Raw genomic sequence first — 57,302 nt, 5'->3', positions numbered from 1 at the left:
AAGTTAGTAGGATCTGAAATGGCAACATATAAAATGTTATTACGTACTTGCAATGCCAACACGCGGTTTGCTTGCATTAATTTAGTATCAATTTTTTTTGCTGGAAGGTAATCTGGGTTGAATGCATCTAAATTAAAGTAGGGAAAGCCAAATGCTTTTGCCGAGGCTTCTGCAATGGCTTGTGCAGTTAATTTTCTGCTTGTAATGAGCTGACTAATGAATGGATTTTTTAAGGAGCTTGCTTGTGCTTGTATAGCATTTGCTTCATCCTCAAAAAGTAACTTTTCTTGAATTAAAGTTCGGGCAAGACCGCTTAATTTTTGTGGTGTAGGTGCATTAGCCATAAATGTTGTATTTAAGCAGCGTTAAAGCTTTCCCTATTTATTTTTGTCAAACTAATAATGCCCGTTAGACTTTTTTTTGTAAAGACCTTACGTAAAAATGACCTTAAAAATGGCACGTAATTACATTAAATCACCTGTCTATGCATCAATGTACTTGAAATTATTCAACTAAACTAAAAAAACTTGACAAGTTTAAACTTCCAAATTATAAATATAGTCAGGTGCTTGGGTTCAAGTTTGAAGCTAACTTTTATTTTAAAGAGGTTCTCTATTCTTGAAACTGGCTTTTTGGGGCGCCCCCCGTCGTATTATGTAAGGATGTAGAAATGGCAACAGGTACCGTAAAATGGTTTAATGACTCAAAAGGTTTTGGCTTTATTACGCCAGATGATGGTGGCGATGATTTATTCGCACACTTCTCTGCGATTGTAGAAGCAGGCTATAAAAGTCTTAAAGAAGGTCAACGTGTAAGTTTTGAAGTGACCGATGGTCCAAAAGGCAAACAAGCTTCAAATATTCAAAAGGCTTAAGTCTTTTTTACTCAGTACTTTAAATTAGTACTTTTAATATTACAATTTATGTAAGCGGCTCGTAAGAAAATTACGAGCCGTTTTTTACAGCAAGTCAGGCGATTACATATTGGCGATGATTTCTTCACCAAATTGAGCTGTGCCTACTTGTGTTGCACCTTCCATCTCACTTGAGAAGTCGCCAGTCACGCGTTTAGAAATAATGGCTTTTGCAACGCCTTGCAACACTAAATCAGCAGCTTCAACCCAACCCATATGTCGTAGCATCATCTCAGCAGAAAGAATGATTGAGCTAGGGTTAGCCAAATCTTTACCAGCAATTTTTGGTGCAGTACCGTGCGTTGCTTCAAACATGGCAATGGTATCGCTTAAATTGGCGCCAGGCGCAATGCCAATGCCACCTACTTGTGCTGCAAGCGCATCACTCATATAGTCGCCGTTTAAGTTAAGTGCGGCAACAACATCATGGTCGGCAGGGTGTAAAAGAATTTCTTGTAAGAATGCATCTGCGATACAGTCTTTAATTACGATGCCGTTCGGTAGTTTGCACCAAGGGCCGCCATCAATTTCTACAGCGCCAAATTCTTGTTTAGCAAGTTCATAGCCCCAGTCTCTAAAGCCACCTTCTGTGTACTTCATGATGTTACCTTTGTGGGTAATCGTCAGAGACTTTCTATTATTATCAATTGCATACTGAATTGCTTTGCGGATTAAGCGTTGGCTACCATCTTTTGAAACTGGTTTAATGCCAATGGCTGAGGATTCTGGGAAACGGATTTTTTTACGCATGCCCATATCGCTTAAAAATTGAATGACCTTTTCAACTTCATCAGAACCCGCCGCCCATTCAATACCTGCATAAATATCTTCAGTATTTTCACGGAAAATCACCATGTCGGTTTTTTCAGGATGTTTCACAGGGCTTGGTACACCTGTGAAATATTGAATTGGGCGCAAGCATACATATAAATCTAGCTCTTGTCGCAACGTCACATTGAGTGAGCGAATGCCACCGCCAACAGGTGTTGTCAGAGGGCCTTTAATAGAAATTACGTACTCTTTAAGGGCTTTCATGGTTTCATCAGAAAGCCATGTGTTGCTGTCGTAAATTTTTGTGGATTTTTCACCCGCGTAAACTTCCATCCAAGAAATTTTGCGAGTGCTGCCATAAGCTTTGCTTACAGCTGCATCTACAACCTTAATCATGGGTGGCGTAATATCTATACCTATGCCATCACCCTCAATAAATGGGATAATAGGCTGATCAGGCACGTTGAGTGTATTGTCAGCGTTGACGGTGATTTTTTCACCAGTAGTTGGGACAATAATTTTCCCTGAGATGCTGCTTTTTGTAGCCATGTGTATGCCGCCCCTTGAGTATTTGTTACGTTTCTAAATAATTAAGTGAATTCAATGATTGTTTTATTCAATAAACCCTTTAACGTAGTATGCCAATTCAGTCCGCATGAGAAGCACGCTACGTTAAAAGACTTTATCCATACTCCAGACATTTATGCCGCTGGAAGGTTAGACACTGATAGTGAAGGTTTACTCATTTTAACCGATGATGGCATGTTGCAACACCGTTTAAGTGACCCAAAACATAAAGAATTTAAAACTTATTGGGTTCAGGTCGAAGGTGCGCCTAACAATGATGATTTGGAGCCGCTGAGGTTAGGTGTAGATTTAACGGATTTCATCACAAAACCAGCGCAGGTGCGGCTTATTTCAGAGCCTGATTCATTATGGCCAAGAAACCCGCCCATCAGAGAAAGAAAAGCAATTCCTACCAGTTGGTTAGAAATTAAAATTAGTGAGGGTAAAAATCGCCAAGTGCGTCGTATGACGGCTAAAATAGGCTTTCCAACATTAAGATTAATTCGCTACGCCATTGGGCAATATACGATTGATGGCATTCAGAATGGTCAACACAAAGTCATTGGATTAGGTAATTAAATAATGAGCACAAGCAATATGAAGCCAGTCATTGTTTTTAGAAACGTAGAACATGAAGGGCCTGGCTATTTAGGCGACTTTTTAACTCAGCATAATATACCTTGGCAAATCATTAACACCAGTGAGTTGAGCTCTATACCTGCATCGATACTAGGCTATAGCGGCGTTGTGATTATGGGTGGCCCAATGAGTGTGAATGACGACCTACCTTGGATTGCGCCTTTGCTAAACTTGATTCGTGAAGCAAAAGCCGCGGATATTCCACTATTGGGGCATTGTTTAGGCGGCCAGTTAATCAGTAAAGCTTTGGGTGGGGTTATCAGCGCTAATCCCATTAAAGAAATTGGCTGGGGCGAAGTGAGTGTAACTCCAAACGAAGTGGCAAAACATTGGTTTGGCGATATTGAAAGCTTCAATAGTTTTCATTGGCATGGCGAAACTTTTAGCTTACCAGAAGGTGCGACGCATTTGTTAGCAAGCACTCACTGCCAAAATCAAGCTTATTCTATAGGTAAACATTTGGCGTTTCAAAGTCACATTGAAGTGACTACGGAAATGGTCAAAAGCTGGTGCGAGATTGGTGCTGATGAACTGACGGAAGCTGCTGCAAGCCCAGCTGTACAGCAGGCTGAAGCAATGCAGCAAAACTTACCTGTGCATTGTTTCTTTCTGAACAAAGTCGCTAAGCAGGTCTATGGTCAGTGGATTAAAGGTCTCATGCACTGATAGCGATACCCGTATGTTAAAATTGAACAAGCTTATAAAAAACCTATCAAGAGAAAAGCATTATGTCTGGTAACACAATCGGAACTTTATTTACACTCACCTCTTTTGGTGAATCACATGGCGCGGCCATCGGCGGCGTGGTTGATGGCTGTCCTCCTGGATTGGAGTTGTGTGCAGAGGATTTGCAAATTGATTTGGATAGACGCAAACCTGGTACCTCACGCCATGTCACACAACGCCAAGAAGCCGATTCTGTGGAAATCTTATCAGGTGTGTTTGAAGGTATAACTACTGGCGCACCGATTGGGTTGTTGATTCGTAATACTGACCAACGCAGCCAAGATTACAGCAAAATTATGGACACTTTCCGTCCCGGTCACGCCGACTATACTTATACGCAAAAATACGGCGTACGTGACTATCGTGGCGGTGGGCGCTCAAGTGCGCGTGAAACAGCCGTGCGCGTTGCGGCAGGTGCAATTGCAAAAAAATGGTTAAAAGAACGTTTTGGTGTAACTGTTCGTGGTTACATGAGTCAGATGGGTGAAATTGATATTCCATTTGTGAGCTGGGATGCGCTTAATCATAAAGATAATGATTTTTTCGCTCCTGATACAGAGGTGTTACCAAAACTAGCCGATTATTTAGATAAAGTTAGAGCGGAGCGTGATTCAATTGGTGCGCGTATTACGGTGGTTGCAGAGGGCGTACCTGTGGGTTGGGGTGAGCCTGTGTTTGACCGACTAGATGCTGAAATTGCCTATGCCATGATGAGTATTAACGCCGTGAAGGGCATTGAAATCGGCGCAGGATTTGATTCAGTCGCGCAGCGTGGCAGTGTTCATTCTGATGAAATGACACCTCAAGGCTTCGCTAGTAATCATGCAGGCGGAATTTTGGGCGGCATTTCTACAGGGCAAGAGATTCGTGTCAATATCGCATTAAAGCCAACGTCTAGTATTCCACAAGAGCGCCGTTCTATTGATAAAAATGGTGAGGCGGTGACCATGCAAACAACAGGTCGCCACGACCCATGTGTTGGTGTGCGCGCCACGCCGATTGCAGAAGCGATGTTGGCGCTAGTGTTAATGGATCATGCGTTAAGACATAGAGCGCAAAATGCAGATGTGAGTTGTGCAACACCTAAAATTATCTAATTTAAATCTGTCTGATTGACTTATGTCATATAAATTAAGGCTGAGCTGTTTGATAATATAAGCATAACTCGATGGACTGTAGGTTTTGGTACTAGAGCGTTTACTTTTGATTACCTAATGAGGTCTTACTATGAATATCGAACATCATGATTTAGCGCACGAGTTTCCAGAGCATCGCGAAAAAATCCATCATTTGAAATTGGACAATGCGCATTTTGCTAAGTTATTTGATGCCTATCACCACTTGACAAAAGTTGTTGAACGTTTAGAAGGTGAAGATGTGCCAGTTTCAGATGTGGCACTAGAAAATCAAAAGAAAGAGCGCATTCAACTTAAAGATCAGCTTTATGCGATGTTGGTTGCGTAGCGCTTCATCAGCTAGTCATTAATTAGTAAAAAGTCGGCTTCTGCCGACTTTTTTTATGGCGCCGTTCTATATAATTGGGCATGCATTCAAATCTTCACTTTAAGTTATCTCGTTTTTATTTCATCTATTATTTCTTTGTAGGGGCGTTTGTTCCTTATTGGGGTTTATATTTAAAGTCTGAGCAGTTTAGTCCTGCTGATATTGGTATTTTGATGTCGCTATTCCAAATCAGCCGTATATTCGCGCCGAATTTTTGGGGTTGGTTAGCAGACCACACAGGTAAGCGTGCCCAGTGGATTAGGCTCACTGCTTTATTAGGCTTGTGTGGTTTTACGGCAGTATTTTGGGCGCATGGGTTTTATTGGTTATTTTTTGTGATGGCGGCATTAAGTTTATTTACTAGCTCTACCTTGCCATTAGCTGAATCACTCACATTGGCGCATTTAGCGACTACTAACGGACATTACAGCCGTATTCGAATGTGGGGTTCGCTTGGTTTTATTGTGGCGGCGGTGATTTTAGGTTATTTGATTGATTTTACTGGCATAAGAAGTTTGTTATGGTTTTTGCTAGCGGTGCAAATTATTCTGTTTGCATTAACGCATACCTTGCCCGATGCCAAGGTTGAGCCACACGCGCATGACCACTTTTCAATTTGGCAAGTCATTAAGCAGCCCAATGTATTGGCTTTACTAATAGGCTGCGCGTTAATGGTGACCGCTCATGGCGTGCTTTATAATTTTTATTCGATTTATTTGAGTGACCACGGCTACAGCAAAGGTATGATAGGCCTGCTTTGGGCTGTAGGAGTTATCTGCGAAATTGGCATTTTTATGCTGATGCCCAAGATAATGGCGCGTTATAGCTTAAAAATGATTTTATTGATTAGCTTGGTGCTAGCGGTCGCGCGATTTACGATGATAGGTCTTGCGGTAGACAACATTGTGCTTTTGGTATTGGCTCAAACCTTGCATGCTGCCACTTTCGGCAGTTTTCATGCGGCCTCGGTAGAAGTTATCACTCAGTTTTTCAATGGCAGGCATCAAGCTAAAGGCCAAGCGATATATAACAGTGTGGCTTATGGGATAGGCGGCACCATAGGCGGTGTGGCGGGAGGCTACGCGCTACAATATCTTGGTGGAGAGAAAACATTCATGTTGGCTGCTATATTTCCTTTATTAGGCTTGCTAGTGATAGGTTTAGGTTTGAAGTTGACAGGCAATAAGCAAGGATCTCAAGCGATGTTCCGATGACATTAATGAAAATCCTTACAAACCAGCAGGCGCGCAGATAACGCTAAATCAAAAAGGGCAGAAAGTCTGCCCTTTTTGATTGTTGTTAACTAGACATGAATCTCAATGCTTATATTTGAAACCTTAATAATCAAAAAAGTTTTGTTAAATTAGATTTAATTTCCTAACAAAAATCCATTAAAAAAAGCCACGATCAAAGTGGCTTTAATGAGTGAACAAATTAGTTAAATCACAGCTTAATGTTGGCGTTTGTCGTGTTCAATTAAGGCATATGCGGAATGGTTGTGTATCGACTCAAAGTTTTCACTTTCAACTGTGTAAGCCACAATGCGGTTTTCTTTGCTAAGTTGTGCTGCCACATCACGCACCATATCTTCGACAAATTTAGGGTTATCATAAGCGCGCTCAGTCACGTACTTTTCATCTGGGCGTTTTAACAAACCATAAAGTTCACATGAGGCTTGTTTTTCTACCAAATCAATAATATCTTCAATCCAGATAAAGTCATTAATGAGTGCGGTAACAGTCACATGTGAGCGCTGATTATGCGCACCATAAGCTGAAATCTTTTTACTGCAAGGGCATAAGCTTGTCACAGGTACGAGTACTTTTACGGTGATATCAAACTTACCTTGGTTGATTTCGCCAATAAACGTCACTTCGTAATCTAGCAAACTTTTTACGCCAGAAATTGGCGCAGCCTTATTCACAAAGTATGGAAAGGTCATTTCCACGTGGCCAGATACTGCCTCAAGGCGTTTGACCATTTCACGCAAAATTGTTTCAAAAGACTCAACTGAAATAGCGTGTTCGTTCATGTTGAGAATCTCAACAAAACGTGACATATGGGTACCTTTGAATTGCTGAGGCAAATGTACATACATATTGAACATGGCGACAGTATGTTGCTCACCGCCAGATTTATCTTTAACGACTACAGGGTGGCGAATAGCTTTGATGCCCACCTTGTCGATGGCGATATGACGAGTATCAACAGTGTTCTGTACGTCTTCAATTGGGTTTGGTGCAGTGTTAGGTAGTGTGGCTTGATTCATTATATTTCCAGTTTAGCAATGCACATTATGGGTGATTAGGTTATCCATAATGCAATAGTTGAGTATATCACTAGGTTATTAGCTTCGCAATTGTCGATGCAATGCCTTCTGCATCTAGACCACATTCTGCCAGCATAGTTTCATGCACGCCGTGCTCAATAAATTTATCTGGCAGGCCTAAACATAAAGTTCTAATTGGCGCTTTATTTGGGTTTTGTATTGCTTGCAAAGCTTCTAGCACGGCAGAGCCTGCACCACCCATCACACTGTTTTCTTCAACCGTGACGATTAATGTGTGGTCATTTGCTATTTTTTCAAGCATGATTTTATCGATTGGCTTAACAAAACGCATGTTAACAACGGTTGCATCGAGTTTTTCACCAGCTTTTAAACATGCATTGAGCATGCTGCCAAAGCTTAAAATGGCGACTTTTTGCTTCGTGTTACTTACGGCATTGCGTTTGATTTCAGCGGTACCAATTTCAATTGCCTGCATTTTTTTCTCTATAGCAACGCCAGCACCGCCGCCGCGAGGATAGCGTACAGCAGAAACGCCATTATATTGAAAGCCTGTAAAGAGCATTTGTCTGCATTCGTTTTCGTCACTCGGCGCCATAATCACGATGTTTGGGATGCATCTGAGGTAACTCAAATCAAAACTACCTGCATGTGTAGGGCCATCTGCACCAACCAGCCCCGCGCGGTCTATCGCGAATAATACAGGTAAGTTTTGTATGGCTATATCATGAATTAACTGATCGTAAGCGCGTTGTAAAAACGTGCTGTAAATCGCTACGACTGGTTTTAAACCATCACAAGCCATACCTGCCGCAAACGTGAGTGAATGTTGTTCTGCAATGCCTACATCGTAATAGCGCTCAGGATATTTTTCAGCAAAAGCGTTTAAGCCCGAGCCATCGCACATCGCAGGAGTAATGCCAATTAAGCGATTATCAAGTGCTGCCATATCCACTAACCACTCACTAAATACTTGTGTGTAGGTTTTTTTAGAGCTAGAGCTAAGCGCATCACCATTAAATGGGTCAAATTTACCTACACCATGATACTTATTCGGATTATCCTCAGCTGGTTCAAACCCGCGGCCTTTTTGCGTAACTATATGCAAAAATTGCGGACCTTTTAACTGCTTGATATTGCTTAACGTATCAATAAGCGCATCCATATCGTGCCCGTCAATTGGGCCAATATAGTTAAAACCAAACTCTTCAAACAATGTGCCAGGCGTTACCATACCTTTCACATGTTCTTCAGCGCGCTTAGCAAACTCCATGACGTGAGGTACTGCAGAAAGTACTTTTTTACCTGATTTACGAACAGTGCCATAGAAGCGGCTAGATAAAAGCTTGGCTAGGTAATTGTTTAGTGCGCCGACATTATTTGATATGCTCATATCATTGTCGTTAAGAATCACCAGCAGGTTAGCATCCATGTCGCCAGCGTTATTGAGCGCCTCAAAAGCCATTCCTGCGGTCATCGCGCCATCGCCGATAATCGCTACGGCGCGTCTTTCTAAGCCAGCTTTTTGCGCAGCAACGGCCATGCCTAACGCGGCAGAAATTGAGGTGCTGGAGTGACCTGTGCCAAAAGTATCGTATTCACTTTCGCTACGGCGCGGAAACCCTGCAATGCCTTGCGGATTGCGTAAAGATTGCATTTGCTCACGACGTCCCGTGAGTATTTTATGTGGATACGTTTGGTGGCCGACATCCCAAACCAATCGGTCATCAGGCGTGTTGAACACATAATGCAGCGCTATTGTCAGCTCCACAACACCTAAGTTTGACGCTAAATGACCACCAGTTTTTGCAACGCTATTGATAATAAAAGTGCGTAACTCTTGTGCGAGCGGAACAAGCTGCTTACGCTCAAGTTGGCGTAGTTGCAGCGGTGAGTCTATCGTGTTCAGTATTTCGCTGTTAAGTATTGAAGTCACAAGTTATAGAGTCGCTATTTTAAAATTGATGATTAAGAAGAGATAAAAAATTTAGAATCTACGCTGCGTAATAAACCCAGCTAACTCATGCAAACGTAAAGCACTTTCACCAAAAGGCGTTAATGCGTCTAACGCATTGTTATACAGTTGTTGCGCATGTTGTTTGGCATCAGTCAAACCTAATATAGACACATAAGTAGGTTTGTTGTTGTTCGCATCTTTGCCCGCTGTTTTGCCAAGAGTAGAGCTGTCTGCTTCCACATCTAAAATATCGTCAATGACTTGAAATGCTAGGCCGATGTTTTTTGCGTAAGTGCTTAGTGCGGTAATTTTTACTATATTGCCGTTAATTCCACCGAGCAAAACCGCTGCTTGAATCAGAGCGCCAGTTTTCAATTGATGCATTTGTTCAAGGTCCGCTCGGCTAATCGTTTTGCCTACAGAAGCTGAGTCTATGGCTTGGCCACCCGCCATACCTGTAGAGCCTGAGGCTTTGGCCAGAATATTGAGCATGCTTATTTGATGATTAGTTTGGGCACATAAGCCTGTTTGTGAAAGCACTTCAAAAGCCAAACTTTGCAGCGCATCGCCGACCAATAATGCTGTGGCATCATCAAATTGTTTATGGCAGCTTGGCTTACCACGGCGTAAATCATCGTCGTCCATGCATGGCATATCGTCATGAACTAGAGAGTATGCATGAATGAGTTCAACGGCGCACGCTGCGGCATCAGCCACTTTTGTATCGGTACCGCACAACTCTGACGCGGCATAGCACAGCAGAGCGCGTACACGCTTGCCGCCTTCTAAAGCGCTGTAACGCATAGCATTGTGTAGCGTTTGTGGCATAGCGTTAGCGGCGGGTAGTGTGCTATTTAACACATTTTCAATACGCGCTTGCTTTTCCGTCGCCCAAGCCGAAAAATCCAACATCGCTGTTTCAGATGAGTTGATATTATTCATCATCAGACTTAAATGGCGTTAACTGATTACGCTCATTTAGAATTTGAACTTGTTGCTCAACGTCAGCAAGTGATTTTTGGCAAAACTGTAAAAGGCCATTGCCGCGCTGAAACGCAGCCAATGAAGACTCTAAAGTCATTTGCCCAGATTCCATACGCGCAACAATGCTTTCTAACTCAGCATACGCCAGCTCGAAGTTCTCTGGCGGTGCAATATTATTTTCTAGTGAAGCTGCTGTTTTGGATTTAGGTGCGGTCATAGCAAAATTTAAATGGTGTTAAGGCGATATTCTACCAAATCCTATGCCAAACACTGCTTTAAAAAATCACGAATATCGCTAATCTCTTCCATGCACACAGAATGCGCCATATTGTATTCATGCCAACTGACAGAATAGTGATTACTCTGTAGTGTTTGTAGCGATATTTTGCACATATCCAACGTGATAACATCATCAAACACGCCATGCGCCATAAAGATTGGCGTTGCTGCATTGGCCGGGTTAGCTTCAGTGGCTAGCTTGGTTTTAACTGGTAAATAGGTAGATAAAGCCATTACGCCACCTAATTTCTTTGGGTAGCGAAGTGCAGTATGCAATGCAATTGCTCCACCCTGAGAGAAGCCGGCAATCACAATACGCTCTGCAGCAATACCTCTATCCAGCTCTTTTTGAATAAGCGAGTTAACGTAATGCTGGCTGTTTTTTATACCGTCTTCATCCTCTTTACTACTGCCCGTCACACCATATAAGTCATACCAAGCAGGCATGATGTAACCACTATTGCGCGTGACCGCCATTTCTGGCGCATGGGGTAGTATGAATCGCACATTGGGAATGCTAAGTTTTTGTACGATAGGCTCAAAGTCATGGCCATCAGATCCTAAGCCATGCAACCAAATCACGCTGGCATTTACTTTAAGGTGACTTTCATGTTGGTTGCTGACTAATTCTAGAGGCGCTTTATAGTTCATTGTGGGGGCTTTATCGTTAAGGCGTGCGTACAATCGATTTAGGTGAAACTTGAAGTGTTGTTTGGCTAAAATAAGATTGCTATTAAAAAAATAATATCTGATATATGCTGTTAATAAGTAGTGAAATCATAGCATTGTATTTAACCCAGATTGTCCATTAGAAATAATAAAATTAACGAAAATCCAATGTAGGAGGGGCTTGTAGCCCCGAATGGCGATGGCGATTCGAAGTGATATTTTGTTCGGGGCTACAAGCCCCTCCTACAGCCATCCGTAACAGTTTGAGTGGAAAATGCTACAAAATTAAATGTTCTAATGGATTATCTGGGTTAAATATAAAAAATCATATGCAAATTAAAATATTGGGTTGCAGTGGCGGCATAGGAGCGGAATTACGCACTACGTCGATGCTTGTTGATCAAGATATATTGATCGACGCGGGTACTGGTGTGGGCAACTTGTCTATGGATGAGCTGCTGAAAATCGACCATATTTTTCTCACACATTCACATTTAGATCATATTGCATTCCTGCCATTTTTACTCGATACCGTCATGGGCATACGCGCGGAACCTATCAACGTATATGCAAATAAAGAAACCTTAGAAACGTTACGCCTGCATATTTTCAACTGGAAAGTTTGGCCAGATTTTAATGCGATTCCCAGTACGGACAATCCATTTTTACGCTACTGCGAAGTCAAGCTTAGCGAAACGCTTGAGTTAAATGGTCGAAAATTTACTCCATTACCCGCTAACCATGTCGTTCCTGCTATTGGCTATCATGTAGATAGTGGTGCCGCGAGCCTTGTGTTTACTGGCGATACCACTGTTTGTGATGAGTTATGGCATGAAGTTAATAAAATCAAAAACCTTAAATATTTGATTATTGAAACCGCGTTCAGCAATAGCGAGCTGGCCTTGGCGCAGCTTTCCAAACACTTATGCCCATCTTTATTAAGAAGCCAGCTTGTTAAGCTGATAACGCATGACGCAACGCCTTCTCTTGAAATTTATATCACGCACCTAAAACCAGGTGAGGGTGAAAGTATTATGCAGGAAATTGCAGAGAGCCATTCAGCATTCGTTATTCAGGCGCTTAAGCAACAGCAAGAGTTTTATTTGTAGCTACTTAATAATATATCTTTACAGCATACCAATTCCACAACATTAATTATAAAAGTACCCATTAAGGTTTGAGTTATGGCAATCGCTGACTCATCAAGATTTGAGTATTTTAAGCCGGGGCGGTATAAAACTTGCAGCTTTAAGCTTGATCAAAAGTCAATCAAGAACTCGAGCCAATTGTTATAGGTTTGTCTACAGCCGCGCAAGCAAAGACAGATTTACATCTGCACTATGGTGACTGTAGAAAAGCCAGTTGACGTGGAGGCTCTAGCATTACCAAGTATCCAGTCAACCGAGTTGCTAAAATCACAGAGACCATTGCGCTTATAGATATTGAGATTCTTCGAATAGACATGGATCTGCTCGATGATATGATGATTTGGAATCAATTTTCCAACATTGATAATCTACCAGAGACGAATCAACCTAGTGTGAGTGATAAAGCCGCACGCAGCGTAAGCGATTGGATGAATGAAACTGATGTGTTCAGCGCGTTCAACCTACAAAGTCAAGTATTTAGTCACCTACCAGCGACTAACGTAAAAGAGATGTCAAACGCATGACCCACGTCATTGTCACTGCAGGGCAGAGAACTATTCTGCGAGGTGCCAAAGGTGATTACTATTACCTTACTCAAAGCGGTTGTGCGCAAGTGACCAAGGTTGCAGATGCGAGTCAACGCCTCTTATACTGGCTGAACTCAATGAAGGTGGCGCATTCGGTGAGGAAGCGTGCGACTTAACAAAAAAGACTTCGTAGAATTGTTAAAAGTGCCAATCATTAACCAAATCAGCATTACCGAAGCTCAAGCTTAAGTTAATAATGATGGGATTTGGGTAGATGTTCGACTGCCTTCAGAATTCAAATATGAACATATTGATGGCGCACTCAACCTACCACTTAAAGAGATTCGTCAGCTTGCTAAAGGATTAGATGAAAATAAAGAATATGTTCTTTACTGTCAAACAGGGAAACGCAGTTCTGCAGCAGCATTTGTGTTAACGCAGAGTGGGCTGAAAGCATTTATGCTAGCTGGAGGTATGCGAGATACTCTTTAGCGGAAATCAAGTTAATGAATAAATAATGCGGTTACTTCACCTCCACCCAAATACGAGGACCTGTAGCAGTGTAGCTTATTGAAAAGTGTTTTTCGTTACCAACAGCGCTTTGGAGAATCTCTGGTAATGTAGACCAAATTAATGCCACTAATACAATACTCGCGAAAATAGATTTAAATAAAGTGGAATGTTTTACTTTAACCGACATGCTTTCGCTATAAAAACCAATCGCTAGTCCAATAAATGTAAACATCATTACTTGACTAATTGGCATCACAATTACACCATCAACTAATGAATATACAGAACAGGTGCAAAGCGTGAAAAATAATATAATGGCCAAATTGCTATCAAATTTTAAATTATCTTTTAAGCTAATGGCGTTAAATTTTCTTAACCAAGAGATTAAGCCATAGATGACTAAGTAAAAGATAATAAACGCTGCAGGCAGGCCCCATTCTGACATGAGTTGCAACACGCTATTATGCGGGTGGCTGGATATTTTGCTAACCCATGCATAACTCATTGGCCCGATGCCAAAATATGGGTGCTCTTGAATTAAATTCAATGACAATTTCCATAAGTCTAAACGGTCACTTGTAGTATCTCTAATAATGCTTCCTGGAATGATAACTGCAGCCTCCATTAGGCTTGGAATAATAAAAAATAATATTTTATAGACTAAATAACCAGTTGATAAATGGATAATCTGTAAGCGTATAAATGACCAAGCTGATTTTTTATAAACGATAGCCGTTATTGAGATGCCAAAAATCCAAGCCAAAAGTGCACCACGTGAAGCTGAAAAAAATAATAGTACAAACCAAAAGCTTAGCGCTAGATGTAGCCAGCGACGGGAATTAGAGCTAACAAAATTTGTCTTTAAAAGTGGCAGGGTGATTAGACCTAGAGTCCAAAGTTGGTATTGATTAAAAAATCTGATGTTGCTAAATCCCGTCAATGGATTTGGCCATTTAACAGGTGTGCTGAAAATGATAGCCGTTATGTAGCCAACATAAAATGAGACCATGCACAGCAAAATGCTTGCCCAGAACATATAAGTGAGTCTCTTAATTAGCAGTGTTTTATTTTCATGGTATAAATTTGCAATAAAGATAGCTAAGTAGCTCAAACCTGCAAACAAACTTATTTCTAATGCTGCGTGACGTTGTGAAATAGCTAAACAAGAAGATGCAATCGCTAAAGTCATTAGCATATAAAGCATAAAGGACATCGACTGATTAGCTGTTGAGTATTCTTCGCGGTTGCTAGAAAATGCGCTATACAGCAATACCAAAGTTACTAGTAGTAATTCAACCAAACGTTGGTTGTCGTGAAAGCTAGTAACAATTATATCCCGCGGGATGACTTTTAAGCTGGGAGATAAAGTCACCAAACTGGCAATTACAAGAAATATAAAAAAACGAGTGGCGGTGGATATGTTATTGCTTTGCATAAAAGGTAGTTTAAGTTAATTAATTAAAATCCATGCTAGAAAACAGTTTATCTGCTAATACGAGCCTGTGTAGAAAATATAATAAAAAAAGAGGCTAAGCCTCTTTTTTTATTAAACCACAGCTTGCTGATTTAAATTATGTTGGTACAGAGCAGTTACCAGTATCGTACACACAAGTAACAACTAATGGAGTAGTTGTGCCTGGTACAAAACCACCTGGAGATGCCGGTGTAAACTCTTCAGTAGCCCCCACTAGAGCTTCTAGTCCAGCTACGTCAGCTGGTGCTGTTGGCATAACCGTACTACAGGCCTTGTTTGTAAGTATTGGCCACAGAGCAACGTCAGAGTTTGCAATAGCAGAAGTTGCTCCGCGAGCAAAGCCAGTAGCCTCTGAAAGACAAGCAGTATTTGCAGATTTCTGTGTGTAGTTTTTGTATTGTGGTAAAGCAACTGCAGCCAAAATACCAATAATTGCTACAACAATCATTAACTCGATTAAGGTAAAACCTTTTTGTACTTGTTTCATTTTTATTTCCTTTGAAAAAATTAAAATTTTTGCACTACACCTTAAGCACTAGGTGTTGCTGTGCTTGGAATAAATTTAGCAAAAGCTATGCCAACTTTATTGATGTGCGTGATTTTATCTATTGAGTTGTCTTCACGAACTATAATCTAGTTGTAACTTCGCAAATTTTCCCAAATTCCGTCATACCAGTGACAGCTGGTATACAGACAGGTTTAAATGTAAGTGATTGTAATTTATTGCTTTAATTTTTCACCTTTGACTGGATTCCGTCCTGCGACGGAATGACGAATTTTTAATTTATGACGAACTTGAGTTTATGAAAAGACCTCATCATTTAATTAAAGCCATAAAAAAAGCGGGGATTCCCCCGCTTCTCTTAAATTTGACTGACAAAAAATGTCACTTTCGCCAGAAATTGTCACTTTACCAAAACTTCCACCATGGTTTTTTAGCTACTGCGCCAGATACCTGGCCAGTTACTTTGAGTTTTCGGCTACCTTTTGTAAATTTGCTAAACCTGAATCAAAAATACCAGTGATGGCTTTAACAGCTGTTTCGTCATCTTGACCTGCTGGAATTGGTGGATTAAGTTTGTATAGACGATAGAAACGACCTACCCATACCACTTTTGATTCGCCTGGTTTGTCACCTTTTTCTACAGTCATTGTCGCGTTGTAGTCTGTAAGTGGCAATGTGCCAGTCACGATTTCATATTTGACCCTCATTGATGCATCATCAATACTGCGCAATTTTTCGTAAACGTTGCCGCCATCTTTAAATGCAAGTGTTCTGAAAGTAGCCATTTCGCCATTTTCATCTTTTTTCTGTTCTACTTTAGTGCTGGCTACGCCCGGGTGCCATTTATGAATGCCACCAAAATCTTTAACGATTGCCCAAACTTTAGCTGGGTCAGCTTTAATGGTGATAGTTTTTTCAACTTTTTGTGGTGATGGACCGTGTGCCGCAGCAGTGAACGGAACTAGACTGACGCTTAAACCAAGCGCAAGCAATGCTAAAATCTTTTTCATTTACTAATCTCCATGACTCTCTGTGAGGAGAGGCTTTAAAACTCTCAATAAAGAGAGGCTCTATTAAACTACTTAAAAAACAACCATACATTATAAATGAGAACGTACCATTATTAAATGCATTGCAGTCTGTATTTTAATTAACGACATAGCAAAGGCTTGGTTGACACAAGGTTATCCATTAGCGCATGTAGGAGCGACGCCCTCGTCGCGAAATGGCTTTTCGGCACGAGGGCGTTCGCGTGTGAATAATGTGCTTCAGCACATATATTTCACGGAGACAACCTTCAAGGTTGTCTCCTCTCTGTTTTTTATTGTAGGAGCGGCTGGCAGCCGCGAAGGTTTTCGGAATATTTTACCGTTGCTTTCGGGGCTGCAAGCCCCTCCTACATAACGCGTTCTGAAATATTATGTCTAGTGGATAAATCGGGTGTATGGCAATAACAAGGGTTTAGTTGTGAAAACTTTTGTATTAACGTACTAAAACAAACTGTCCAAATGCCCGACTTTTGTCACCCGTTTTTATGGTCGTCAATATTTGGTTTGTTACAGTGTTAATCACACTAACGCTATTGCTGCCCCAATTAGCAACATAGGCGCGGTTGTTGGCATCATCTAAGCTAACGCCTTCGGGTGTATTGCCAACATTAATAGTGGCGATGGCTTTGCGTGTAGCCATATTAATAACGGTGATGCTGTCATCTTGCGTGTTGCTCACATAAAGTTGCTTTTCATCTAAGCTGATTGCCACGCAATAAGGGTGGTAGCCTACTTTAACTATATATTGCGCATTAGTTTTGGTGTTAATAATACTGACCGTATCTTCTTTCACGTTAACACTGACTAACCATAAGCCTGTTCTGCTGAGAGCAAGCCCAAAAGGGTGCTTACCTACTGGAATACGTTTTTTGATAGTAAGTGTTGTTGTATCAATTACAGCAATATCATTGCTATCGCGATTGGCGATATATAGCCATTTGCTGTTTGGGCTGACGACCATGCCAGCAGGCGCATCGCCAACACTCACTTCATTGGTCGTATGGTCTTTACTCGTACTTATAGCTAATACGCGATTATCAAACCAATCCGCCACATAGAGCGTTTTACTATCAGGCGATAGCGCTAGTCCTACAGGGGATCCTTTGATTTTTATGGTTTCTACTACGGTATTATTTTGTGTGTCTATAATCGAAATTTCCTGGCTTTCGACGTTTGAGATATAAGCCCGATTTAACTTAGCTGAAACGGCTACCCCAACAGGTGCTTTGCCAACCTTGATGGTGTGAATGACTTGGTTTGTTGAGGTGTTAATCACGGATACGGAATCTTCGCCCTGATTAGTAATATAGGCCAAGTTAGCAGGTGATTGCTTGGTAGCCGCTTGGCATGCCGTAATTAAGGTGCACGTTAATGCGCCTATTATCAAAAGCGCAATAATTTGAATAATTCGCAAAAATTTAATTGATAATATTTTCATAGGCTTAGCTATTATACGCAAATGGTTGCTTTCAAAAATACTCAAAATATGAAAAAATCGTATTAAATAATTAAGGCAGTAAACGTTATGTTAGATCGAGACGGGTTTCGCCCGAATGTTGGCATTATTATATGTAATGCTAACAATCAGGTTTTTTGGGGCAAGCGTATTCGTGAGCATGCTTGGCAGTTTCCGCAAGGTGGTATTAACCATGGCGAAAGCCCAGAGCAGGCCATGTATCGCGAGTTAATGGAAGAGGTTGGCTTGAAGCCTGAGCACGTACAAATTTTGGGTCGCACCAAAGACTGGCTCAGGTATGAAGTGCCTTCTACATGGATTAAGCGTGAGTATCGCGGCAGCTACAAAGGCCAAAAGCAAATTTGGTATTTATTGCGCATGCTAGGTCGCGATAGTGATGTGTCGCTACGTGCAAGTGAACATCCCGAGTTTGATGCATGGCGTTGGAGTGAATATTGGGTGCCGTTAGAAGATGTGATTGAGTTTAAGCGCGGTGTGTATGAGTCTGCGTTAAATGAGTTAGCACCGCATTTGCATCATAAAGCGTCAAAATAGATTTTTGTAGGAGCGGCTTGTAGCCGCGAAGTTTTGAGTTAAGTTCACCATTGCTTTCGCGGCTACAAGCCGCTCCTACAAGTTAATTGCCCATTAATTCACCTAGTTTAATGGCTTTAGCTGGTTGCCAATCTGTATTAAACTGCAACGTGTTCTTTTCAAACAACATCACTACGGTGGAGCCGAGTAAGAATCTACCCATTTCTTCACCTTGTTTTAAGGTGATATTTTTCTTATCGTAATTCCACGTTTTAGTTTTACCTGTGCGTGGTGGATTGATGATGCCATTTTCCGCATCATGCCAAACAGTCGCCATACTACCAACAATTGTCGCGCCGACTAATACCATGATAAAGCTGCCATGTTTTTCTGATACGAATTCGCAAACAACGCGTTCATTGCGTGCAAATAGCCCTGGAACACCTTGCGCTGTAATTGGATTTACAGAGAATAAAGCGCCTGGCACATAAGTCATGCTTTTTAAAGTGCCATCACAAGGCATATGAATGCGGTGATAATCTTTCGGGCTTAAATACAAACAAGCAAAATGCCCATCTTCAAATTTTTCAGCTAATGCTTTATCGCCGCCAATCAAGGCCGTGATTGAATAAGAGTGACCTTTCGCCTGAAATATTTGGTCATGTTCAATGACGCCAAATTGGCTAATCGCCCCATCTACAGGACAAATAAAATCCGCCTGAGCCATTGGGCGCGCGTCAATTTTTAGTGGGCGCGTAAAGAATTCATTGAAAGTTGTATAGGATGTAATATCAGGATTAGCCGCTTCTGCCATATTTACTTGATAGCGTTTTACGAACCACTTAATGACTGACGTGGTTAACTCCCCACCTTGATAGTGAGCTAATTTTCCAGCAATTGCAGTAATTGCTTGTTTGGGGAGAATGTATTGCAAAAGTACAGAAAGACGATTTTTCACTTTATTTTGCTTTTGTAGGGAGGGTTGGCTTAGTAACCCACAATAAAAAAAGGTGGGTTACGCTACGCTAACCCACCCTACGAACTAACAACCAGTAATCAATCTAGTTTTTTGATTGATCCACTAATTTGTTTTTAGCAATCCAAGGCATCATAGAACGTAATTGACCACCAACTTGCTCAATTGGGTGAGCAGCGTTCAGGCGACGACGTGCTGTCATTTCTGGGTAATTTGTACGACCTTCTAAAATGAACTGTTTAGCGTAGTTGCCGTTTTGAATGTTAGTTAGGCATGTTTTCATCGCCGCACGTGATTGATCGTTAATCACTTGTGGACCTGTTACGTATTCGCCATATTCTGCATTGTTTGAGATTGAGTAGTTCATGTTGGCAATGCCGCCTTCGTACATCAAATCTACAATTAATTTCAATTCGTGTAAGCACTCAAAGTAAGCCATTTCAGGTGCGTAACCAGCTTCAACTAATGTTTCGAAACCAGCTTTAACTAACTCAACTGCGCCGCCGCATAATACAGCTTGCTCACCGAATAAGTCTGTTTCTGTTTCTTCACGGAAATCAGTTTCAATCACGCCGCCTTTTGTGCCGCCATTCGCAGCTGCGTATGAAAGTGCAACATCTTTAGCTTTGCCAGATTTATCTTGGTAAACTGCGATTAAAGAAGGAACGCCGCCGCCTTTTAAGTATTCTGAACGCACTGTGTGGCCTGGGCCTTTTGGTGCAACCATGATTACGTCTAAATCAGCACGTGGAGTGATTTGGTTGTAGTGAATGTTAAAGCCGTGTGCAAAAGCCAAAGTTGCACCTTGTTTTAAATGCGCAGCAATATCTTCACTGAAAATTTGCGCCATTGTTTCATCTGGCAACAATAACATCACAACATCTGCATCTTTAACCGCATCAGCAATTTCTAATGTGTTATGGCCAGCACCAATTGCTTTAGCCCATGAACTGCCACCTTTACGAAGTCCGATAGTCACGTTTACGCCGCTATCTTTAAGGTTTGCCGCATGCGCGTGACCTTGTGAGCCGTAACCAACGATGGTTACTTTTTTGCCTTTGATTAAATTAAGGTCTGCGTCTTTATCGTAATAAACTTTCATTTCTTTTACTGCCTTTCAATGCAAATGCTGAATAAATTATAGGGAGTTTTTTTACTTGTTTGCTTAAACTTTTAAAATGCGGTCGCCCCGGCCTATGCCAGAAGCGCCTGTTCGTACTGTTTCTAAAATTGCGGCTTTATCTAGGCTTTCAATAAAGGCGTCTAACTTAGTGCCTGAGCCGGTAAGCTCAATAGTAAAGCTGCCGTCGGCCACATCGATAATACGACCACGGAAAATATCACACATGCGTTTCATTTCTTCACGAAACGCACCCGTTGCTTTGACTTTTACGAGCATTAATTCGCGCTCGATAAATTTACCATCATTTAAATCAAGCACTTTTACAACGTCAATGAGCTTGTTTAACTGTTTTATAATTTGCTCGATTACCGCTTCAGAACCTGAAGTGACAATGGTCATACGAGACAATGTTGGGTCTTCTGTTACCGCTACTGTGAGGGACTCAATATTGTAGCCGCGCGCTGAAAATAAACCGGCTACGCGCGATAGTGCGCCAGCTTCGTTTTCCATAAGTAGCGAAATAATATGGCGTGGAGCGTTAATAGTCATTATAGATCCTCCGCACCAATATCGCTGGCTAAAATCATTTCAGATAAACCTTTGCCATTTTGTATCATTGGGAATACATTTTCTTTTTGGTCAGTGATGAAATCTAAGAATACAAAGCGCGATTTCATATCGAAAGCTTCTTTCAATGCGCCCTCAACATCGCTAGGCTTAGTGATTTGCATGCCCACATGACCATAAGCTTCGGCCAATTTAACGAAGTCTGGCAAGCTATCCATATAAGATTCTGAATAACGATTCTCATAGAAAAACTCTTGCCATTGACGCACCATACCTAAGTAGCGATTGTTCAACATAATGACTTTGATCGGCAAATGATATTGCGCGCAAGTTGAAAGCTCTTGAATATTCATTTGAATACTGCCTTCGCCTGTGACGCATGCTACCTGTGCATTTGGGTGCGCAAACTGCACGCCCATTGCATATGGCAAGCCAACACCCATAGTGCCTAATCCACCAGAGTTAATCCAACGACGTGGGTCATTAAACTTGTAATATTGCGCCGCCCACATTTGGTGTTGGCCAACGTCTGACGTTACAAATGCTTCGCCTTTAGTCACTTCATGTAATTTTTGAATGACGTATTGAGGTTTAATAAATTCGTCGCTTTGCGCAAAGTCTAAGCACTTCTTGCTACGCCAAGCGTTAATTTGTTTAAACCACGATGCTAATGCGTTGGTGTTCTGTGCTGGCTTCTCAGTCGCAATCAGCTCGTTCATATCTGCAAGTACAGATTTAACGTCACCAACGATAGGTACATCAATTTTTACGCGTTTTGATATTGACGACGGGTCAATATCAATATGAATAATTGTGCGTGGCGTAGACAAGAAGTGCTTGGTGTTGCCAATCACTCGGTCATCAAAACGTGCACCAACAGCTAACAGCACGTCACATTCTTGCATCGCCATATTAGCTTCGTAAGTGCCATGCATGCCAAGCATGCCTAAGAATTTTTCATCAGACGCAGGGAATCCACCAAGACCCATTAAGGTGCTTGTGATAGGAAGGCCCATAGACTGAATAAGCTTGATTAAATGGGCAGATGCATCGCCCAATACCACACCGCCGCCTGAATACACCATTGGGCGTTTCGCTTCGGCAAGTAGTTTAAGCGCTTTTTTAATTTGTCCTAAATGACCTTTAGTCACAGGGTTATACGAACGTAAGCTGACGCTCTCTGGGTACTCAAATTTGCATAGTTCAGCAGTAATATCTTTTGGAATATCCACTAAAACTGGGCCTGGGCGACCACTTGCAGCCACGTAGAACGCCTTTTTCATAGTAGCAGCAATGTCTTTTACATCTTTAACCAAGAAGTTATGCTTAACGCAAGGGCGAGTAATACCAACTGTGTCACACTCTTGGAATGCATCCTCACCAATGGCGTAAGTAGGCACTTGCCCACTAATAATCACCATTGGAATGGAGTCCATGTAGGCAGTAGCAATGCCGGTTATGGCGTTGGTGGCACCAGGGCCAGACGTGACTAATGCCACGCCAACTTTTCCTGTCGAGCGTGAATAGGCATCAGCCGCGTGCAAAGCAGCTTGCTCATGGCGCACTAAGATATGCTTGAATTTATCTTGATGATAAATAGCATCGTAAATGTGCAACACAGCGCCACCTGGGTAGCCGAATACAAACTCAACGTTTTCTTCATGCAAACAGCGAATTAAGATTTCCGCGCCTGTGATTGGTTTAGAGCCAAGTTGTTTGGAACTGCTGTTTTTTGGGGTATCTGCCATAAATCTTTTAATTAAAATATTTTTATATTTTATACATTATTCGGTAACCCTATAGATTAACGGTTTGAGGCTATTTGGTCAAGAATGAAAGTGTTAATGAAGGATTGTTTTTTAGATAAGACTATGTTTATTTTGATATTGTTAGGGAATGAGTTTTTTATGACTAAAGGACATAGGCCATTTAATTTTTATCAAAAAATTTTAAACTATATGGCTTGTCTTGCAATTTTTATTGATGTTGCTTGCAAAGCCCGTCAATTTATCTTGATTTTATTGCATCTAAGCAATGATACGATTGCCAGTCACAATTTAAGATAGAGTTTATTCAAGTTCTAATGGCGGCGCCACTTTCATTAACTCTTCAATGGTCGTCATGCCCTCAGCAATTTTTTCTGCGCCGTTGATGACCAAGGGGCGCATACCGTCTTTATATGCTTGCTTGGTGAGGTCGGCTAAGTTGGTTTCTGATGTGATTAACTTGCGCAAGGCTGGGGTGATGGTGAGCATTTCATATATGCCACTGCGGCCTCTAAAGCCTGTGTTGCGGCATTCCATGCAGCCTACAGGCTTATAAATATAGGCTGGTTTTGGTATCTTAAAGTCACCCACAAGCGCATCCCATGTACTTTGTTCAATGGGCTCGGCTACTTTACAGCTGGTGCAAAGAGTGCGAACTAAGCGTTGCGCCATGATGCCAAGTACTGTTGAGTGAATGAGGTAGGAAGGTACCCCTAAATCTAATAGTCGAGTCACGGCGGATGGTGCGTCGTTGGTATGCAGAGTGGACAGCACCAAGTGACCAGTGAGTGCAGCTTGAATAGCCATATCTGCGGTTTCTAAATCACGAATTTCACCTACCATAATAATGTCAGGATCTTGCCGCATTAGCGTGCGTATGCCTGATGCGAAGTCTAGGCCGATATTTTGCTGCACCTGCATTTGGTTGAAAAGAGGCTCTACCATTTCAATCGGCTCTTCTACCGTACACACGTTCACTTCTGGTGTAGCGAGTGTGCGCAAGGTGGCATAAAGTGTAGTAGTTTTACCTGAGCCAGTTGGTCCTGTCACTAAGATGATGCCGTTAGGTGATTTAGTCCAGCTGTGCCAAATGTCGGCTTGCGCTTCTGCAAAACCAAGGGCTAAGAAACCTTTTTCTGATACTTCTGGCGCAAAAATCCGCATGACTAACTTTTCACCAAACGCCGTGGGCATGGTGGATAAGCGCAATTCAATTTCTTGTCCATCGCTACTCAAAGTTTTAATGCGGCCATCCTGCGGGCGACGTTTTTCTACCATGTCCATACGACCAAGTAGTTTAATGCGGCTGGTGATGGCGTTCATTATATTTGGCGGCAATTGATATACCTGATGCAGTACGCCGTCGATTCTAAAACGCATCATGCCCATATTGCGGCGTGGTTCTAAGTGAATATCACTGGCACGTTGCTCAAAGGCGTATTTGAATAACCAGTCCACAATATTCACCACATGCTGCTCATTGGCATCTAGATTTTTATCTTGGCCCAGCTCAATCAATTGCTCAAAGTTTTGTACGCCTACTATTTGCCCAGCTTTGGCTAAATCAGCCGCATTCATGGAGTTTGCTAAATTGTAAATCTCTGGCAAGTAACGGCTAATTTCTAACGGGTTAGCCAAGACTAGCGTGATTTTCATTTTAAGCACGCGTTCAAGATCGGCAATCCAATCTGTGCTGAATGGCTCAGTTGTGGCAATCACTGCCTCACCGTTTTTGACAGAAATCGGCATGATTTTTAAGCGTTCGGCGTAACCTTGCGACACGATTTTAGCGGCCGAACCAAAATCCAATTTCAACGGGTCTATATGATAAAATTCGAGACCGGAACGCTCGGCAAGCCATGCTGAGAGAAGTTCAACAGTTATCGCTTTATGCGGAATCTTAAGACTTTTCCATTTTTGCTCACCAATAACTACTAGCGGGTGTAAATTAGATGAATCAAGTTTACGGTCTTTGTATAATTTTTCCGCGTGCGCTTTATCTACTAAGCCATCACTCACTAACATACGCAGTGTATCGCCTAAGGTAAGGCGGCCATTCGGATTGCTGAGAGTAGTTGGTTTGCTCATTGGGTGGTGATCTCTTTTAAGCGTTTGTTCGGTTTATTTCGTTAATCAGTACGAATGATTCTCATGGATAAATCGATGGCTTGTATGTTTTTGGTAATTGCACCAATTGAGATTCTATCTACTCCAGACAATGCAATTTCGTGTACGTTCATTAAGCTTATACCGCCAGAAGCTTCTAATATTGCCTGTTTGCCGGATTGATGGTTAAAGTTAACGGCTTCAATTAATTGTTCGGTACTAAAATTATCTAGCAATATGCTGGTAGCGCCTGCTGTTAATGCCTCTTTTAGTTGAGGCAGATTTTCAACTTCAATTTGTATGCTTTTGCCTGAATTAAGCGCAAATGCTTGTGCCATCACGGCGCCTATACTGCCAGCGGCGGCAATATGATTTTCTTTAATTAGAATACCATCATACAAAGCCAAGCGCTGATTGTATCCGCCGCCGATAGTTACTGCGTATTTTTGCGCTAATCTTAAGTTGGGGATAGTTTTGCGGGTGTCCAAAATTTGGCTTGTGGTGCCCGCAATGGCATCTACATATTTGCGTGTTTCAGTGGCTGTGGCTGAAAGTGTTTGCAAAAAGTTCAGCGCGCAACGCTCTGCAGTTAATAGTGCACGAGCTGGACCAGTGATTTCGCATAACATTTGGTTGGCTTGAACGCGTTCACCTTCAACTACATGCCAGTTAATTTTGACATTCGCATCTACTTGGACAAAGCAAGCTTGCACCCATGGAATTCCGCAAATAATAGCGGTTTCGCGCGCTATAATCGTTGCCACAACCTGTTGTTCAGCTGGCACTAGTAGTGCGGTAAGGTCGCCTGCACCAATATCTTCTTCCAGCGCGGCTTGAACTTGTTTGAGCACCAATTGATTAAAAGTCTCGGAATTTGGTGGATAATGTTGATTAAATAAGGTCATGATTTAAATAATGATTGTAGTTTGGAAAGTGCCGCATTTTTTAATAATTAATATGCTTTGATACACTACGCAATGTTTGAATTATAATCCTATCAAACATTAAAATTAGTATTAAACCTTTTAAAGTAACCGCAAACAAATAATATGAAACTTTTATACACCATTAACAGCCCTTATGCTAGAAAAGTACGCATTGTTGCGGCTGAAAAGCATATTGAAGTCACGCTCGAAGAAGTTGTTTTGAGTGCACCAGATTGCCCGGTAAAGCAATACAACCCATTAGGCAAAGTGCCTGTGTTGGTGCTTTCTGATGGAGAAAGTTTGTATGATTCACGTGTGATCGTAGCATATCTCGATAACCGTACGCCTCTTGCACATTTGATTCCACAAGAACAAAACGCAAAAATGAAAGTACGTCGTTGTGAGGCGTTGGCGGATGGTATTTGCGATGCTGCAGTTGCAACGATGTTAGAACAACGCAAATCAGCAGAAAAGCAAGATGATGCTTTTATTGAGCGTCAATGGAATAAGGTCTTAAGCGGTTTGCGAGCGCTAGATGATGATCTAGGAAAAAACGAGGGCATTGGTAAAAGTCACTGGTGCGTTAATGGCACATTTAGCTTGGCTGACATCGCTGTGGGCTGTATGTTAGGTTATCTCAACTTGCGCTTTTCTAACGTGATTAATTTAGCCGCAGAATATCCAAATTTAGAGCGTTTGCAATTAGCCTTGCTAAAGCGCCCCTCATTTAAAGACAGCATGCCTGTTGCTTAAATAAATTAACTTTTCATTAAGCTAGTTAAGTAGGTCTAGCTAGTAAATAAAATCTCGGTTTTCATCCACAATGCCTGAAAGCCGATTTTTTTTACGCATAGATTGTCGGTAGTTCAAGCGTTTTTGCGCAGCTGGTGGGAAGTCGGTGAATCTAATCGTGCCTCGGTCGATTAGTATTGAAATCAGATCTTCTAATACTCGCGCTAACTGAATGTCACTTTCACGAAATGGCGAACTTTCAGCTAGGGAGTGCTCTAAAAATTCAATATATTCTTTAGAATCATTTTCAATGAACTCCCAGCCTGCGCCAAGATTTTCTAAAGCGCTCGCAGTGATTGTTCCTTGTGCATTTTTCAAGACGTAAGCCATTTGAGTCTCAGCAATCTAATTACATGAATAAATGAGCTAAATTTTATAGCTTTTGACTTGCTAGTCAATCAGTGAATAAAAGGCTGAATCGTGGTCTGACTTTGGCTTTAACGCAGTTCCAACTAAGTAGGTGAGTTAAGTGTAGAGCGTTAAAGCTGTTATTAAATCAGAGAGTTAAGCCGCATTTTTTGCTAATACCGCATCTATTTCACTAAATAAAGCGCGATACAAACTGCGGGTATGTTTGTTCCAATATTGCCAATCTTTTTCTAATGTCGCCCTAAGGTTTTTTGCGGTTTCTAGGTCGCCAGTATTTGCCGCCCACAGCGCGTAATGCGCACGGGTGTCGGGGGAGCCAAATTTATCTACAGCATGCGTAAATTCAATATGAGCGTTGGCATTATCTTCACTTGCTGCATAGCTTTGTGCAAGTAATAGACTGAGCTCTTCAGGTCTAAAGCTAGTAAATTTGTTTCTAATCTCTAATAGCAATTCAATTGCTAAATGCGGCTGTTCATTGTGGAATTTTGCCTTTGCTGCACCAAAGCAAACTTCTGGGTCGTTCGCAAATGGACCATTTAAGCATGCATCAAATTGCTGAACAGCTTCGTTGTATTCGCCAGCGCCATCTAATGCGGCGGCAAGGCGCATTCTATTTTGCACGGTGGGCGTTAAGTCGAAAGCTTGTCTTGCGTCGCGTAATTCACGTGTTGGGTCTAATAAACTGAGCGCAATGTTTGAAACTTGTTTAACACCGCGATTTAATTTTGAGGCGGGCAGGTATTCTGCAAAAAAATAGACCAAGCTACCCAGTAAGGGGAATGAGAATAGGATAATCAGCCAGTACATTTGGCGGCCAGTTCTAAGCGCGTGAATAGCGAAAAACAGCGCGATTAAAAAGTGTAAACCTAAGCCTACAAATGGCATGAAAATCCTTTCTTTTTTCTGGAACTAGCTCGCAATTTGCTTGCGGTGGCGATGATTCCACCAGACCATATTTTAGATAGCAGTGGTGATAATGCCCCCACCTAGGCAAACATTACTTTCGTATACCACGGCAGATTGGCCTGGCGTAATCGCCCATTGTTTTTGGCCAAATTTAATTTCGACCTCATCTTTGGTTAAGCGATCAATTTCACATGGCGCATCTGGTTGGCGATAACGTGTTTTAGCGGCGTAAACCCAGTTAGTGATTGGTTCTTCGTTATCTATCCAAGTGAGTTGACTGGCTTTTAAACCGTCGTTAAGCAACAGTGGATGTTGGTGGCCTTGCACGACTATTAACTCGTTTTTATCCATGTCTTTAGCGGCAACAAACCAAGGCTCACCGTTACTTTCACGGCTACCGCCAATTTTTAAACCTTGACGTTGGCCTAATGTGTAGTACATCAAACCTTCATGCTTGCCTACGGTTTTGCCTTCAGGCGTTTTAATCTCGCCTGGTTCACGGGGTAAATATTTGCTTAAAAACTCTTGAAAAGGGCGCTCGCCAATAAAACAAATGCCAGTAGAATCTTTTTTCTCAGCGTTAATTAAGCCTGCGCTACGTGCGATTTCACGTACTTCACGCTTAAGCATTTGCCCAAGTGGAAATAATGTTTTGCTCAATTGCGCTTGATTTAAACGGTGTAAAAAGTAGCTTTGATCTTTGCTACCATCATCAGCTTTCAGCAGTTGAAATAAACCTGGTTTGAGTAGATTTTCACGTACTTGTGCATAATGACCTGTGGCAATCACATCTGCGCCCAAACCCATCGCATGGTCTAAAAATGCTTTGAATTTAATTTCGGCATTACACAAAATGTCTGGGTTAGGTGTGCGCCCAGCTTTGTATTCACTTAAGAAGTTATCAAATACACGGTCTTTATATTCTTTGCTGAAGTTAACGGCTTCAATGTCGATGCCAATTTTATCGGCAACGGATACGGCATCGATTAAATCTTGCTTGCTAGAGCAGTATTCATCGGTATCGTCATCTTCCCAGTTTTTCATGAAAAGACCAGTGACTTCATAGCCTTGTTGTTTTAACAATAAGGCAGTCACAGACGAATCAACGCCACCAGAAAGGCCCACTACTACGTGTTTCTTGTTTGATTTGTTTAGGTTCATAGAATTTATATTTTATAAATGCGTGACAACTGAAAGCGGAAATTTTTGGCCGCTTAAATAATCTTCAATACAAGTAATGACTTGCGCACTACGCATTAACTTGGCATTGCTGCGAATCTCGTCTGCAGTCATCCATACCGTGCGGATAATGCCTTCATCTAATCCCAATTCAGGCTGATGATTGCTGACCGAGCCGATGTACGCAAAGCGTAAATAAGTAGTGTCGTTATGTTCATGTTTCCAGTGATAAATGCCTAACAATGCTTCAGGTTTGAATGCATAAGCGGTTTCTTCCAGCGTTTCGCGAATGACCGCTTCTGTTAAGCTTTCGTTATCTTCTAAATGACCCGCGGGCTGATTAAAGCGGTTGCCGCGGTCAGTTTCTTCTTCTACAAGTAAGAATCTACCGTTATCTTCTACAATCGCTGCGACTGTGGCGTGTGGCTTCCATTGCATGTTTAGCTTTTCAATAAAATTTTTACTATTTTAACCTGAACTCGCTAACAATGAATAAATAAAGCATTTTCAGCCAAAGCTTTGTTAATATCTATGTCGTCAATTTAAAGTGCTTATGCTAAAAATATAAAGGCACTATAAATGTATTAATAAGAAAAGTTGAGTATGCAGAATACAGAATCATTACCATTTGTTTATCTTGCCTCGCGCAGCCCGCGTCGCGTGGAGTTGCTTGGTCAGCTAGGTGTGAAGTGCGAATCGTTACCTGCTGATATCGATGAAACGCAACTTGCTGGTGAATCACCTGAGAAATATGTCACGAGATTGGCGCGAGAAAAGGCTCAGGCATGTTTGCATCGTTTAACGGAAGAGCAAAAAGTTCATCCTATTTTGGCGGCAGATACCACGGTGGTGTTGGATGGCATCGTGCTGGGTAAACCGGAAGATGATATTGATGCGCGTAATATGTTAATTGCTTTGTCAGGCAGTTTGCATGAAGTGCATACAGCCGTTGCTTTAGCATTTAATAACCAAATTGAAGTTGTATTGTCGACTACAGTGGTCGAAATGATGGCGCTCAGCGAGATGCAAATCGAGCGCTATATTACATCTGGCGAGCCTAGAGATAAAGCGGGTAGTTACGGCATACAAGGTAAAGCAGGTGCGTGGATTAAGCATATTGAAGGTAGTTATTCGGGTGTGATGGGCTTGCCTATTTTTGAAACTGCAGAGTTGCTGAGAAAAGCTAACTTAGCTATTTTGTGAGTCTAAAAATTTAACACAAGAAAATAGTTTAGATAAAAGTTAAAAGAGAATACAAATTGAGTGAAGAGATACTAATTAACGTTACACCCCAAGAAACGCGTATTGCCATGATGGAAAATGGTGTGGTGCAAGAACTGCAAATTGAGCGCAGCACTTCGCTGGGCTTGGTTGGTAATGTTTATCGTGGTGTGGTTTGCCGTGTTTTACCGGGCATGCAATCGGCCTTTGTGGAAATAGGTTTGCAACGAGCGGCTTTTTTACATGCGGGCGATATCTTTGAATGCGGGCAATCTGATTCGCAATTGCCAATTCAGGCTGTGCTGCATGAAGGTCAATCTATCATGGTGCAGGTGATAAAAGAGCCCATTGGCACAAAGGGCGCGCGGCTAACTACGCAAATTAGTATTGCAGGACGTTTTTTGGTGTACTTGCCACAGCAAGATCATATTGGCGTGTCGCAACGTATTGAGAATGAAGCTGAGCGTGAGCAGCTAAGAGCGCGATTGGTTGGCTTGTTACCTGAGGACAGAGTGGGTGGTTACATCATCAGAACCATGTCTGAAACAGCGACGGATGCCGAGTTACTAGCGGATGTGGACTATCTGACAAAAACTTGGACGCATGTTTCTGCGAAACATAAAACTGTGCCAGACCGCTCGCTGGTTTTTCAAGATTTGAATTTACCTATGCGCGTGCTGCGCGATGTAATCTGCGCCGATACTCAAGCAGTGCGCATTGATTCAAGTGAAACGTATCAAAAGTTGGTGGAATTCGCCAATTTATACGCGATTACTGCACTTGATAAGCTAGTACATTACTCAGGCGAACGGCCATTATTTGACTTGTACAGTATCGAAAAAGAAATCGAACATGCTATGTCGCGCAAGGTGGAGTTAAAGTCAGGCGGCTATTTGATTTTCGACCAAACTGAGGCTTTAACCACGGTAGATGTGAATACTGGCAGTTTTGTGAGTGGTAAAAATCTATCTGATACGATATTCAAAACTAACTTGGAAGCGGCGCAATGCATCGCTCGTCAATTACGTCTGAGAAACTTAGGTGGCATTATTATTATCGACTTCATCGACATGGATGAAGATACGCAACGTGCCGCGGTGTTAGAAGAACTACAAAAGGCAGTTGCTCGGGATCGTTCTCGTACAGGTGTAAATGGTTTTACACCGCTGGGTTTAGTGGAAATGACGCGTAAACGTACGCGCGAAAGCTTAGCGCACATATTATGCGAGCCTTGCTCAGCGTGTCAGGGGCGAGGTGAGCTAAAAACCGCTCAAACGGTATGCTACGAAATATTGCGCGAGTTGTTACGCGAAGCACGTCAGTTTAATGCGCGTGAATTACGTGTATTAGCTGCGCCAAAAGTGATTGATATGTTGCTAGATGAAGAGTCGCAAAGCTTAGCCAACTTATCTGATTTTATCGGCAAGCCAATCTCATTATTGGTAGAGCCTAGCTACAGCCAAGAGTCATTCGATATTATTCTAATGTAGTCTTTAATAGGTAACTCACTCATTAGCGAGTTACCTATTAATTGTTCAATTGAAGCTAATGGCAACTTGCGGGGTGTCTGAGAGTACAGGCGGTTTAATAAAGTTATTAATCTCTAAGCTTGCAGAATCGAGCGCGTCGGGACTAGGTTTAGTTATATCAAGTGTGGCGCATCTCATTAGCTTTAATAATATTGCTTCTAGCTGACTAGATTGCTGTTGCAGCGTAACAAATTCTTTTTCAGTCGATTCTAGATTCTTAATTAGCATGTCTGCACTATTATGAGACTCCATTAATGATTCCGCACGTTCGTCCAGTGATCTCTTATGTGAGCTAATTTGTGTTTTAAGCTCGCCTATCACTGCATTTAACCAACGAGTACACTCTAAATGTGCTTGTTCAAAATTTGCTTGAATTTGTGCTCCTAGCCCTAAATAAAATTTACGAATCAAGAAGCGTTTTTCAGTGAATACATTCACGGGGTCATTACAAAAATCATTTGTAATTTTTTCTAAAGATTGCATATTGCTAATAAAGCTACTCATATCCAGCTCTATTGCCTCAGTTTTTTCGAAGCCATGTTTGCTCCAAAATAAGTGATACAAGTCATCTGCATGTTTCTTAATGGTATTGCCTTCAAATTTAATTTCTTCAGCTAACTTAATGGCTAATTTGGTTAGGCTTCGTATTTCCTTATTTAAACCAACAGTCGTCCAGCTATCACCCATATCTTGTTTGGTTTGTTCTAAGGTGGTATCTAAATAGCCAAGACTAAGATGGCGTAGTAGTTTGTCGCTTAAGCGTTTAATCTTTTCGCTACCTTGATTGAAGGTTAGCACTGAGGCTTCATAGCGTTTGCGTTCAGCTACGACATTCGCCAGAATTTCTTTAGATGAATCCCGATTTTGACTTTGCATTTCTTTCAAGTCTGCAAGTTGGCTTTTCATGGAGGTAATACGCATTTGTGCAACTTTACGCGATGATCGTATCAAATTTGAACATTCAGTGACCACGGCGCGGCCTAGAATTTCATGTTTAGATTCAATAAGCTGATTAGCGAGAGCATCTTCTAAACTGCTAATGCCGCTACGTTTTAACAATGCGGCATCTTTCCTAATTTTGGCGACTAATGCTTTTTGCGCAGACATTGCAAAAATATTACTTGAGTTCATTCCTAATTCACGCGCAGTACTTTGTATTTGCTTTTGAATTAGTGCCTCAACTTCTGCTTCAGACTCAAGGCCATCCCATAGAATGTCGATCTTATTCAAAACTACCAATTTGTGTGCAGCGCGTTTTTGAACATACTCTGTCCAAATTTGCATGTCAGACTTGGTAATACCCGTATCTGTTGCCGTTAAGAATAATACTGCGTGTGCATTTGGGATGATGCTTAGTGTTAACTCAGGTTCTGCACCCATAGTATTAAGGCCAGGAGTATCAATCACTACTAAGCCGTTTTTAAGCAATGGGTGAGGGTAGTTAATTAAAGCGTGACGCCACATTGGAATTTCTACGGACCCTTTTTCGGCAAGCAATCGACGCATGCTAGGGTCATTTTCGTTCCAAAAACCAAGTGATTTGGCAGTTTCTAAATCCACTTCTCTATTTTGAATTAAAGCTTTTAATGTCTCTTTCATTGCGTCGGGCGAGGTAATATCAAGACGAATCTTATGCCAAGCGTTTAATGTTGTCTTTAGATACTTCAGTGAATCGTCGGTTTGTCTGGTTTCAATTGGTAGCAATCTAATGCACGGTTCTTCACCGTCATCCCAAAATATCTCAGTCGGACACATGGTGGTTCTTCCAGGCGCACTTGGAAGTAAGCGTTGGTTAAAGTCTGAAAAGAACAACGCATTAATTGTTTCAGTTTTACCTCGCGAAAATTCTGCTAAAAAGGCCATTACTAATTGGTCTTTTTTTAAGGTTTCTTTGATATCGTAAAGCCTGAGTTCTAATACGGCATCAATTGAATTTGCTTGTCCTAACCAATCGATATATTGGTCGATAGTGGCGATCAGATTTTTACGCCATTCACTATACTCAGTGATTTTTGAGCTTAAACTTGAGGTCACAATATTTTGATGATCAGATAATTTATCAGTAAGCTGTATGGTCATAATGTCATCTTTTATTAACTTATTATGGATTTAAATAAGCTGTTTTCCAAAGGAGCTATTATAGTCATGAGCAATAACTGTGCCGTGATAATAAAAACCAGTGGTGATAAGTCTATATTACCCACCATTGGGATGAATTTTCTAAAGAAACTCAAAATAGGGTTGGTTAGTTTATTTAAAACAGGTGCAATCGGTGTGTAAGGATTAACCCAACTTAAGATTGCTTGAATAAGTACTGCATATAAGAAGATAGCGATACTAATACTAGTGGTGCCAAGAAGTGCCATAGTAAAGATTTTTAACCATATGCCATTACCTACTATTAATAGTGGGAAATCACTCAGCCATAATGAGCTTATAGTGAGTAACAGTTGACAGAAATAGCCCAGCATTAACGTGGAAATGTCTATTTTGCCTAAACTAGGGATCACTTTGCGGACTGGTTTAACCGCAAAATTGGTCAAAGAAACTATCATTTGTGCTGCTTGATTTTGAAAAGGTACTTTGAGTAACTGAAAGTAAAAACGTAGTAAAAATACCACTGTTAATAAATCTAACACGGTTTTAATGAGAAATAAAAGTGCATTAGTTAGCAAGGTGATCTCCTAACTCTCGTGATTTATCAGCGGCAGCTTTTGCAGCAAGCAGCATAATGTTTTTAATGTTAGCGTTTTCAAGCGCGAGTATACCTTGTTCAGTCGTGCCACCTTTGGATGTCACTTGAGCACGTAAAGTTTTGATGTCTGTTGTGCTTTGTGCTGCGAGTAAACCCGCGCCAGCAAATGTTTGTAAGGCCAACATCTGCGCTTCATCAGGTTGAAGTCCTAGGCCAATACCAGCTTCTTGCAGAGCTTCGATAAGATAAAAAACATAAGCGGGGCCGCTACCAGAGATTGCTGTTACTGCATCCATTTTTGTTTCATCATCGAGCCAAAGGGTTTTACCAACGGCAGCAAGTATGGTCGTAGCTTGCACGCGCTGTTCTTCACTAACACTTGCCATTGCATATAAAGCCGAAACGCCAGCTTGTATTTGTGCGGGTGTATTTGGCATAACGCGAACGATGGCTTGATAATTATTCAGCCAACGTGAAATGTCTACGCTTCTAATACCTGCGGCAATTGATATAATTAGTTGGGTACTTAATATAGACATTACTTGAAGGCATACTTCGCGTAATTGCTGCGGTTTAACCGCCAAAACAATGACGTCACTGTGGCGAATCTCGTCATGGTTGTCGCAAGTTCTTACACTAAAGTCTGTCGTTAACTCTGCGCGTTTTTGCGCGTCTAGCTCTAGCACTGTGATGGCAGCCATATCAAAACCATTATTTTTCAGGCCGCCAATGATGGCTTTAGCCATATTCCCGCCACCAATAAAGCCTATTTTCATTCTTTTATTAATCCTAAAGGTAATGTTCTAAATTTAACTTGTTTATTTTATAGCTCACTTACTTAAGTTAAGGCGCTAATGATTTATTGCTAATTGCTCTGGTGCCAAACAAAGCTGAGCCAATTCTCACAATGGTTGAGCCTTCCTCAATCGCAGCTTGGTAGTCATCAGACATGCCTATAGACAGTGTATCTAAAGCAAAACCTTGAGCTAACAATGCATCATAGCATTCTCGTACTTGTTTGAATTGGCTACGCTGTTTATTATAATCCTTGCTTGGTTCTGGAATTGACATCAAGCCACGCAACTTTAAGCGAGGCATTTTCACAATCGCCGCCGCTAGCGCCACTAACTCACCTTGCGACACACCACTTTTACTCAGCTCATTGCTGGTATTCACTTGTATGCAAACTTGTAATGGCGCGATGTCAGGAGGCCTAGCATCATTTAAGCGCTGAGCGATTTTAAGTCTATCCACACTATGAACCCAAGCAAAATTTTGGGCAATCAATTGTGTTTTATTACTTTGAATTGGCCCAATAAAGTGCCATTCAATGGCTAAATCATTTAGTTGAGTTTGTTTGTCTAGCGCCTCTTGCAAATAGTTCTCACCAAACCTTGTTTGACCCGCGAAGTACGCTTCACGTATAGCCTGAGATGTTTGAGCCTTGCTTACTGCCAATAGCTGTACTGGTTGATTACATTGATTAACAGGTCTGCCTTGATTAACAGACGTAATTGAGTGAATTGTTGCTAGAATATCTTGCAAGCGATTGCCAATTGTGGTCATAATTCACTAAGCCTAAATTTATACCAAATAATTAACCTGTTATAAAAGGCAGGTTTTTGAAATGCTGGGTTTCGGCGTGTTTTAAGCATCGAAAGTTGAGCTATACAATCACAGCTACAATAAAATTATAACAGGAGCACGTTGTGGATATTTCAGATTTACTCGCATTCTCAGTTAAAAATAAAGCATCAGACTTACACCTTTCCGCAGGCTTGCCACCGATGATTCGTGTACATGGGGATATTCGCAAAATTAATGTGCCAGCTTTAGACCATACTGCAGTGCATGACATGGTATATGACATCATGAGCGATGGTCAGCGTAAAGTCTATGAGGAGACTTTGGAATGCGACTTTTCGTTTGAGATTCCCAATTTGGCACGTTTTCGGGTCAATGCTTTTAACCATCAGCGCGGCTCTGGTGCCGTGTTTCGTACGATTCCATCTAAAATATTGACGTTAGAGGAGCTTAATTGTCCAGCCATTTTCAAAGACATTGCCGATACTCCGCGCGGACTTTGTTTGGTGACGGGGCCAACGGGTTCGGGTAAATCAACCACCTTGGCAGCGATGATTGATTATATTAATGATAAAGAGTTCGGTCATATTTTGACTGTGGAAGACCCGATTGAGTTCGTACATACTTCAAAGAAATGTTTAATCAATCAGCGTGAAGTTGGACCACATACTTTGTCATTTAACAACGCTTTGCGCTCGGCATTGCGTGAGGATCCTGACGTGATTTTAGTAGGTGAAATGCGTGACCTTGAAACGATACGTTTAGCACTGACAGCAGCGGAAACTGGCCACATGGTGTTTGGTACGCTGCACACAAGTTCTGCCGCTAAAACCATTGACCGTATTATCGACGTTTTCCCTGCAGCTGAAAAAGAGATGGTTCGTTCAATGCTGTCAGAATCTCTACGCGCTGTTATTTCGCAAACTTTATTGAAGACTAAAGATGAGCAAGGTCGTGTGGCTGCGCATGAAATTATGATTGGGACGCCGGCGATTCGTAACTTGATTCGTGAAGCTAAGATCCCACAAATGTACTCAGCTATTCAGACTGGTCAGAGTTTGGGTATGCAAACCTTAGATCAAAACCTACAAGATTTAGTCAAGCGTAATGTGGTTTCAGCTAATGAAGCTCGTTCAAAAGCCGCGAATAAAGATAATATAATGGGTTAATAAGCGTTTGTTTATATATAGTTTATCACTTAGACGTAAAGTAAAGTCTTATAAATCAGTTAAGGGCAATAATGGAAAAAGGTCAGGCAGAGAAGTTTGTATTTGATTTATTGCGATTGATGCTTGCACGGAATGCATCCGATTTATTTATTACCGCTGGGTTTCCACCTGCGATGAAAATAGATGGCAAGGTAACGCCAGTAAGTAGCACGGTATTAGGTGCGCAACAGGCACGTGAAATTTCTCGTGCCATCATGAATGATAAGCAGAGTTCTGAGTTTGATGCGACTAATGAGTGCAATTTTGCCATTGGTATCCCAAGTGTTGCGCGTTTTCGCGTGAATGCTTTCGTTCAACGCGGTTCTGTTGGCTTGGTATTTAGAACGATTACAACAAAAATTCCAGAGTTTGAAGAGTTAGGTTTACCAGAAGTGTTAAAAGATATTGCCATGACCAAACGTGGCTTGGTGATTTTTGTTGGTGGTACTGGTTCAGGTAAGTCAACTTCTTTAGCCGCAATGGTTGGCTATCGCAATAAAAATAGCTACGGACATATCATTACCATTGAAGATCCTGTGGAATTTGTGCATGAACATATCAACTGTATTGTCACTCAACGTGAAATAGGCGTTGATACGGATAACTGGCAAATTGCGCTTAAAAACACCTTACGCCAAGCACCAGATGTGATATTGATTGGCGAGATTCGCGACCGTGAAACCATGGATTATGCGATTGCTTTTGCTGAAACCGGACACTTATGTATGGCGACATTGCATGCAAATAGCACCAATCAGGCCTTGGATCGTATTATTAACTTCTTTCCTGAAGAGCGTCGCCATCAGTTGCTGATGGATTTATCATTAAATACGCGAGCTTTTATTTCGCAACGACTTATTCCTAAAAAGGATGCGAAAGGGCGTGCTGCTGCAATGGAGGTTATGTTAAATTCACCGTTAATTTCAGATTTAATCTTTAAAGGTGATGTACATGAGATTAAATCCATAATTGCTAAATCACGCGAGTTAGGTATGCAAACATTTGACCAAGCCTTGTTTGATCTGCATGAAGCGGATGTGATTACTTATGAAGACACCCTACGCAATGCTGATTCGGTGAATGATATTCGACTCAAAATTAAATTGGATGGTAAAGCTTCTCACGGTAAAGACTTGTCGCAGGGGCTTGATAGTCTAGGAATAGTTTAGTTTCATTTTTTTTAAAAATAGAATTATGAAATGAAGAAAGCCGATGGAGTCATCGGCTTTTTTATTTGAGTTGTCTCAATTACTCTGATTGATATACGACTTGTCCGTTAACTAAAGTGGTTTTAACTTTACCTGCTATTTCCAAGCCACTAAATGGCGTATTTTTACCTTGGCTTTTGAGTGCGCTTGGAGTAATTGTCCAGTATTCATTCGCGTCAAATATACAAATATCTGCGTTAGAATTTATGCTTAAATCACCAGCAGCAATGCCTAGTATTTTTGCTGAAGACTGGCTGATAAGTGCTATTGCCTTAGGCAAACTTAGTTTTTCTTGATTTGCCCATTTGAGTGTGAGCGCTAACAATAACTCTAAACCTGTCGCGCCAACTTCAGCTTCGGCAAAGGGTGCTAATTTAGCATCATCATCTACAGGAGTGTGGTCTGAACAAATCGCGTCTATGGTGCCATCTTTTAAGCCAGCGCTTAACGCATCTTTATCGCGGTGCGATCTAAGTGGCGGCTTTAGATGACAATTAGCATCAAAAAATCCTATGTCGTGTTCGGTTAGGTGTAAGTGGTTCGCGCTCACATCGCAAGTGATATTCACCCCATTCTTTTTAGCCTCGCGTATCATATCTACGCCTTCCGCTGTCGATAAGCGACTGATATGGATTCGTGCGCCAGTTTCTTTAGCAATCCGCAAAATGCTCGCAAGTGCAAGTGCTTCTGCCGCGCTTGGAATGCCTTTTAAGCCTAATCGACTCGCGATTTCGCCATCATGCGCGACACCATCTTTGGCTAAAAATGGCTCTTCAGCATGCAGGAACAAAGTAAAGCCAAAAGTCGCCGCGTATTCCATTGCACGCCAAAGCACTTGCGTATCGGTAATGGCAATATTCGCTTGCGAGAAGCCAACACAGCCTGCTTCACGTAATTCGCCCATTTCTGATAACACTTTGCCCTGCAATTGGCGTGTAAGTGCGCCAAGTGGGTAAACGTGCGCAAGATTAAGCTGTTTAGCGCGATGCTTAAGCATTTCTACTAATCCAGGCTCATCAAGCACTGGGTCAGTATCTGGCGGGCAGGCGAGGCTAGTCACGCCACCAGCTACCGCAGCTTGTAGTTCGCTAATGAGCGTCGCTTTATATTCATCGCCTGGTTCACGTAATCTTGCAGATAAATCAACGAATCCAGGGCAGACGACTAAGTTGCTAGCATCAATGGTTTGGCTGGCAATAAAGCCTTCAGGCGCTTTGCCTAGAGCGACTATCTTGCCTGCTGCAATGAACACGTCTAGTTGGCTGTCGATGTTGTTTTTAGGGTCTATTACATGACCATTTTTGATTTGAATTTTCATACTTGGCTCCCTGCTTGGCTGCCAGAATTTTGCCCGCCTGCCAGCATCGCCATGACTGCCATTCGCACCGCGATGCCGTAAGTGACTTGCGGTAAAATGACAGATTGACTGCCATCCGCTACGCTAGAGTCAATTTCAACGCCGCGGTTCATTGGGCCGGGGTGCAATACGATAGCATCTGGTTTAGCCTGATTTAATTTGTCTTGTGTGAGGCCGTATGTTTTAAAATACTCTTGTGCACTTGGCAACATTGCGCCATTCATGCGCTCATTCTGTAAGCGCAACATCATGACGACATCTACATCTTTTAATCCAGCTTTCATGTCATGAAACACATGCACACCAAGCTTCTCTACTTGCGCTGGAAGCAAGGTTTTTGGCGCAATGACGCGCACTTCTGGTACGCCTAATGTTGTCAAAGCGTGAATCTCAGAGCGGGCTACACGCGAATGCAATACATCGCCGACAATCGCCACACGCAGATTATGCAGGTCAGGTTTGTATTTGCGTATGGTAAACATATCCAGCAAACCTTGCGTTGGGTGTGAGTGGCGACCATCGCCAGCATTCACCACGTGAATATGATCAGGGACATGTTTAGCAATAAAATGCGCCGCGCCAGATTGCGAATGGCGCACCACAAACATATCGGCGTGCATGGCGATTAAGTTATCGACCGTATCTAATATAGTTTCACCTTTAGATTGCGAAGAGGTGTTCACATTTAAGCTGATGACGTCGGCTGAAAGGCGTTTAGCCGCGATTTCAAAGGTGGTGCGAGTGCGTGTGCTATTTTCAAAAAACAGATTACAAACCGTTTTTCCGCGTAAAAGTGGTACTTTTTTAACTTCGCGTTCGGCGACGCCAACAAAAGATTCTGCGGTATCTAATATTTGATTCAATATTCTTTTAGGTAGGCCTTCGATAGAAAGCAAGTGTTGTAAGTTGCCGTCGGTATCTAGTTGCGGGTTATTCATGCTTGTGCACCTGACTTTGATTAAAGTTCAAGGATTGAAGTTCAAGGCTTAAAATGCCATCTTGATTTTGTATGAGTTGCAAATTCTGACTGGCATCTAAAGCAATATCAGCTGCGGTAATTTGGGGTGCAATTGGCAACTCACGCCCACCACGGTTGACCAAGGCAACCAAGGTGATGCTCGCGGGGCGGCCATAATCAAACAGCTCATTCATGGCTGCGCGTGTGGTTCGGCCCGTGTAAAATACGTCATCAATCAAAATAATGTGTTTGTTTTCAACATCAAAAGGAATCTGACTCGGGCGGTTTTCAGCCTTTAAGCCGCGCTTTTCGTAATCATCACGATAAAACGAAACATCTAAGGTGCCATGTTCAATCGCATTTGCGGCGACATCTTTTTCTAATAGCACTAGCAGTTTTTGCATTAACCAAACGCCGCCGCTTTGAATGCCGACGAGTGCAGTATTGGTTTTTAGTAATGGTTGGAGTTTTTGAGCCAGCGTTTTAAGCAGATCTTCAGCGTTAGGTAATGAGATGTTTTTTGAAGTCATTTCTGTATTTTACCTGTCATCATCTTTCACATTTATAGTCCGTTAAAATAGCTTTGCAAAATGGTTTGCGCTGCGACTTGATCCAACATTTCTTTTTGCGCGCGTCCCTTAATGCCAGATTGATTCAGTAGATCGCTTGCTTCAACTGAGCTGTAGCGTTCATCAATAAGCATTACAGGTAAGTTAAAGCGGCCATTTAGCCGCCTTGCAAACTTTTTACAGAGTTGAGTGACGCTTGTTTCTGCGCCATCTAAACTTAACGGCAAGCCTACAATGAGTAATTTAGGTTGCCATTCTTTTATCAACTTACTAATCGCTTCAAAGCGAACTTCGTTGCTTTCATTATCAATCGTCACCAGCGGATTCGCTGTGGCTAATAAATGCTCGCCAACGGCTACACCTATTCTTTGTTCGCCAAAATCAAAACATAACACGGTACTGGCTAATACTGTTTTTGCGTCGTAAACGCTTTCGTTATCAATGAGTTGGCCATGTGCTGAGATGCCCATTAAGCGTGACCTGCCACATCTGACAGCATGGCAGGGTCAACCCCTAAAAGCGCCATGGTTGCATTAAGCTTTTCATCATAATCTAACTCATACAGAATTTTGTGTAAGGTTTCTACATCGTTGGCCTTTACGGATAACCATGAATTTTGTTTGATTTCTTCTTCAAGTTGACCTGGCGTCCAACCTGCGTAACCTAATGTCAGCAACATTTTTGTGGGGCCGCTACCAATCGCGACAGATTCTAGAATGTCTTTAGAGCTTGTTAGCGCGGTATTTTCTGCAATTGTGATGGTGCTATCCCATTCGCCAGCCGCTATTTCGTGCAGAACAAAGCCGCGCTCCGGTTGTACAGGTCCGCCATACAATACAGGCGTGTCTGCAACTGCAAAGTTTAGTAGCTCGACTTGGATTTTTTCAAAAAGCGTGTCGTAGGTGATGTCGGTAGGGCGATTAATCATCACGCCCATTGCACCCTCTTGATTATGGGTGCAGATAAATGTGACGGATTTTGCGAAAAATGGGTCTGTCATGGCGGGCATCGCGATGAGAAAGTGACCTGTGAGGTTGATGTTTTCCAATGGTTTTATTCTAACATATCTAGTTGTTTAATATGGTTTTTTAGTTTGTGCTACTAGCCTCTAAATACCCTGTTACTTCAAGTCCGAATCCTGTCATGCTTGGCATTTTGCGTGGCGCTGCGAGTAATTTCATTTTACCCACGCCAATATCTAACAGGATTTGTGAGCCAATTCCGTAAGTACGCAGCTCTTGATTGATGCGTATTTTCTCATCTGCACCTTGAATACGTTCAATAATCGCTTCGCCGCTTTCTTGCTGATGCAGTAACACCATCACGCCAGATTCGGCGCCAGCAATTACTTTCATAGCTTCGAGTGTGTTCCAGCTATGTGTGCAACTGCTGCTATCGAGTAAGTCGAAAATAGATAGCGGCTCATGCACACGTACCAATGTTTCGTCTGCTGCATTTGGTTCGCCCTTAATAAGCGCTAAATGCGTTTCTTTAGCGATTTTATCGCGATAAGCAATTAGCTTCATCTCGCCATAAGGCGTTTGAATAGTGCGCTCAGCCGCGCGCTCAACTAGGCGTTCAGTTTGTGCGCGATATTGAATTAAATCTGCAATCGTACCGATTTTAAGTTGATGTTCGGCGGCAAACAGCATTAAGTCTGGCAAACGCGCCATGCTACCGTCATCTTTTAATATTTCGCAAATCACGCTGGTGGGTTCGCATCCCGCTAACTTAGCTAAGTCACAACCAGCTTCGGTATGACCTGCGCGTACTAAAACGCCGCCATCCATCGCCGCGAGCGGAAAAATATGACCTGGGCTAACAATGTCTTGTGGCTTAGCATCTTTTGCCACGGCTGCTTGCACGGTGCGTGAGCGGTCAGCGGCAGAAATGCCAGTTGTGACACCTTGAGCGGCTTCAATAGATACCGTGAAATTAGTGCCCATGCGTGCGCCGTTTTTTTGCACCATTTTTGTTAGGTTTAATTGACGGCAACGGTCCTCAGTCAAGGTCAAGCAAATCAGACCGCGGCCATGTTTAGCCATAAAGTTGATATGCTCTGCGGTGGAAAATTCTGCAGCTAAGACTAAATCACCTTCATTTTCGCGATTTTCATCATCAACAAGCACCACCATACGGCCTTGTTTGATTTCTTCAATAATCTCTAGTGCCGAACTAATAGATGCAGAACTAATAGTTGCAGTGCTGATTGTTTGGTTGTTACTCATGCAGTCGATATTTCCTTAATTTTACTAGCTGCTTGCAGGCTCTGCAGCCCAAAGTGTCATGCGTTCTACATAGCGCGCAATTTGGTCAACTTCTAAATTAACCTGACTTCCAACTTTTAGAAACTGTAGTGTGGTGTTTTCTATCGTGTGTGGAATCAAGTTAATGCTAAACACATCGGCGGCGATGGTGTTTACGGTCAGACTGACGCCATTTACACAAATGGAGCCTTTCACTGAAATGTATTTTGAAATTGCATGAGGCGCTCGAATATCTAGCTTCCAACAATCGCCAAGCTGCTCAAAAAGGACTACTTCACCAACGCCGTCTACGTGACCACTTACCAAGTGGCCGCCTAATCTGTCATTTAGACGCAGTGCTTTTTCTAGATTGACCGCATCTGGCTTATCCAGCCCAACGGTGACGGACAAAGACTCTTTGGAAACATGCACTTCGAAATGTGAATCATTAAAAGTGACAGCTGTGAGGCAAACGCCATTTACCGCGATGCTATCGCCAGTTTTAACGTCCTGCATATCCAGCCCAGCGCAGTTAATATTGAGTTTTACGTCGTCACCCACAGGGGTTACGCGTTCGATTTGACCTATGGTCTGTATGATGCCTGTAAACATGCTACAATTTTATCAGACTTGGCGCAGAATATGTCTCTGCTAATTGATAGTGCGCAAAATATACCGAGTTTTTGTTCGCTCAGCTAAAGCTAATTCCCCTTATTGCTTGATGAATTAGCAAGTCTTGAAATGACGTGTAGTTGTGGTCAAACACTAAAGAAAAGTAATTTTTTCAACTTAAACACCTTCATATATATAGCATTACTTTCAAATAAGAAAAATATTGATGTTGTAAATTCAACGCTAATTTAGGTAAAAAGTAAGGATCGAAGGTTAAGAATGACGCAAATGGCTGAGCCAGCAAAAAACGAAGAAGCCAGATTAGCCAGACTTAGACGTCTCTTGGTATTAGATGCCGCGCCTGAACCTTTGTTTGATGCGATCACAAAGTTGGCAAGTGACGTTTGCGGCACACCAATCTCCTTAATTAGCTTGATAGATGAAAGTCGTCAGTGGTTTAAGGCTAATGTTGGCTTAGAAGGCGCTACTGAAACACACAGAGATATCGCTTTTTGTTCACACGCAATTTTAGATAATAAAATTTTGGAGATTGAAGATGCAACTAAGGACGCACGATTTTCTGCAAACCCCTTAGTCATTACTGACCCCAATATAAGGTTCTATGCTGGCGTACCCATTGTTGTGGGAGAGGACATTAATATTGGTACCTTATGTGTCATTGATCGTGAGCCTAAATCGTTAAATGAATATCAGCGGATGGTATTAACGGGATTAGCGGAGATTATAAGCAAGGCGCTGGTAGTCAGAGAAGACGGTATCAATGTGATTCACGCAAAGTCTAAGGAGCTGGCAGCCATTATCGAAGATTCAGAAGATGCCATTATAACTAAATCGCTTGATGGAGTTGTGCTGACTTGGAACCCAAGTGCTGAGGCAATCTTTGGATATACCGCAAAAGAAATTGTGGGCAAATCGGTTACAGCTATTTTTCCACCAGACAAGGTCGATGAAGAGTTATTCATACTTAAGAAAATAAAAAATAACGAGCATATTAAGCATTATGAAACTGAGCGGCGTCATAAAAGTGGCAAGTTGATTCAAGTTTCCGTTTCGCTCTCTCCAATTAAAAATGTGATGGGAGAGATAATTGCAGTTTCTAAAATTGCGCGTGATATAACCCAACAAAAACAATTAGAGCAGGCTTTGGTCATCGAGCATGAACGTTTGCGTGTAACCATGGATTCAATTGGCGATGCAGTGATTACCACCGATATAAAAGGCAATGTGCAATATATCAACCCTATTGCTCAATCACTTACAGGATGGAGTGCTGTTGAGGCTAAAGGGCTGCCTTTACAGCAAATTTTCAATATCGTGAATGAGGTGACTAGAGCGCGCTGTGAAAATCCCTTGAAGCTTTGTTTAATCGAAAACCCAATAGTAGGTTTAGTTAGCAACACTATACTCATTAATCGAGATGGCACAGAATACGGCATAGATGAAAGCGCATCCCCAATACGAGGGGTGGATGGTAAAACGGTGGGAGTGGTTTTAGTCTTTCACGATGTCACAATGCAACGTCTAATGGCGAAGGAAATTTCATATCGCGCCACTCATGACGCATTAACAGGGCTGGTCAATAGGAGTGAGTTTGAGAGTCGCTTAAAAGTGATCGTGAGTGAAAGCCGCGGGGCTAGTATGCAAAATGCTTTGATGTACATCGACTTAGACCAGTTTAAAGTGGTTAATGATACTTGTGGCCACTCTGCAGGCGATGCCTTACTTAAAGAAGTGAGTCGTATCATGCAGTCTTGTATACGCAGTAGTGATTTGTTGGCAAGGATAGGTGGTGATGAGTTCGCAGTGATTTTGCATAAGTGTGACTTAGAACAAGCAATGGTGATTGCCAAGAAAATTTGTCGGTCAATAGATGAGCTTAGATTTAACTATGACGAACATCGTTTTCGTATAGGCGCTAGTTTAGGTTTAGTCATGGTAGATAAGAACTGTACTAGTGAAACTAGCCTTATGCAGGCGGCTGATAGCGCCTGTTATGAAGCAAAGCGGGCAGGGCGAAACCGTGTACATCTTTATTTTAATGACGACGGCCTAAAGGGCGCCCATCGCGAAGATGTGCAATGGGTAAGCCGCATTGAGCAAGCTTTGGAGGATGAAGGTTTTGTATTATTTTACCAGCGCATTTTGCCGCTTAATCATCAAGGTTTAGAGCATGCAGAAATTCTAATTCGTATGAAAGATACGAGTGGTGAATTGATTCCGCCCAATGCATTTTTACCCGCAGCCGAACGCTTTCACTTGATCACGCGAATAGACAGTTGGGTGATCGCGCACACATTTGAGTGGATGAAGCAAAATGCGGAATCACTTAATCATATTGAAACGATTTCTGTGAATTTGTCTGGTCAGTCTTTAGGCGATAGTAATTTCCATAATTATGTGCTGAGTTTAATTGAAACCATTGAGATTGATTGCAGCAAGCTGTGCTTTGAAGTGACAGAAACTGTAGCAATAACGAATATTGCCGCGGCTAAAAACTTTATTGAAAGCATGAATAAACATGGCGTCAAATTCTCCCTAGATGATTTTGGCGGTGGCGCTTCTTCATTTGGTTACCTTAAAAATTTGGATGTAGATTATCTAAAGATAGATGGGCAATTTATCACTGATTTAATTGATAACCAGATTGGTCAAGCCACTGTGCGTTGCATTGTAGAGGTTGCTAAGGTGACAGGGAAGAAAACAATCGCTGAGTGGGTAGAAAATCAGGCAGTAGAAAATATGCTCAAAGAGATGAGCGTGGATTTCACTCAAGGTTTCCTTAAACATAAGCCTGCAGGGTTGCATTTATTGTTAGAGCCTAAAGGCGCCTAGTTAAATCAGTACTTAATCATTGAGTCTAAAGTGGGTTAAACCGTAAAGTTCAGGCTCTGTAAGTCAATGTTTTGCGGCTCTTAGTTTAATTGTGTTTTATGGTGAGTTTGCCATTAAATACAAAACTTAAGTGTTAGTCTGCAAATGCTTATCAATTTCTTTTAAGCTAAACTCTAACCCTGTTAGAATTTAGCCTATGTTACAAAAAATAAAATCCTACATCGCTAGTTTCTCCGTATTTGAACTATTCGTTGGCATGCGCTACACGCGCGCTAAACGTAAAAATCATTTCATTTCATTTATTTCACTCACAAGTATGATCGGCATCGCACTGGGCGTGGCTGCGCTTATTATTGTGTTGTCGGTGATGAATGGCTTTCAAAAAGACTTACGCACGCGTATTTTAGGCGTGGCCTCGCATTTGGAAATTACTGGCAGCAATAATACTTTGAGTGACTGGTCTGGTATTGCAGAATCCTCCGTTAAGCGCGAGCACGTACTGGCGAGTGCACCCTATATTGCCGCACAGGCTATGTTGAGCTATGGCCAAGGCGTGCAAGGCGCAATTATTCGCGGTATATTACCGGCGGCTGAAGATAAAGTGGCTGACTTAGGCAAAAGCATGCGCGTTGGCAGCTTAGGAGATTTACGTGCTGGCGAGTTCGGCATTATCTTAGGCACAGATTTGGCTTATAACTTGGGTGCACAAATGGGAGATAAAGTAGTTGTAATGGCGCCCCAAGGGCAATTTACACCTGCTGGCATCGTACCAAGATTAAAGCAATTTACCGTGATTGGTTTATTTAGCAGTGGCATGCAAGAGTATGACGCAGGCCTTGCACTTATCCACATGGATGACGCAGCTAAGTTGTACCGAATGAACAATAAGGTGTCGGGCGTTCGGTTAAAGCTCGATGATTTATTTATTGCGCCGAATGTCGCTGCCACGATTTCTAGAGACTTGAATGGGGCAATTAATCCGACAGGTACTTATTACGTAACAGATTGGACGCAGCAACATGCGAATTTTTTCAAAGCAGTACAAATGGAAAAGCGCGTGATGTTCATTATTTTGACATTAATCGTAGCAGTTGCCGCGTTTAATATCGTCTCCACGCTAGTGATGGCAGTCACAGACAAGCGTGCCGACATTGCGATTATGCGCACATTTGGCGCGAGTCCAATCAGTATTATGGCAATTTTTATCGTGCAAGGCGCGTTAATAGGCTTAATCGGTACTTTAATAGGCGCGGTGTTCGGTGTGATTGTCGCGCTGAATATTGATGTCATTATTCCGTTTATTGAAGGCTTATTTCACATACAATTTTTATCAAAAGATGTTTACCAAATTAGCGAAGTGCCTTCAGATTTGATTTGGTCAGACGTAATTACCATTGTGATTGTCTCGTTTGTGTTAAGCCTGCTTGCTACTTTATATCCGAGTTGGCGCGCTAGTAAAATCAATCCAGCTGAGGCCTTAAGGTATGAGTAATTTAGTGAGTAGCATTGTTTCTTGCCAAGCCTTACATAAAACCTACGAAGGCTTAGATGTCCCAGTTTTGAACGGCATAGACCTTCATGTGGGTGCAGGAGAGCAGATTGCGATTGTCGGGACTTCTGGATCAGGAAAAAGCACCTTATTGCATTTACTGGGTGGCTTAGATGCGCCAACTAGTGGTGAAGTGCGTATTCTTAATCAAAATATAGCGGCCATGAGTGAAGCAAGAAAGGGCGAAATTCGCAATCAATCGTTGGGCTTTGTTTATCAATTCCATCATCTACTACCCGAGTTTACTGCGCTTGAGAATGTAGCTATGCCTTTGTTTATACGTCGCATGCCGCGTGAGCAAGCGCTTACAATGGCCGCTCAAACGCTTACTAAAGTTGGATTGACCCATCGCATGGAACACATGCCGGGTGAGCTTTCAGGTGGAGAACGCCAGCGTGCCGCGGTAGCGCGCGCATTGGTCACGCAACCGCAATGTATTCTAGCGGATGAGCCTACAGGCAATCTAGATCGACATACCGCGCATGCAGTGTTTGATTTATTGTTGGAAGTGAATCAAGTGCAACAACGAAGTTTGGTTGTGGTAACGCATGACTTAGAGCTTGCGAAGAAAATGCAGCGACAATACAAGTTAGTTGACGGAAAACTACAACCTTTATAGGTTATCAGCACTATGATTCTTATGGCGCTGATGTTTGTTTTTGGTGCTTGGAATGTTCAGCATTTAGCACAGTTGCCGACCCTCACTTGGTTGTTGTTTGCATTATTTGTAATGGTTGCGACTATTGCTATTCAATTCCATCCGCGTTTTTCTTCAAATTCCCAGCCATTAAGATTTTTTAAAAGCACATTAAGATGCGCCGCAGCTTTTTTATTTGGTCTGTGCTGGGCAAGTAGTTATGCCTATTGGAGAATTGCTGATGAGTTGCCGCACGCATGGGAGCAAAAATCCATTGCAATTGAAGGGATCGTAGCGAGTGTGCCAGAAGCCACTGAGGTAGGTGTGCGCTTTAAATTTTATGTAGAAAAAATATTAACAAAGGGCGCAGTAGTGCCCAAACATATTAGCCTTAATCAATATCGCAGAAATAGTTATGGTGGTAGTAAAAGCACTGAAAAAGAAGCGATTGAGTCTAATGAATTTAAGGTGGGTGAACGTTGGTCGCTCGTTGTACGATTAAAGCGACCTCATGGCGCAGTTAATCCGCACGGCTTTGATTTTGAGTCATGGGCGCTATCGGAAAACATACGTGCTACAGGCAGCATAAAGAGCAAAGCTGGAATTAAAAAGCTAGATGACTTTGTTTGGCAGCCACGTTATATGGTTGAGTTTTTACGTGAAAAGGTACAAAAGCGGATTGAAAAAGTACTCGCAGGCAAGCCATACAGCGGCATAATTCAAGCGCTGGTAATGGGCGATGATAGCCAAATTGATGTTGAAGACTGGCAAGTATTTTTACGCACAGGTACTTCGCATTTAATGTCAATTTCAGGCCTTCACATCACCATGTTGGCTGGATTGGCATTTGCTTTTGTGAGTTTCTTCTGGCGACGCAGTCACCATTTAGTGATGCATTTACCTACACGTAAAGCAGCAACTGTGGCTGGTGTGGTTATCGCTTTAGCCTATTCATTAATAGCGGGATTTTCGGTGCCATCGCAACGCACTTTGTATATGCTTTTTGTGTTTGCCGTTGCATTATGGTCGGGGCGGCAATTAGTCATTTCACAAGTCTTGGCAATGGCTTTATTAATTGTTGTTATGCTAGATCCTTGGGCTGTTAGTTCCCCCGGTTTTTGGTTGTCGTTTGGCGCTGTCGCCATGTTGGCTTATGCCTTGGGTGGACGTATCGGTGAAGTTCATTGGTTTCAAGCGGCGCTAAAAACGCAATATGCCGTCACCATCGGCATGTTGCCTTTACTGCTCATCATGTTTGGGCAAACTTCAATCGTTTCGCCAATTGCCAATGCCTTTGCAATTCCCTTGATTAGCTTTGTTGTGACGCCACTGGCATTGCTTGGAAGTTTTCTACCCGCCAATTTTCTGACAGATATTCCGCTACACGTGTCATATAAAGCTTTAGAAGTTGGCATGTGTGCCCTTAAATGGCTTAATGAACTGCCAATGGCTACTTGGCAACAGCATGAACCTGCCGCGTGGACTTTAATTCCTGCAATATTCGGCGTACTTTGGTTATTGCTACCACGCGGTTTTCCTATGCGGTGGATGGGTTTAGTCGGCTTTCTGCCTATTTTAATGAATGTGCCTATACGACCCGCTCTAGGTGAGATGAAAGTGACTGTACTAGATGTAGGTCAGGGATTAAGTGTGGTTGTGCAAACGGCTAAACATAACTTGGTATACGATGCGGGTCCTAAATTTAATGAGCAAAGCGACGCAGGCAGTCGAATAGTTATGCCGTTTTTGCGAGGCGAAGGCATCAAAAAAATAGATGGTTTTGTTGTTAGTCATAATGACATTGATCATAGTGGCGGTATGCCGTCTATACTAGCGCTGATGCCGGTTAGGTGGCTTAATAGCTCTCTGCCTGATGACGCTGATATTCCAGCTTCGCAAAGAAAAATGCGTTGCTATGCTGGTCAGCAATGGCTGTGGGATGACGTAAAATTCGAAATAATACATCCGCGTGCTGATAGTTATGATGATAAACGTATTAAAGATAACGACCGAAGTTGTGTATTAAAAGTAACCAGTCAAGCAGGTAGTGTGTTGCTGACAGGTGATATTGAAAAAGCTGATGAGCTTCAACTGATTAACTCAGAAGCCGATAAACTTAGAAGTGATGTGATTGTCGTGCCACATCATGGTAGTAAAACTTCTTCCACCTCTGATTTTATTGCGGCTGTAGCGCCTAGCGTCAGTATTATCACTAATGGCTATTTGAACCGATTTGGTCATCCTAAGCCTGTGATACTTGAGCGCTACCTAGCTACAAACAGCTTGCTATATCGATCTGATTATAACGGTGCGGTTGAAATGCGCTTTATGCACGACGGGAATATTCAAATTTTAAGTTGGCGAAGTCAATACAAGCGCTATTGGCTTGATAATTTTGAGAACCTTAATTAAAAAGTAATTAAAATGTAGGGATATTTAAGAAATTCATAAGATTATTAAGTACGTATGCCATGTAAGTTTATGAAAGCGTTGCACTTGAAGCTTGCCCAAATGCGGGCGACAAGCTAAAGTATCGGGATAAGTATCAACAAGTTTTTTTACAGACTATTCATTACGATTAATTATAGTCATCACGATTAATATTGAAATTTAGGAGTTGCACTGTGTGGCAAATTATTTTAGCAGCGGGTTGGCCAATTTGGCCGCTAATCATAGCGTCAGTGGTAGCCTTGGCAATTATAGGTGAGCGGGCGTTTGCGTTGCGTGAAAGTACAGTAGCACCTGCGAACTTATTGCCAGAGGTGCAGTCATGGCTTAATAAAGGCGGTGTGACTAAAGAAACAATCGGCCGCTTAGAGCAGCACTCATTGTTAGGCCAGGTATTTGCAAGCGCCTTATCCAACTCAAAAAACTCACGTGAAATCACTAAAGAAGCCATAGAAGAAAGAGGTCGTGCAGTTGCGCACTCTTTAGAGAAATACCTTTCCACCTTAGGCACTATCGCAACAGTTGCGCCATTGTTAGGGCTTTTGGGTACTGTGATTGGTATGGTTGAGTTATTCGGCGCATTTACTAATACAGGTCATGATATTGCGCAATTTGCGCGTGGTATTTCTGTTGCCTTGTACAACACTGCAGCAGGTATTGTCGTAGCTGTGCCAGCGATGATTGCTTACCGCTATTTCCGTTCTAAAGTAGATGACTTGTTGGTGGGTATGGAACAGCAAGCAATTAAATTAGTTGAAATCATTCACGGTGAACGTAAATAATTTGTGTTAACTCATATTGATTCTGTGCTGATTTTACTTGCCGTACTCATGGGGCTGACAATTAAAATCTGCTTGGTTGAATTGTGATTTGAAGCAAATTTAGTTATAAGGAATAGAACATGAATTTTCAACGTGGAAAGCGCCATGAAGAGCTCGAGATGAATCTCGTGCCTTTAATCGACGTATTACTAGTGATCATAATTTTCTTGGTAGTGAGTGCAACATTCTCGCGTACAAGTGAATTGCAAATCAATTTGCCAACAGCTGAGGCTAATGCGCCGCAAGAAAAACCATTGACCATTGAAGTGGGTGTCGATGCGGCAGGCAAATATGTCGTGAATGGCAAAGGAATAGCTAACTCATCTGTTGAGGGAATTAGCGCGGCACTACAAGCTGCAGTCAATGGTAGTAAGGAAGAGCCAACTATCATTATCAATGCTGACGCTAAAAGTGCCTTCCAATTCGTTATTGATGTGATGGAAGCCTCGCGCACAGCAGGCTATACGCATATTACGTTCGCGACCCAATCAAAAGCAGGTTCTTAAATCATACGTTTAATCACACTCAAATTAATTCGATTTAGTTGGATTCGACTTAACGAAATTAGCAGTTAATCATGTCGAAAACAAAAGATAAATTATCACTATTATCCCCATTAAAAAAGATTAGCGTAAAGGTTTTATATTTACGTTTACTTGGCTACGCTTGGCGTTACAAGCTAGTATTTGCAAGCAGTATTATTGCAATGGTCATTCTCTCAGCGACAAATACGGGCTTTCTTGCAGTTATTAAGCAAGTGACTGATGAAGGCTTCGTTAAGCAAAATCCAAATAAACTCAATTTGTTACCATTCATGTTGTTTGGGTTATTGGCGATTCGTGCTTCGGCTGGGTTTGTTTCAAACTTCTCTATGCGATGGGTTTCTCGTAAAGTTGTGGGAGATTTGAGAGTTGATGCTTTCCGTAGCTTGATGACTTTGCCCGTAAGTTTTTTTGATGCAGTTTCTGTAGGGATAATGACTTCAAAACTCACCTACGATGCTGAGTTAATGGCTAAAGCTTCAACCAATGCGGCGGTTAGCATGGTTCGCGATTCGCTCACAATTTTAGGCATGCTGGGTTATATGCTTTACTTAAATTGGCGTCTAACTTTAATTTTTGCCATTGTGGCGCCTTTTATGGCAATTTATTTAAGCAGAATAATGCCAAAAGTACGTTCCGCAGGTACTTATGTTCAACAGTCCGTTGGCGACATGACCAAAGTCTTGGAAGAAGCGCTTTCTGGGCAAAGGATGGTAAAAGTTTTTGGTGGTCAGGATTACGAAAACCAACGTTTTTCAAGTGTAATCATCCGTAATATGCGTATGCAGATTCGTCTAGCCCGTATTTCTGGTCTAAGCAGCTTCGTCATCGAAATATTGGCTGCAGTTGCATTGGGTTTAGTCGTTTATTACTCTGTTGGCAAATTCAGTGCAGGTGAGTTCGCCGCTTTTATTGGCGCTTTGCTTATGCTAATAGCACCCATCAAAGGCTTAACCAACTTAAATGAAGACATTCAAGTTGGGGTGGCCGCTGCGCAAAGCGTATTTGAGCTAATTGATGCAAAATCAGAAGTTGATGAAGGTGTTAAAGAGCTTAACCGCGCTGAAGGTTTAATTGAGTTTCGCAGTGTAAATGTGCGTTATGATAATGCAAAAAAATTAGCCCTGAAAAATGTCAGTTTTATTGTTAAACCAGGCGAGAAAATTGCATTGGTCGGACGATCTGGTGGTGGTAAAACAACATTGGTCAATTTGCTACCTCGTTTTTATGAGTTGCAACAGGGCTTGGTGATGCTTGATGGCGTAGACATTCGCGCATTAAGTTTGAAGAATTTGCGTCAACAATTCTCACTTGTAAGCCAAGATGTGACCTTATTTAATGATACGATATTTAATAATATCGCTTACGGTGTTTTGCGAAATGCTAATGAGGCTGAGGTGATTGCAGCTGCTAAAGCCGCCCATGCTTGGGAATTTATAGAGCAGCTACCTAATGGACTGCAAAATGAAATCGGCGATAGAGGCGTACGTCTTTCCGGCGGGCAGCGTCAGCGTATTGCCATTGCTCGGGCAATATTAAAAAATGCGCCTATATTGTTACTTGATGAAGCAACCTCCGCTTTGGATACTGAGTCAGAGCAGCATGTTCAAGCCGCATTAGATACATTAATGCGTAATCGTACAAGTATCGTTATCGCACACCGACTGAGTACAATTGAAAATGCAGATCGCATTATGGTAATGGAGCAAGGTGAAATCGTTGAATGTGGCTCGCATGATGAGCTGATTTCTCAGGGCGGTCATTATGCTAAGTTGTATCAAAAGCAATTCAATTAACTACTCAGTTATCCGCAAATGTAGATGAATAATTGGTTTCAAAAACAGTGGTCTACCTATAGCTTGTGGCATATTTTGCTGATTCCACTTTCTTGGATTTTTCTTGTTGTCATTTCTGTTAGAAAAACCTTATATAAGGTCGGTTGGCTTAAAAGTACTGGCTTAAGTGTGCCCGTTATTGTTGTTGGCAATGTTACCGTAGGCGGCACAGGTAAAACGCCATTTGTTATTTGGCTGGCGGAACAGTTGCAGCTTGCAGGATATAAGCCCGGCATTATAAGTCGGGGCTACGGCGGGAAATCAAAGCTAGCAACGCCAGTATTTGCAAATAGTGATCCACAACTAGTGGGAGACGAGCCCGTTTTAATCAGCAAGCGCACGACTTGCCCAATGTTCGTTGGCACAAATCGAGTCGCTGCAGGACAGGCTTTATTACAAGAAAACCCCCAATGCAATGTGATTATTAGTGATGACGGTTTGCAACATTATGCCTTGTGGCGCAATGTGGAAATTGCCTTGGTCAATTCAAATAGCCGGTTTGGCAATCAACGATTATTACCAGCTGGACCACTCCGCGAAAAACTTACAAGATTAAGACTTGTTGATGCAATTGTTGATAGTGGCAAAGGAGCCGCTTTTGTTAATACATTTAAAGAGGCTAAGCAAACGCCGATATTTAACATGTCATTGCAAGGCGAACTCTTTGAGTCTGTGGATGGTTCAGGAGCCAAACAGCCCGTTAGTTATTTTGCCGATAAAAAATTAGTAGCGATTGCAGGGATAGGTAATCCTGAGCGGTTTTTTGATCAATTATCTGATTTGGGTCTACAATTTGAGCGTAAGCCATTTGCTGATCATCATGCATTTACAAAGCATGACTTAATGCAGTTTGCAGGCAAAACTATTCTAATGACAGAAAAAGATGCCGTAAAATGTTCAGCATTTACTACAAATGATTCATGGTGCTTACCCGTAGCTGCGACAATAAGCAGTACAAATCAAGCATCTCTTGCTAAACTTATTTTGCAAAAATTAGGAATTTAATGATGGATACAAAACTACTACAAATTTTAGTATGCCCAGTGACTAAAGGCTCACTTATCTTTAATAAAGCGACGAACGAGTTGATTTCGAAATCCGCAGGTTTGGCTTATCCAATTAAAGATGGTATACCAGTGATGCTCGAAGAAGAAGCGCGTAAATTAACTGATGAAGAGCTTGCATAAGGTGAAGTCTAAAGTCCCGGAGTTTTATGTTGTTATCCCAGCTCGCTATGCCAGCAGTAGGCTGCCTGGTAAGCCGCTACTAGATATTGCTGGCAAACCAATGGTGGTATGGGTGGCGGAACGCGCAAAAGTTAGCGGAGCGAAACAAGTCGTCATTGCAACCGATGACTCGCGTATTTTAGATGCCGTCACGCAATATGGTCATCTAGGGATGATGACCAGAGTCGATCATGTAAGTGGCACAGATCGAATCGCAGAAATTGCGATGGCACAGCAGTGGCCTGACGATGCGATTGTCGTTAATGTGCAAGGTGATGAGCCCCTAATAGAAGCTTCTTTAATTATTGAAGTCGCTAATACTTTAAGTAATCATCCTGAGTCAGTCATGGCAACTGCATGCCACGCAGTACATAGCAAAGCGGATTTCTTAAATCCTAATATTGTGAAAGTGGTGTTGGATTCGCAAAGTAATGCACTTTATTTCAGTCGCGCACCGATCCCATATCCTAGAGATGCTTTTGGCGCAAATATAGACTTGCCAGAGAATATGCCAATTTATCGACATATTGGTATCTATGCTTATCGCGCAAAATTCCTAAAACAATATGCGAGCCTTCAGCCAAGTACGCTAGAGCAGGTAGAGTCATTAGAGCAGCTTCGTGTACTACATCATGGGTATAAAATTTCAGTATCAATTTCTCAAAATGCACCAGCCGCAGGCGTGGATACACAAGAAGATCTAGACTACGTGCGCAGTGTAATGTGCTAGCGGACTGCTTTGCGTTAGTATTAATCCCCGTAAATCGTAAATTACACAAATAAAGCTGCGAATGTTCTTGCAGTAAATAGCTAGGTTTGCTATAGTCTCACCTCTCGACGCAACTAGGTCGAATCGGACGCGGGATGGAGCAGTCTGGCAGCTCGTCGGGCTCATAACCCGAAGGTCACAGGTTCAAATCCTGTTCCCGCAACCAAAGATTTAAAGTGTGTTTTATACGGTTAATAATAAATGTGAAATGTTTCAAATTT

58 protein-coding genes and 1 tRNA gene (1 of these 59 running past the window's edge) are annotated in these 57,302 nt (G+C 42.0%); 27 read left to right on the top strand and 32 right to left on the bottom strand.

The genetic code is table 11. The features are described 5' to 3' along the window. Positions 1-344, bottom strand: the start of a protein-coding gene (pilB, locus tag PSV17_RS12925; RefSeq protein WP_300483314.1) for a type IV-A pilus assembly ATPase PilB. The gene continues 1,375 nt to the left of window position 1, outside the view; the window shows 344 of its 1,719 coding nt (coding positions 1-344); its start codon is at positions 342-344; its stop codon lies beyond the left edge, outside the window. 326 nt (positions 345-670) lie between these two features. Here pilB and PSV17_RS12920 point away from each other — a divergent pair, with 326 nt between their 5' ends. Continuing rightward, complete coding sequence (locus PSV17_RS12920) at positions 671-874, top strand: cold-shock protein (protein ID WP_013147304.1); 204 nt, start codon at positions 671-673, stop codon at positions 872-874. Between the two features lie 102 nt (positions 875-976). On the opposite strand, the gene icd is transcribed toward PSV17_RS12920, so the two are convergent. After that, positions 977-2,233, bottom strand: coding sequence for an NADP-dependent isocitrate dehydrogenase (icd, locus tag PSV17_RS12915; protein ID WP_300483311.1), 1,257 nt, complete (start codon positions 2,231-2,233; stop codon positions 977-979). Between the two features lie 54 nt (positions 2,234-2,287). Between icd and PSV17_RS12910 the strand changes: the two genes are divergently transcribed. The 5 genes from PSV17_RS12910 to PSV17_RS12890 all read left to right on the top strand — a co-directional run bounded on the left by PSV17_RS12910 (position 2,288) and on the right by PSV17_RS12890 (position 6,333). Beyond that, the gene (locus PSV17_RS12910) at positions 2,288-2,830 is read left to right on the top strand and encodes an rRNA large subunit pseudouridine synthase E (protein WP_300483309.1); all 543 of its coding nucleotides are present in this window, start codon (positions 2,288-2,290) and stop codon (positions 2,828-2,830) included. Between the two features lie 18 nt (positions 2,831-2,848). Next, on the top strand, positions 2,849-3,556 hold the full coding sequence (locus PSV17_RS12905; RefSeq protein WP_300483441.1) for a type 1 glutamine amidotransferase: 708 nt from the start codon (positions 2,849-2,851) through the stop codon (positions 3,554-3,556). Between the two features lie 62 nt (positions 3,557-3,618). Then, positions 3,619-4,713 carry a chorismate synthase gene (gene aroC, locus PSV17_RS12900; protein ID WP_300483307.1) on the top strand — a complete coding sequence of 365 codons (1,095 nt, stop codon included), beginning with the start codon at positions 3,619-3,621 and terminating at the stop codon, positions 4,711-4,713. A 130-nt stretch (positions 4,714-4,843) separates the two neighbouring features. Next, on the top strand, positions 4,844-5,080 hold the full coding sequence (locus PSV17_RS12895) for a DUF465 domain-containing protein (RefSeq protein ID WP_300483306.1): 237 nt from the start codon (positions 4,844-4,846) through the stop codon (positions 5,078-5,080). An 80-nt stretch (positions 5,081-5,160) separates the two neighbouring features. Next, positions 5,161-6,333, top strand: a complete 1,173-nt coding sequence (locus PSV17_RS12890) for an MFS transporter (protein ID WP_300483304.1) — start codon at positions 5,161-5,163, stop codon at positions 6,331-6,333. Positions 6,334-6,569: 236 nt separating this feature from the next. Here PSV17_RS12890 and folE2 read toward each other — a convergent pair whose 3' ends face one another. The 5 genes from folE2 to PSV17_RS12865 all read right to left on the bottom strand — a co-directional run bounded on the left by folE2 (position 6,570) and on the right by PSV17_RS12865 (position 11,277). Further along, complete coding sequence (gene folE2, locus PSV17_RS12885; protein WP_300483303.1) at positions 6,570-7,388, bottom strand: GTP cyclohydrolase FolE2; 819 nt, start codon at positions 7,386-7,388, stop codon at positions 6,570-6,572. Positions 7,389-7,458: 70 nt separating this feature from the next. Continuing rightward, a complete protein-coding gene (gene dxs / locus PSV17_RS12880; protein ID WP_300483302.1) occupies positions 7,459-9,342 on the bottom strand; it encodes a 1-deoxy-D-xylulose-5-phosphate synthase in 1,884 nt (627 codons plus the stop codon). A gap of 51 nt (positions 9,343-9,393) precedes the next feature. Then, the gene (locus PSV17_RS12875; protein ID WP_300483300.1) at positions 9,394-10,308 is read right to left on the bottom strand and encodes a farnesyl diphosphate synthase; all 915 of its coding nucleotides are present in this window, start codon (positions 10,306-10,308) and stop codon (positions 9,394-9,396) included. Further along, complete coding sequence (locus PSV17_RS12870) at positions 10,298-10,564, bottom strand: exodeoxyribonuclease VII small subunit (protein ID WP_300483298.1); 267 nt, start codon at positions 10,562-10,564, stop codon at positions 10,298-10,300. Before PSV17_RS12870 ends, PSV17_RS12875 begins: the two co-directional genes overlap by 11 nt. A 41-nt stretch (positions 10,565-10,605) precedes the next feature. Further along, the gene (locus PSV17_RS12865) at positions 10,606-11,277 is read right to left on the bottom strand and encodes an alpha/beta fold hydrolase (protein ID WP_300483296.1); all 672 of its coding nucleotides are present in this window, start codon (positions 11,275-11,277) and stop codon (positions 10,606-10,608) included. Between the two features lie 347 nt (positions 11,278-11,624). On the opposite strand from PSV17_RS12865, the gene PSV17_RS12860 reads away from it, so the two are divergent. The 4 genes from PSV17_RS12860 (at position 11,625) to PSV17_RS13955 (ending at position 13,462) form a co-directional block, all read left to right on the top strand. Next, a complete protein-coding gene (locus PSV17_RS12860) occupies positions 11,625-12,404 on the top strand; it encodes a 3',5'-cyclic-nucleotide phosphodiesterase (RefSeq protein WP_300483294.1) in 780 nt (259 codons plus the stop codon). Between the two features lie 353 nt (positions 12,405-12,757). Then, entirely contained in the window at positions 12,758-12,967 is a 210-nt protein-coding gene (locus PSV17_RS12855) for a hypothetical protein (protein ID WP_300483292.1), read from the top strand. Next, positions 12,964-13,146: a hypothetical protein gene (locus tag PSV17_RS12850; protein ID WP_300483291.1), complete on the top strand. Its 183-nt coding sequence runs from the start codon at positions 12,964-12,966 to the stop codon at positions 13,144-13,146. The genes PSV17_RS12855 and PSV17_RS12850 overlap by 4 nt, the downstream gene beginning before the upstream one ends. Before the next feature lie 88 nt (positions 13,147-13,234). After that, complete coding sequence (locus PSV17_RS13955) at positions 13,235-13,462, top strand: rhodanese-like domain-containing protein (RefSeq protein ID WP_366910695.1); 228 nt, start codon at positions 13,235-13,237, stop codon at positions 13,460-13,462. 31 nt (positions 13,463-13,493) lie between these two features. On the opposite strand, the gene PSV17_RS12845 is transcribed toward PSV17_RS13955, so the two are convergent. The 4 genes from PSV17_RS12845 to PSV17_RS12830 form a co-directional block, all read right to left on the bottom strand. Then, positions 13,494-14,918, bottom strand: coding sequence for an O-antigen ligase family protein (locus PSV17_RS12845; RefSeq protein ID WP_300483290.1), 1,425 nt, complete (start codon positions 14,916-14,918; stop codon positions 13,494-13,496). Positions 14,919-15,054: 136 nt separating this feature from the next. After that, positions 15,055-15,444, bottom strand: a complete 390-nt coding sequence (locus PSV17_RS12840) for a prepilin-type N-terminal cleavage/methylation domain-containing protein (protein ID WP_300483288.1) — start codon at positions 15,442-15,444, stop codon at positions 15,055-15,057. Positions 15,445-15,920: 476 nt separating this feature from the next. Beyond that, a complete protein-coding gene (locus tag PSV17_RS12835) occupies positions 15,921-16,472 on the bottom strand; it encodes an SRPBCC family protein (protein ID WP_300483287.1) in 552 nt (183 codons plus the stop codon). A 472-nt stretch (positions 16,473-16,944) separates the two neighbouring features. After that, positions 16,945-17,949, bottom strand: coding sequence for a YncE family protein (locus tag PSV17_RS12830; protein ID WP_300483285.1), 1,005 nt, complete (start codon positions 17,947-17,949; stop codon positions 16,945-16,947). Positions 17,950-18,036: 87 nt separating this feature from the next. Here PSV17_RS12830 and PSV17_RS12825 point away from each other — a divergent pair, with 87 nt between their 5' ends. Then, positions 18,037-18,522, top strand: a complete 486-nt coding sequence (locus PSV17_RS12825) for an RNA pyrophosphohydrolase (protein ID WP_300483284.1) — start codon at positions 18,037-18,039, stop codon at positions 18,520-18,522. A gap of 82 nt (positions 18,523-18,604) precedes the next feature. On the opposite strand, the gene asd is transcribed toward PSV17_RS12825, so the two are convergent. From asd to nadC, 6 genes are all read right to left on the bottom strand, one after another. Beyond that, complete coding sequence (gene asd, locus PSV17_RS12820; protein ID WP_300483281.1) at positions 18,605-19,459, bottom strand: archaetidylserine decarboxylase; 855 nt, start codon at positions 19,457-19,459, stop codon at positions 18,605-18,607. A gap of 103 nt (positions 19,460-19,562) precedes the next feature. Next, positions 19,563-20,579 (bottom strand): ketol-acid reductoisomerase, encoded by a 1,017-nt coding sequence (gene ilvC, locus PSV17_RS12815; RefSeq protein WP_300483278.1) that lies wholly within the window; start codon positions 20,577-20,579, stop codon positions 19,563-19,565. A gap of 63 nt (positions 20,580-20,642) precedes the next feature. Next, complete coding sequence (ilvN, locus tag PSV17_RS12810; RefSeq protein WP_300483276.1) at positions 20,643-21,149, bottom strand: acetolactate synthase small subunit; 507 nt, start codon at positions 21,147-21,149, stop codon at positions 20,643-20,645. After that, positions 21,149-22,915 carry an acetolactate synthase 3 catalytic subunit gene (locus tag PSV17_RS12805; RefSeq protein WP_300483274.1) on the bottom strand — a complete coding sequence of 589 codons (1,767 nt, stop codon included), beginning with the start codon at positions 22,913-22,915 and terminating at the stop codon, positions 21,149-21,151. Before PSV17_RS12805 ends, ilvN begins: the two co-directional genes overlap by 1 nt. A 321-nt stretch (positions 22,916-23,236) precedes the next feature. Further along, positions 23,237-25,021, bottom strand: a complete 1,785-nt coding sequence (locus tag PSV17_RS12800) for a GspE/PulE family protein (RefSeq protein WP_300483271.1) — start codon at positions 25,019-25,021, stop codon at positions 23,237-23,239. A gap of 41 nt (positions 25,022-25,062) precedes the next feature. After that, the gene (gene nadC, locus PSV17_RS12795) at positions 25,063-25,944 is read right to left on the bottom strand and encodes a carboxylating nicotinate-nucleotide diphosphorylase (protein WP_300483269.1); all 882 of its coding nucleotides are present in this window, start codon (positions 25,942-25,944) and stop codon (positions 25,063-25,065) included. 144 nt (positions 25,945-26,088) lie between these two features. Here nadC and PSV17_RS12790 point away from each other — a divergent pair, with 144 nt between their 5' ends. Then, positions 26,089-26,718, top strand: coding sequence for a glutathione S-transferase N-terminal domain-containing protein (locus PSV17_RS12790; RefSeq protein WP_300483268.1), 630 nt, complete (start codon positions 26,089-26,091; stop codon positions 26,716-26,718). 39 nt (positions 26,719-26,757) lie between these two features. Here the strand turns inward: PSV17_RS12790 and PSV17_RS12785 are convergent, their stop codons facing one another. The 4 genes from PSV17_RS12785 to PSV17_RS12770 all read right to left on the bottom strand — a co-directional run bounded on the left by PSV17_RS12785 (position 26,758) and on the right by PSV17_RS12770 (position 29,652). Further along, on the bottom strand, positions 26,758-27,087 hold the full coding sequence (locus tag PSV17_RS12785) for a hypothetical protein (protein WP_300483265.1): 330 nt from the start codon (positions 27,085-27,087) through the stop codon (positions 26,758-26,760). 174 nt (positions 27,088-27,261) lie between these two features. Continuing rightward, positions 27,262-28,014, bottom strand: a complete 753-nt coding sequence (locus PSV17_RS12780) for a hypothetical protein (protein WP_300483264.1) — start codon at positions 28,012-28,014, stop codon at positions 27,262-27,264. A 72-nt stretch (positions 28,015-28,086) separates the two neighbouring features. Next, on the bottom strand, positions 28,087-29,196 hold the full coding sequence (mnmA, locus tag PSV17_RS12775) for a tRNA 2-thiouridine(34) synthase MnmA (protein WP_300483261.1): 1,110 nt from the start codon (positions 29,194-29,196) through the stop codon (positions 28,087-28,089). A 12-nt stretch (positions 29,197-29,208) separates the two neighbouring features. Continuing rightward, positions 29,209-29,652, bottom strand: coding sequence for an NUDIX hydrolase (locus PSV17_RS12770; RefSeq protein WP_300483259.1), 444 nt, complete (start codon positions 29,650-29,652; stop codon positions 29,209-29,211). A 165-nt stretch (positions 29,653-29,817) separates the two neighbouring features. On the opposite strand from PSV17_RS12770, the gene PSV17_RS12765 reads away from it, so the two are divergent. Continuing rightward, positions 29,818-30,417 carry a Maf family protein gene (locus PSV17_RS12765; RefSeq protein ID WP_300483257.1) on the top strand — a complete coding sequence of 200 codons (600 nt, stop codon included), beginning with the start codon at positions 29,818-29,820 and terminating at the stop codon, positions 30,415-30,417. A gap of 56 nt (positions 30,418-30,473) precedes the next feature. Continuing rightward, positions 30,474-31,925, top strand: coding sequence for a ribonuclease G (gene rng, locus PSV17_RS12760; protein ID WP_300483253.1), 1,452 nt, complete (start codon positions 30,474-30,476; stop codon positions 31,923-31,925). Positions 31,926-31,970: 45 nt separating this feature from the next. Here rng and PSV17_RS12755 read toward each other — a convergent pair whose 3' ends face one another. The 4 genes from PSV17_RS12755 to PSV17_RS12740 form a co-directional block, all read right to left on the bottom strand. After that, positions 31,971-34,043 carry a dynamin family protein gene (locus tag PSV17_RS12755; RefSeq protein ID WP_300483251.1) on the bottom strand — a complete coding sequence of 691 codons (2,073 nt, stop codon included), beginning with the start codon at positions 34,041-34,043 and terminating at the stop codon, positions 31,971-31,973. Positions 34,044-34,057: 14 nt separating this feature from the next. Beyond that, the gene (locus PSV17_RS12750) at positions 34,058-34,639 is read right to left on the bottom strand and encodes a YggT family protein (RefSeq protein WP_300483248.1); all 582 of its coding nucleotides are present in this window, start codon (positions 34,637-34,639) and stop codon (positions 34,058-34,060) included. Next, the gene (gene proC, locus PSV17_RS12745; RefSeq protein ID WP_300483245.1) at positions 34,629-35,435 is read right to left on the bottom strand and encodes a pyrroline-5-carboxylate reductase; all 807 of its coding nucleotides are present in this window, start codon (positions 35,433-35,435) and stop codon (positions 34,629-34,631) included. Before proC ends, PSV17_RS12750 begins: the two co-directional genes overlap by 11 nt. Before the next feature lie 67 nt (positions 35,436-35,502). Beyond that, complete coding sequence (locus PSV17_RS12740; protein WP_300483242.1) at positions 35,503-36,225, bottom strand: YggS family pyridoxal phosphate-dependent enzyme; 723 nt, start codon at positions 36,223-36,225, stop codon at positions 35,503-35,505. Positions 36,226-36,368: 143 nt separating this feature from the next. Here PSV17_RS12740 and PSV17_RS12735 point away from each other — a divergent pair, with 143 nt between their 5' ends. Further along, the gene (locus PSV17_RS12735) at positions 36,369-37,412 is read left to right on the top strand and encodes a type IV pilus twitching motility protein PilT (RefSeq protein ID WP_300483240.1); all 1,044 of its coding nucleotides are present in this window, start codon (positions 36,369-36,371) and stop codon (positions 37,410-37,412) included. Positions 37,413-37,483: 71 nt separating this feature from the next. Then, the gene (locus tag PSV17_RS12730; RefSeq protein WP_300483238.1) at positions 37,484-38,620 is read left to right on the top strand and encodes a PilT/PilU family type 4a pilus ATPase; all 1,137 of its coding nucleotides are present in this window, start codon (positions 37,484-37,486) and stop codon (positions 38,618-38,620) included. A 79-nt stretch (positions 38,621-38,699) separates the two neighbouring features. Here PSV17_RS12730 and PSV17_RS12725 read toward each other — a convergent pair whose 3' ends face one another. From PSV17_RS12725 to PSV17_RS12695, 7 genes are read right to left on the bottom strand one after another with little or no spacing between them, the layout of a single operon-like run. Then, complete coding sequence (locus tag PSV17_RS12725) at positions 38,700-39,977, bottom strand: dihydroorotase (RefSeq protein WP_300483237.1); 1,278 nt, start codon at positions 39,975-39,977, stop codon at positions 38,700-38,702. Next, a complete protein-coding gene (locus PSV17_RS12720; protein ID WP_300483235.1) occupies positions 39,974-40,954 on the bottom strand; it encodes an aspartate carbamoyltransferase catalytic subunit in 981 nt (326 codons plus the stop codon). The genes PSV17_RS12725 and PSV17_RS12720 overlap by 4 nt, the downstream gene beginning before the upstream one ends. Further along, positions 40,947-41,504, bottom strand: a complete 558-nt coding sequence (gene pyrR, locus PSV17_RS12715) for a bifunctional pyr operon transcriptional regulator/uracil phosphoribosyltransferase PyrR (protein ID WP_300483233.1) — start codon at positions 41,502-41,504, stop codon at positions 40,947-40,949. Before pyrR ends, PSV17_RS12720 begins: the two co-directional genes overlap by 8 nt. 32 nt (positions 41,505-41,536) lie before the next feature. Further along, positions 41,537-42,013, bottom strand: a complete 477-nt coding sequence (gene ruvX, locus PSV17_RS12710) for a Holliday junction resolvase RuvX (RefSeq protein WP_300483232.1) — start codon at positions 42,011-42,013, stop codon at positions 41,537-41,539. After that, positions 42,013-42,591, bottom strand: coding sequence for a YqgE/AlgH family protein (locus PSV17_RS12705; protein ID WP_300483230.1), 579 nt, complete (start codon positions 42,589-42,591; stop codon positions 42,013-42,015). The genes ruvX and PSV17_RS12705 overlap by 1 nt, the downstream gene beginning before the upstream one ends. Before the next feature lie 40 nt (positions 42,592-42,631). Beyond that, entirely contained in the window at positions 42,632-43,771 is a 1,140-nt protein-coding gene (gene ribBA / locus PSV17_RS12700) for a bifunctional 3,4-dihydroxy-2-butanone-4-phosphate synthase/GTP cyclohydrolase II (protein ID WP_300483229.1), read from the bottom strand. A gap of 24 nt (positions 43,772-43,795) precedes the next feature. After that, complete coding sequence (locus PSV17_RS12695; protein WP_300483226.1) at positions 43,796-44,401, bottom strand: riboflavin synthase; 606 nt, start codon at positions 44,399-44,401, stop codon at positions 43,796-43,798. A 288-nt stretch (positions 44,402-44,689) separates the two neighbouring features. On the opposite strand from PSV17_RS12695, the gene PSV17_RS12690 reads away from it, so the two are divergent. From PSV17_RS12690 to PSV17_RS12640, 11 genes are all read left to right on the top strand, one after another. Further along, positions 44,690-47,254, top strand: coding sequence for an EAL domain-containing protein (locus PSV17_RS12690; protein ID WP_300483224.1), 2,565 nt, complete (start codon positions 44,690-44,692; stop codon positions 47,252-47,254). 196 nt (positions 47,255-47,450) lie between these two features. Further along, positions 47,451-48,746 carry a lipoprotein-releasing ABC transporter permease subunit gene (locus PSV17_RS12685; protein WP_300483223.1) on the top strand — a complete coding sequence of 432 codons (1,296 nt, stop codon included), beginning with the start codon at positions 47,451-47,453 and terminating at the stop codon, positions 48,744-48,746. Next, entirely contained in the window at positions 48,739-49,422 is a 684-nt protein-coding gene (gene lolD / locus PSV17_RS12680; RefSeq protein WP_300483221.1) for a lipoprotein-releasing ABC transporter ATP-binding protein LolD, read from the top strand. Before PSV17_RS12685 ends, lolD begins: the two co-directional genes overlap by 8 nt. 21 nt (positions 49,423-49,443) lie before the next feature. Next, positions 49,444-51,852 carry a DNA internalization-related competence protein ComEC/Rec2 gene (locus PSV17_RS12675; protein ID WP_300483219.1) on the top strand — a complete coding sequence of 803 codons (2,409 nt, stop codon included), beginning with the start codon at positions 49,444-49,446 and terminating at the stop codon, positions 51,850-51,852. 212 nt (positions 51,853-52,064) lie between these two features. After that, complete coding sequence (locus PSV17_RS12670; RefSeq protein WP_300483217.1) at positions 52,065-52,670, top strand: MotA/TolQ/ExbB proton channel family protein; 606 nt, start codon at positions 52,065-52,067, stop codon at positions 52,668-52,670. A gap of 119 nt (positions 52,671-52,789) precedes the next feature. Next, positions 52,790-53,215: a biopolymer transporter ExbD gene (locus PSV17_RS12665; protein WP_300483215.1), complete on the top strand. Its 426-nt coding sequence runs from the start codon at positions 52,790-52,792 to the stop codon at positions 53,213-53,215. Between the two features lie 71 nt (positions 53,216-53,286). Then, a complete protein-coding gene (gene msbA, locus PSV17_RS12660) occupies positions 53,287-55,047 on the top strand; it encodes a lipid A export permease/ATP-binding protein MsbA (RefSeq protein WP_300483213.1) in 1,761 nt (586 codons plus the stop codon). Positions 55,048-55,071: 24 nt separating this feature from the next. Next, the gene (gene lpxK / locus PSV17_RS12655; RefSeq protein ID WP_300483211.1) at positions 55,072-56,091 is read left to right on the top strand and encodes a tetraacyldisaccharide 4'-kinase; all 1,020 of its coding nucleotides are present in this window, start codon (positions 55,072-55,074) and stop codon (positions 56,089-56,091) included. Positions 56,092-56,093: 2 nt separating this feature from the next. Then, positions 56,094-56,273: a Trm112 family protein gene (locus tag PSV17_RS12650; protein WP_300382713.1), complete on the top strand. Its 180-nt coding sequence runs from the start codon at positions 56,094-56,096 to the stop codon at positions 56,271-56,273. A gap of 1 nt (position 56,274) precedes the next feature. Next, positions 56,275-57,042, top strand: coding sequence for a 3-deoxy-manno-octulosonate cytidylyltransferase (gene kdsB / locus PSV17_RS12645; protein WP_300483209.1), 768 nt, complete (start codon positions 56,275-56,277; stop codon positions 57,040-57,042). Positions 57,043-57,170: 128 nt separating this feature from the next. Next, positions 57,171-57,247: transfer RNA gene (locus PSV17_RS12640), tRNA-Met, on the top strand. Positions 57,248-57,302: the final 55 nt, after the last annotated feature.

The sequence above is a fragment of the Methylotenera sp. genome (assembly GCF_029946165.1).
Classification (GTDB): domain Bacteria; phylum Pseudomonadota; class Gammaproteobacteria; order Burkholderiales; family Methylophilaceae; genus Methylotenera.
The sequence above is the reverse complement of the archived record's forward strand: the minus strand, read 5'-3'. Positions and strand labels throughout refer to the sequence as shown.

What these genes read in the sequence shown, in the direction of transcription:
- PSV17_RS12920 (WP_013147304.1), top strand. Translation starts at nt 671, where the DNA reads ATGGCAACAGGTACCGTAAAATGGTTTAATGACTCAAAAGGTTTTGGC.
- icd (WP_300483311.1), bottom strand. Translation starts at nt 2,233, where the DNA reads ATGGCTACAAAAAGCAGCATCTCAGGGAAAATTATTGTCCCAACTACT.
- PSV17_RS12910 (WP_300483309.1), top strand. Translation starts at nt 2,288, where the DNA reads ATGATTGTTTTATTCAATAAACCCTTTAACGTAGTATGCCAATTCAGT.
- PSV17_RS12905 (WP_300483441.1), top strand. Translation starts at nt 2,849, where the DNA reads ATGAAGCCAGTCATTGTTTTTAGAAACGTAGAACATGAAGGGCCTGGC.
- aroC (WP_300483307.1), top strand. Translation starts at nt 3,619, where the DNA reads ATGTCTGGTAACACAATCGGAACTTTATTTACACTCACCTCTTTTGGT.
- PSV17_RS12895 (WP_300483306.1), top strand. Translation starts at nt 4,844, where the DNA reads ATGAATATCGAACATCATGATTTAGCGCACGAGTTTCCAGAGCATCGC.
- PSV17_RS12890 (WP_300483304.1), top strand. Translation starts at nt 5,161, where the DNA reads ATGCATTCAAATCTTCACTTTAAGTTATCTCGTTTTTATTTCATCTAT.
- folE2 (WP_300483303.1), bottom strand. Translation starts at nt 7,388, where the DNA reads ATGAATCAAGCCACACTACCTAACACTGCACCAAACCCAATTGAAGAC.
- PSV17_RS12875 (WP_300483300.1), bottom strand. Translation starts at nt 10,308, where the DNA reads ATGATGAATAATATCAACTCATCTGAAACAGCGATGTTGGATTTTTCG.
- PSV17_RS12870 (WP_300483298.1), bottom strand. Translation starts at nt 10,564, where the DNA reads ATGACCGCACCTAAATCCAAAACAGCAGCTTCACTAGAAAATAATATT.
- PSV17_RS12865 (WP_300483296.1), bottom strand. Translation starts at nt 11,277, where the DNA reads ATGAACTATAAAGCGCCTCTAGAATTAGTCAGCAACCAACATGAAAGT.
- PSV17_RS12860 (WP_300483294.1), top strand. Translation starts at nt 11,625, where the DNA reads ATGCAAATTAAAATATTGGGTTGCAGTGGCGGCATAGGAGCGGAATTA.
- PSV17_RS12855 (WP_300483292.1), top strand. Translation starts at nt 12,758, where the DNA reads ATGGATCTGCTCGATGATATGATGATTTGGAATCAATTTTCCAACATT.
- PSV17_RS12850 (WP_300483291.1), top strand. Translation starts at nt 12,964, where the DNA reads ATGACCCACGTCATTGTCACTGCAGGGCAGAGAACTATTCTGCGAGGT.
- PSV17_RS12845 (WP_300483290.1), bottom strand. Translation starts at nt 14,918, where the DNA reads ATGCAAAGCAATAACATATCCACCGCCACTCGTTTTTTTATATTTCTT.
- PSV17_RS12840 (WP_300483288.1), bottom strand. Translation starts at nt 15,444, where the DNA reads ATGAAACAAGTACAAAAAGGTTTTACCTTAATCGAGTTAATGATTGTT.
- PSV17_RS12835 (WP_300483287.1), bottom strand. Translation starts at nt 16,472, where the DNA reads ATGAAAAAGATTTTAGCATTGCTTGCGCTTGGTTTAAGCGTCAGTCTA.
- PSV17_RS12830 (WP_300483285.1), bottom strand. Translation starts at nt 17,949, where the DNA reads ATGAAAATATTATCAATTAAATTTTTGCGAATTATTCAAATTATTGCG.
- PSV17_RS12825 (WP_300483284.1), top strand. Translation starts at nt 18,037, where the DNA reads ATGTTAGATCGAGACGGGTTTCGCCCGAATGTTGGCATTATTATATGT.
- ilvC (WP_300483278.1), bottom strand. Translation starts at nt 20,579, where the DNA reads ATGAAAGTTTATTACGATAAAGACGCAGACCTTAATTTAATCAAAGGC.
- ilvN (WP_300483276.1), bottom strand. Translation starts at nt 21,149, where the DNA reads ATGACTATTAACGCTCCACGCCATATTATTTCGCTACTTATGGAAAAC.
- PSV17_RS12805 (WP_300483274.1), bottom strand. Translation starts at nt 22,915, where the DNA reads ATGGCAGATACCCCAAAAAACAGCAGTTCCAAACAACTTGGCTCTAAA.
- PSV17_RS12800 (WP_300483271.1), bottom strand. Translation starts at nt 25,021, where the DNA reads ATGAGCAAACCAACTACTCTCAGCAATCCGAATGGCCGCCTTACCTTA.
- nadC (WP_300483269.1), bottom strand. Translation starts at nt 25,944, where the DNA reads ATGACCTTATTTAATCAACATTATCCACCAAATTCCGAGACTTTTAAT.
- PSV17_RS12790 (WP_300483268.1), top strand. Translation starts at nt 26,089, where the DNA reads ATGAAACTTTTATACACCATTAACAGCCCTTATGCTAGAAAAGTACGC.
- PSV17_RS12785 (WP_300483265.1), bottom strand. Translation starts at nt 27,087, where the DNA reads ATGGCTTACGTCTTGAAAAATGCACAAGGAACAATCACTGCGAGCGCT.
- PSV17_RS12780 (WP_300483264.1), bottom strand. Translation starts at nt 28,014, where the DNA reads ATGCCATTTGTAGGCTTAGGTTTACACTTTTTAATCGCGCTGTTTTTC.
- mnmA (WP_300483261.1), bottom strand. Translation starts at nt 29,196, where the DNA reads ATGAACCTAAACAAATCAAACAAGAAACACGTAGTAGTGGGCCTTTCT.
- PSV17_RS12770 (WP_300483259.1), bottom strand. Translation starts at nt 29,652, where the DNA reads ATGCAATGGAAGCCACACGCCACAGTCGCAGCGATTGTAGAAGATAAC.
- PSV17_RS12765 (WP_300483257.1), top strand. Translation starts at nt 29,818, where the DNA reads ATGCAGAATACAGAATCATTACCATTTGTTTATCTTGCCTCGCGCAGC.
- PSV17_RS12755 (WP_300483251.1), bottom strand. Translation starts at nt 34,043, where the DNA reads ATGACCATACAGCTTACTGATAAATTATCTGATCATCAAAATATTGTG.
- proC (WP_300483245.1), bottom strand. Translation starts at nt 35,435, where the DNA reads ATGAAAATAGGCTTTATTGGTGGCGGGAATATGGCTAAAGCCATCATT.
- PSV17_RS12740 (WP_300483242.1), bottom strand. Translation starts at nt 36,225, where the DNA reads ATGACCACAATTGGCAATCGCTTGCAAGATATTCTAGCAACAATTCAC.
- PSV17_RS12730 (WP_300483238.1), top strand. Translation starts at nt 37,484, where the DNA reads ATGGAAAAAGGTCAGGCAGAGAAGTTTGTATTTGATTTATTGCGATTG.
- PSV17_RS12725 (WP_300483237.1), bottom strand. Translation starts at nt 39,977, where the DNA reads ATGAAAATTCAAATCAAAAATGGTCATGTAATAGACCCTAAAAACAAC.
- PSV17_RS12720 (WP_300483235.1), bottom strand. Translation starts at nt 40,954, where the DNA reads ATGAATAACCCGCAACTAGATACCGACGGCAACTTACAACACTTGCTT.
- pyrR (WP_300483233.1), bottom strand. Translation starts at nt 41,504, where the DNA reads ATGACTTCAAAAAACATCTCATTACCTAACGCTGAAGATCTGCTTAAA.
- ruvX (WP_300483232.1), bottom strand. Translation starts at nt 42,013, where the DNA reads ATGGGCATCTCAGCACATGGCCAACTCATTGATAACGAAAGCGTTTAC.
- ribBA (WP_300483229.1), bottom strand. Translation starts at nt 43,771, where the DNA reads ATGAGTAACAACCAAACAATCAGCACTGCAACTATTAGTTCTGCATCT.
- PSV17_RS12695 (WP_300483226.1), bottom strand. Translation starts at nt 44,401, where the DNA reads ATGTTTACAGGCATCATACAGACCATAGGTCAAATCGAACGCGTAACC.
- PSV17_RS12690 (WP_300483224.1), top strand. Translation starts at nt 44,690, where the DNA reads ATGGCTGAGCCAGCAAAAAACGAAGAAGCCAGATTAGCCAGACTTAGA.
- PSV17_RS12685 (WP_300483223.1), top strand. Translation starts at nt 47,451, where the DNA reads ATGTTACAAAAAATAAAATCCTACATCGCTAGTTTCTCCGTATTTGAA.
- lolD (WP_300483221.1), top strand. Translation starts at nt 48,739, where the DNA reads ATGAGTAATTTAGTGAGTAGCATTGTTTCTTGCCAAGCCTTACATAAA.
- PSV17_RS12675 (WP_300483219.1), top strand. Translation starts at nt 49,444, where the DNA reads ATGGCGCTGATGTTTGTTTTTGGTGCTTGGAATGTTCAGCATTTAGCA.
- PSV17_RS12665 (WP_300483215.1), top strand. Translation starts at nt 52,790, where the DNA reads ATGAATTTTCAACGTGGAAAGCGCCATGAAGAGCTCGAGATGAATCTC.
- msbA (WP_300483213.1), top strand. Translation starts at nt 53,287, where the DNA reads ATGTCGAAAACAAAAGATAAATTATCACTATTATCCCCATTAAAAAAG.
- lpxK (WP_300483211.1), top strand. Translation starts at nt 55,072, where the DNA reads ATGAATAATTGGTTTCAAAAACAGTGGTCTACCTATAGCTTGTGGCAT.
- PSV17_RS12650 (WP_300382713.1), top strand. Translation starts at nt 56,094, where the DNA reads ATGGATACAAAACTACTACAAATTTTAGTATGCCCAGTGACTAAAGGC.